Source organism: Pedobacter sp. AC212 (genome assembly GCF_979258625.1).
Genome location: NZ_OZ409870.1, coordinates 1,384,117 through 1,441,787 on the forward strand (window position 1 = coordinate 1,384,117; position 57,671 = coordinate 1,441,787).

A 57,671-nucleotide genomic window follows, 5' to 3' on the forward strand; every position below is an offset into this window, starting at 1 on the left:
TCAGCAACTTAATTTTATCGATTGAAAATTATTTAACACAGGCTTAACAATGCCCGGCTGTTGTTATTGTAGAGTTAATATGTTCCATACATAGTGTTAAAAGTACACACCTAGTTTTGCGTCCGTAAAAGGCGCTCCGAATAGCTTTTGCCAAAATAATTAGCCTATGTAAATTAAAGCTTACAACCCTTCAAAACATCAACAAATATTAAATTCTAAAAACAAACTAATACAAAAAAGATGATATCATTTTTTTCAGCAGCAGGTATTAAACATACCTGTAGGAAAATGCTTGTGCCCATTGGTTTATTGGCTCTTTGCAATTCCACAGCCTTTGCCGTTATTTCTGGCGAAAATTCTTCAATCGTTAAATTAAACAATCGCCTGGCTGCTATTAGCGGAACAGTTACAGATGAAAAAGGCCAGCCACTTCCGGGCGTTAGCATTTATGACAAACAAACCAAAAGAACAACCTCAACCGATGGCGATGGAAGATTTACGATAGATGTGGCCAATGGTGCGACCTTGGTTTTCTCATTTATTGGATACGAAACGCAGGAAATTTTAGTTTCAGGAAGTAAAACGATTAATGTTAAATTAAAAGAAAGTAACAATACCTTAAATGAGGTAGTTGCAATCGGTTATCAAAAAATTAGAAAATCGGATGTAACAGGGGCCATTAGCAGTGTAAAGGCAAGCGAAATGAATCTGAGTGCGCCAACGGTTGGTCAGGCTTTAGTAGGTAAGGTTGCTGGTGTGCAGGTATCGCAAACCAGTGGTGCACCATACGCCGGAACTAAAATTCGGGTTAGGGGTGTAGGTTCAATCAATGCAAGTTCAAATCCGTTATATGTAATAGACGGTTATCCTTCTGGAAATAATGTATTCATCAACCCTGAAGATATTGAAACCATTGATATTTTGAAAGATGCGGCTTCAGCTGCTATTTATGGTTCACGGGCTTCTGGTGGTGTGGTGATGATTACCACTAAAAGAGGTAAGGATGGTAAAGGCCGTTTCCAATATGATGTGCAAGCTGGGGTAACTCAATTGCACAAAAAGGTGAAGCTATTGGATGCATCGCAGTTTATTCAACTGATGATTGATGGCCGAAACAACGCTTATAAAGATTTAGTAGTAAATGCCGGCAAAACCTGGAATGATTCGATGTTTTCTGACAATAACACCGCCAGAACTTCCAATGTCGGTAATGGATCATCGGTAAGTATACCCGAAGATATTTATGATTTTGCTAGTCAAACGGCAAAGGCACCTGCATTTAATACCGACTGGCAGGATGAATTGTATCGAAACGCATTTTTCCAGCGCCATAACCTGGCATTTTCTGGTGGAAACAAAGACATTAAATACTTTGTAAGTGGTGGATACCAGGATCAAGATGGCATTGTAACCAATACCGCTATGCGGGCTTTAAATTTTCGCTCGAATATTGAAGGGCAGGTAAGTAAAAAATTAAAAGTAGGCGCCAATATCTCGCTTACGCAAACCAATAATAAAGAGGTTGGAGAAGGTCGCTTTAGTCCGATGATGTCGGCATTGCTTTACTTGCCATACCTGCCTGCAAGAGATGCAAACGGTAACCCGATAAAATATGGCATGTCTGCTTTGGCAAATCAATTTGGTTATCAAGGTTTAGAAAATCCGGTAGCAACGGTTAATGAAACGAAAGTTAATCGTCTTGGAAACAGAAATACTTATAATGCTTATGCCAACTTCGAAATTTTAACTGGTTTAAATTTCAAGGCCAATTTAGGTACGAACAACTACAGTGAAAAGTATGATTATTACCGCCCCACCAGTTTAAGTAACGGTGGCGGAAATGCACCCGGTTCTCCATCATCAATTGCGGCTGCAAATGCAGTAGCCCAAAACTTAACACAGGTAGATAAGCTGGCCGAATTTACATTGGATTACAACAAAACTTTTGGCAAACACAATCTGGATATTTTGGGTGGATATTCTGCTCAACGTACCACAAGTGATTTAGTAAGGGTAACCGCAACGGGTTTTACAAGCGATAAAATCGGTGAAATATCCGATAAAGGTGCCGCGAATACAGATTTTGTGCTGAATTCGGCAAATAAATACGTCACCACCTTATTGTCGTATTTTGGTCGTGCCAGCTACAATTTCGATAGCAAATACTATTTGAGTGGTACTTTCCGTATGGACGGTTCATCAAGGTTTGGTCCAAACAATAAGTGGGGTGCTTTTGCATCAGCAGCGGCAGGCTGGAATCTATCTCAAGAAAGCTGGTATAACGACTTCCTTGGTAAAGGTTCTACCGTTAAATTAAGAGCAAGTTGGGGTTTAAGCGGTAACAACAATATTGGCGATAACAACCATACGCAAACCATGAGCAGCCCAGGTGGTGTTGTATTTGGAAATGCGATTGCAACTGCAGTTTGGGCTGGCGGTATTAAAGATCAGAACCTGGGTTGGGAGTCCACATCACAATACAATTTCGGTACGGATTTAAGTTTCTTCAATGGTCGCCTCTCTTTTATTGCCAACTACTATTACAGTTTATCTTACAATTTATTATTCAACCAGCCTATTTCTGCAATTTCTGGCTCATCAAGCATTTTAACTAATTTAAGAGATAGTAAAGTCAGAAATAAAGGTTTCGATTTCCAATTGGACGGTCGTGTGGTCAGCACCGATAATTTCAACTTAGGCTTAAGCGGAAATATCTCTTTTAACAGCAACAAAGTGCTTAATTTGGGTGGAAACAGCACCATTTTTAGTGTGGGTGCAGAGCGACAGTACATTACGCATATTACACAAGAAGGTCAATCGATTGGTATGTTTTATGGTTACCAGGTTGCTGGTAGGGTAACACCAGAATTATTAGGTAAAGTTGCACCATCTTCTGCACAATCTAATCCTTACAAGGTAGGCGATTTGTATTTTGAAGACACCAATGGCGATGGCGTTGTTAACGATGCTGATAAGAAAGTAATTGGCAACCCTTACCCGGATTTTACCTACGGTTTCGCAGTGAATGCAAATTATAAATCATTTGATATCAGGGCTTCTTTCAATGGATCGCAAGGTAACGATGTGTTGGATGGTCAGGATTATTACCTCTATAACTTTGAAGGATCAGGCAATCAATATGCAGAAGTTGCAGATCGGTACCGTAATGCAGCAAATCCAGGGAGCGGTTTAAATTACCGTGCTTCCCGTGCAGGTACGCAAAGTAACAGTACGCGTTTGTCCTCATTTTATGTACAGGATGGATCGTATTTAAGGTGTACAAACATCACATTAGGTTATAATTTCCCTAAAATGGTTGCCAAAACCCTTCATGTAGAAAATATAAGAGTTTTTGGAAGTGTTGATAATGCATTCACCATTACCGATTACAAAGGTTACAATCCTGAAGTAGATTATAATGCCGGTGCAAACTTAACCCCGGGTGTAGATTACGGTAATTATCCATTGGCCAGAGCCTATAACCTAGGTATTAAATTAACTTTTTAATCTAGCCCTGAAATCATTAAAATAGATCAAAATGAAAAAAAGTATATTCTTAATTTTTGTAGGCTTGATTTCTTTATCAGCCTGTAAAAAAGATTTCCTTGAACAAACCGACCCCAATGCGGTAACGGTTGAACAGTTCTTTACTTCGCCAAATGATGTTTTGCTTGCCGTAAATGGTGTTTATCAATCACTAAGAAGCAGCAACAACATTGGAGAAAGCAGCAATTTGTATACAGAGCAACGTTCAGATAATACCGGTATAAACGATAATCAATCGAATGCAGGAGAGCCTTTCCAGTTTGGAGATTTTAGTATTCTACCCAGTAACACTTATTTAAAAAACCATTGGGTAAGTCTTTATTCCACCATTACCAGATGTAACGTAATTACTTCGAATATTGATAAAGTGCCATTTACTGATGCCAATTTGAAAGCCCAATACCTGGCAGAAACAAAATTTGTTAGGGCATTAATCTACTTTCATTTGGTAAGAAAATGGGGCGATGTGCCATTGGTAACCAAACAATTAACGAGTAATAATGAAGTGGTTGAAAATACTTTCAGACAACCACAAGCAACGGTTTATGCACAAATTGTAACTGATTTGAAAGATGCATTAAATAGTAATCTTCCAAACTTGGCTACGGGTGCTCTAGCAGGCAGAGCTTCTAAAGCTGCTATAAATGGTTTGCTAGGTCAGGTTTATTTAACGATGGCCACTACGTTAGAAAATGGCAAAGCAGAGAATTTAACCAATGCAAATACATACTTATTAGCAGCGTACAACCTGAAGACTTTCAACACACTTGCAGCTATTCCTTATGCAGATGTGTTTGATGTAACGAAGAGAACAAACAATCCAGAGGTAATATTCGAAATAGTAAACCTTCAGGGAAACATCACTTACGCTTCGAGCATCGCCGCAAATAACCAGGCTTTCGGCGAAACCATTAATTCGAGAAGAGCACCAACTGGAGTTGGAGGCAACGTAACTCCTGATTTAGTTTTAGATTATGAAACCGGCGATCCACGTAAAGATTTCTCTATTAAATATGCTGCTGATACCAGAGTGCTGGATTGGTTTATTACCAAATACCGAGATGCTAGTGAAGCGGCAACGGTTAACGGCTACGGCGGAAATAATTTTCCTTTAATGCGTTTTGCAGATATTATTTTAATGTTGGCAGAAGTGAATATGTTGCAAGGCAATGATGCGGTTGCGATACAATATTTGGATATGGTTAGGGCAAGAGCTGGTGTGCCTTTATACGCTGTGGCACGTAACAACGCGGCTTATAGCTCAAAATATCCAACACTAAAACTGGCAATTTTACATGAGCGTAGGGTAGAGTTGGCTTTTGAAAACCACAGGTGGTTTGATTTGCTGCGTAACTTTACCACTGCTGAACTGGTTACTTATTTCAGAGCAAAATCTCAAGCTAACTTTGGCAATGCAAAGTTGAGTAATTTCACCACAAAAGATAGATATTTCCCTATTCCTTTTGATGAGTTCAAGTTAGATCCTGCAAAAATGTACCAAAACCCAGGATATTAATTATTTTTATTAGCAAACATTAGCGCCTGTATCATCATTTAAGGTTTTCATCCTGAGTTTTTCGAAGGATTAAAATGGTGATACAGGCACTTTTTATCAAAATTAAATGATGAAAATCAGATTTTCTTTTCTTGTGTTTTTCGCGGGAGCGATAAACCTAACTTCTGCTCTTGCACAAAATCCTGCCCAAAAACTGGAGCAGGTTTTTAATCGTACCCATAAAGAAATTCTAGTGGTAGCACATCGTGGCGACTGGAGAAATGCGCCTGAAAACTCGCTGCATGCTTTGTTAAATAGCATTGATAAAGGTTTCGATATGATGGAGCTTGATGTAAAAATGACCAAAGATAGCCAGATGGTGGTGATGCATGATAATACAATCGATCGTACCACCAATGGAAAAGGTAAAGTGAGTGATTTTACATTAGAAGAAATTAGAAAATTTAAGCTGAGAAATGGATTAGGCAGAGTAACCGCAAACCCAATTCCTACCTTTAAAGAGTTGATGATGGTAGCGAAAGATAAAATTCTGATTAATGTGGATAAGGGCAACGATCACTTGCCAGAGGTATTTAAAGTTTTGCAGGAAACCGGAACCCTTAAGCAAGCAGTTGTAAATGTTGGCGACAATATTCCTTACGAAAAATTGATTTCAACAGAGAAAATCCCTGCTGAAGCTTACATTATGGTGGTGGTTAATATGACCAATCCTGATGCTTTAAAAATTACAGAAGGTTATCGAGGTTCAGAGAAAAGTGTTATCCAACCGATTTTCAGTGCAGATACCTTAGCTAATCTCAAAAAACTTCCGCAGATTGCTAAAAATCAAATCGTTTGGCTTAACAGCTTGTGGCCATCCCTCAATGGCGGTCACGATGATGATCGGGCAGTGGAGCAAAATCAAAAAACCGAAAGCTGGGGTTGGTTACTAGATTTTAACCCTGTATTTATTCAAAGCGATCGCCCGGCAGATTTAATCAAATATCTAAAGGAACGAAAATTGCATCAATAGGAATTTATAGATGCCTTAAAATGCCATCATCATGCCTTAGGACTGGGATAGGCATGCAATAGGCAAGCCAAGGAGGATGATGAGGTTAACACTTAATAACCTAAATTTTACCATTTCTAGTGTCAAAGTTAACTATTTGGGTAAGCAAAGGGTTAAAAAGGGGTTAACGATAGGTATAGAAAGGGTTAGCAAAGGGTTAACAACGTGTAATGTTGTCTCGAACAAAGGGTAGCCGTTCTACAGTTATTTCTTTTTAAACTGATCAAATACCGCTGCGGTTACCAAGCCACCGATTAAATACCAGGCTACAGTGAGCAACTTGGTTTTATCTGTTTTGGTTACAGGTTCATCATCTAAACCCATTTCTTTTGGGAGTTTAATGGCACCCAGCCCAGCAGTTAAACCTGCAAGGGCTCCTTTTAAATAAACATTTTTACTTCCAGCCATGCCAATTGCACTGTAATAGATGGTATTGCTAATAATGTCGCCGGCTAAAGTAGCGGCATACAGGTCTTTGCCTGTTGGCGCTTCGAGGTTAAGGCTGTTCATGGAGCGGGTTAAAGCTTCTTCTCCAACCAAATCCACTCTTGGTGCATCGGCATCAAGCCTGCGAACCGTTTCGTGTAATATATTTAAGGCGGCTGCGCCAGCGAAGCCAGCCAAAATTGCTTTTAGAATCTTCATCTTTTATAAATTTAATGAGTGATGAAACGCTGCTATTACAAGCAGGTATCAGATTTATTCATTCCACTATATGGGTCGAACAATCATGATGGTTTCATATTTATAAAAGCAGAGAATCGGCAGAATTGTTTTGAAAGGATTGGTAGAATGATATACAGCTAGATTTATGTCGTTCACCTGTTAATCAATAGACAAATAATAGTCAAAACCCACCAGATATCATCCCAACCCCTACGAATTCTAATCGCTTTTTTTTCACTTCTTAAAGATTGATAAATTCGTAGAGATGCATGCTCCAAAATCTATCTTGCATCGTCATATTTAATCCTGTATCATGAAAATCAACAAATACCTGCTCGTTTTAAGTGTTGTATTCTTTAGTTCTTGTATGGCGCAATCGAAAAAAGATTTGCTGGCTAAAATAGATGATGATATTAATAATTTGAAAGGCATTATCAAGCTGAGCGATACCAGGATTATGATTACCGCTGGTACTACTGAGAAATTCTCAGTAGAGAAAGCCAGTAATTTCCAGTCAACACGGACAGAAGCCGTTAGTGATAGCGCACTCTATCGTTTTTTCAAAAATTTAGAAGTGAGTACTAGCTTGCAGTATCCCTATAATATGATTTCATTAGATAAAGATGAATATGATTTGCTGACTTTAATGGGTGAGGAAAGTAGCTATTTTCTACACAATGCAGATATGGAGCCGGTTTTTACCCCTCAAAAGTTTGTTTTTATGGATGGAACTGAAACCAATAAGGGTTATTTGACGCTCGACAGTATCGGTAAAAAACATACTAAAATAGAGAAAGATAAGGGCGAAGAATATGAGTTTATTGATGAAGAAGGAATGAATGCCCTGGAGAAATACATTTATAAGGCCAGTAGCTTCAACGAGAGTATTGCCTTGATGTCATCAAAACCGATCCGGAGTATTCAATACAAAATAAGCCTTCCAGTGGCCAGCAAAACACTCTACAAAGTTTCACCGAACAGTCCTGAAGTGAAAACGCCTTATGGAATCATCCGGTTAGATACCATTGTTGGTAATCAGGTACATTGTAGTTTACCTGATGTAGAGAACGATCGGGATATCAAAATACAAGCCTATTATAAAGATGGAAGGGTTTTAGCGGAAAAAGGAAGCAGCAGCAATACCGAAATTACGCCGGCAAAAAGAAAGCTTTACGAAAATTATATTAAGATACTAGAGAAAGCAAAAGATGGGGTTAAAGCCGACGAGATTAAAACTGAAAAGGACCTCGATAAATGGCTTAAAGCACAGGCACCGACAGCTTTATCAGATGCTGAAAAAGGAAGTAGAAAAACGGCAATCTATACCTTTGCAGGTCCGGTAAGTAGCGTTGGCTTCTCCGTGAGCGATAGTGTGCCTCAAATGAAAAATTTCGATGTTGACTATACCTTTAAATATGACGAAGCGCCAGAGGAATATTTTCTTGCAATGGATTTTGCTAAACAAAAGGCTGGTTTTTTAAATAAAGAAGGCAAGTGGGTAATTCAGCCACAGTTTAACGAGCATTTCCGTAAGTTAAACCGCTATTACTACTGGGATCAGTATGGAGATGTTGACAACACTTACTGGATAAATTATAAAACACAAACGGTTGAAAAGGTCGCTTATAAAATAGATGATACGGAGATTTTTGATGGTAGGTATGTGAAGATAGAACCCAGAACAAATGGGCTAAACGGAGTAGCTGACATTAATACCGGAAAAATTGTTCTTCCGATGGAGTACGATAATTTAAAATTTACAAGCTCGAAATTTTGGTGGGCTAAGGCAGAGGATGGAAAGGAGGGTGTGTTGGACAGGAATTTCAAAGTAGTACTGCCTTTTAGATATGACGATGTTGAGATAGATGGAAGTTCTTTCCTGGCCAAGAGCAATAATAAAACCAATGTTTTTGATGTAAACGGAACGAATTTAACGCAGAACAAGTACGACGATATTTACGGTGGTTATAACAGCGGTTTACTACTTGTGCGAAAAGCCAAAAAAGAGCCAAACGGCAATACCGATAGTAAATATTATTTTGTAGATAAACAGAACAATATCCGCATTAATCTAGGGGCCAAAGGCTGGGAGGATGCAAAACCCTTTAGCGAAGGCCTTGCTTTGGTCGAAAATAGCAATAATGAAAAAGGATATATCAACCCAGCCGGGCAGCTGGCTATTCCTTTTAAATTTCAATATGCACATAGCTTCTTCACCACTTCAAAACTCGCTCTGGTACAAATGAAAGATAATTCATATGCGCTTATTAATAAAAAGGGTAGTGTAGTAAAACGCTTTGATAGCGAATTATACGATTTAGACAGGGAAAGCGCTGACAAAAAAACGCGAATCAAATTTAAAGATAGAACCAGCTACAATGAGTATGGTGAACAGGTAGAATATACTTCCTTTTAAAAGCGGTTAAAAATCCGAATTCATGCTCAACAAATGTTCTACAATATTAATCTGTTTAGTGGTTTTTACTTTTTGTAAAAGCAATGCTCAGCCTTACATCCTGCAATCTGTGGGTTTAGCAAAGCCATTTCGATTAAATCTATACTTCGGCGATCAAGGTAAAGGAGCTTTTGTTAAATATGTGGGACAAACAGGAAATATCGCCTTGCGAATCAAAAGCTATAAAAGAGACACCAGCGGCAGGAGTGATGGGCAGCCAGATGATGAAACCTTTATCTGGGATGAAATGATTGATGGTAAAGTGAATGGAACTTACACGCTGATGCATAATATAAACGCTGTAGAAAAGGCTTCGTATTGGAGAAAGAAAGATGCCAAGAAGTTTAATCTCGTTCAGTTGGAAGGGAAGGGGACACTGGAGAACGACCAATATCTTTTGCATGGTGCGCTAATCAGTTTTAATCATTTTGATCATCATAAATTAAGTATTCAATATGCTGATGGTAAGTTGTTCAATACACTCCTTCCGGCGTTGGATTCGCCTAATCCAGTCCGTAGAAGCTACATTGCCGATTATAACTTTGATGGATATGACGATATCGCTTTCTCTATCCCTGATGCCGGAATGGGCGTATATCAGGAGTTTAGCATTTTTCTATACAACCAAAATTCTAAGCGGTTCGAAAAATTATTGGAGCCCGACAACTCCAATGCCAAATGCAATTGCCTTTGCGATGTGACTTTAGATCCAAAAAAGAAATTGTTGTTTACGGCTTGTCGCGGAGGAGCCAGGTGGTGGCAGGATGTATATCGTTTCGCACCGAGTAATAAGCTCGTGTGGGTTCGCTCAAAAGATCTAAGTAAATAAACCTAAAGATAGAAGCTATGCTCAATAAATATTTAAGAAGAATGCTGTTTATGATGACTGCTTTATTAGTAGTAGGAACAGCTGCTGCTCAAAAGAAAATAGTAAAGAAAAAAGCTGTAAAAACGGTTAGGAAATATTTTGGACCGCCGCCACCCATTGTTAAAGACGTTGTTGAAGCACCTCCACCTCCGCCTTCACTTTCTGACAATAAACAACCAGGATATGCTGCACCTCCAATGATTATGGTTTCTCCGCAAGAAGCTAAATTTGAAAAAGAAAAGATTTGTACCGACTGTGATACCTTGGTGCTGGAAGCAGGAAAACCTCAGATTGTAATTTATGATGTGAAATGGATGGCAGATCGCGAAAGCAAAACTTATCGCAGTCAGCCAAAGGCCGCCGATTTAAGTACGGATTATTACAGCATGCGTGGTTTGGTTAAAAGAGAATGGGATGAATTGCATCAAAATTTTCCTGAAAACGAAGTTAATTATCACCACGTTTACCGAAATACTTTTATCAAAGTAGCCAACAATGGCAAGCAAGATTTGAATCTTCTTGACAGGCAGTTGCGCCATGAAGGTTTTATTTATTGGAGCGGAAAGCCTGAAGCCGAAATTTTGCAGGGCAACAAAATGGTTAAATTAACAGAGCAGATTGGAAAAGCTGCTCACGTAAATAAAACATCATCTTATTATGCCAGCTTTAAAAAAGACAGCTTAACGGTTGAAAAACTGATGCAGACTACCCGTGCGGCCAAAGATGTTGAACCCAATATCAATGCCTTTTTGCAACAGGAAATATTAGGAGAGTATATTATACCTTTTCAGTTTATCAATCTAAAAAATGTGAGCAGCATTTCCTTGTTGCCTAGCGGAAAGGAAAAACTTACTTTTAAGTTTAACCAGATGGGACAGTTGACAGAATATATTGATGAAGGTGACGAGCATCTAATCATAAAATACAGTAGTAATTTGCCTCAAACTATTTCCCGAGATGGAAAGATTAAAACCCGCTTATTTTATCAGGATGATGTGATCATTACCAAGGATGATTACAAGTTGGAGACTTTCAATATGGTTGGTAGGTTGTTTCTTGAATCTGATAGGTACTCGATTGAAAAGGTAGATTACGAAGAAATGAAAATAAATAGTGGTCAAGCCTATAAAATTGCAGCGAGAAACGGCCAGACTTGTTTAGATTATAGCGATGCAGACCGAAATTCCAGTGTTTGTTACAGCAACAACCAATTTACTTTACCACTAACCGTGACCGAAAGCTATGGTGGAGATTCTCAAACGAAGACTTTTACAATGAGCGACAGTGGAGAATTAGTGGTTGAAAATATAAATAAATATAAATCATCTAAAATGGTTTATCAATTCGAAAACGGGATCATTAAAGCTTTCCAAAGTGTTCAAAAACGAGGCGATGATAGTTATTCCACACCAAATGAAATTAAGGTTGTTTATACGTTTTTTAAATAATCTTCAGTTTTAATAAATGAAAAAGATGTGGCTGGGGATTGGTATTACACTGGCAATTGGTTTGGCGGTATCACTATATTATTATAACAACAGGCTAATTATCGACCGCAACGACGCCCCCTTGGAAGGGAAATACACTTCATTTCAAGAGATTAATGAACATTATCGCTCTGCTGTTTTTGATGTAAAACTGATGGCCCGGGTAGTGGTATCGAGTGCCGCTTCACCCAACCCTATTCGGATTTTCGAATCGGTAAATAATCAGCTAATTGTTGATTGTGACGCCAAGGTTGATGAAGATACCAAACATGATAACCGATATTATAAAATAGATAAGACCGGCAAAGTTTTAGATTCTATTTATGTTGCTTATAGTAGCCATTGGGGCAACTTTATAGGCGAATTTATTGTGTACACCAGCGATAAAGGTGGCTATTATAATTCCTGGCCATTAGATGGCGATACCACCAGACATGAAGTGATTGAATGGAATAAAGATAATAGCTGGACGAACGAAAGAATATCAGCTAAAATCAAAGCGATAAAGGCAACTGGAAAATATCATTTTTCGATTTCACTGGTAAATCAGGATGTATGGTATCTTCAGACGTATTTTTACGAGGATAAAAAGTGGCAGTTGTTGTGGCAACAACTGCCGGGATATTTTAATGTGCCAGATGAAGAAAGCCCATTTAGGTATCGAAAAGAGGTTTTCAGGAGTGGAGAGGTCGATTTCCAGATCCCTAAAGATGTAAAGCTTTTATACTTTTACCAGGAGGAGAAGATGAAATATTATCATGTTATTGGTGGTGGCGATGGCGGTTTTAGCGTATATAATTGGCGAGGGAAAGGTTTTTTTGAAACTGAAGTTGCCGGGAAAAAATTTGAATTTATGGTTCCAAAGCTGGTTGTAGAAAAAGAGCGGCACAATGGCTTTAAACCAAGTTTATTTACTGTTGAGAAAGCTGGTTCTGCCACTGATCTTTTTAATCAGGCATTTTATCATTCGCCAAATGGATTTTCCTTTTACTCACCAAGTGCCAAATTGTTGTATCTGATTAAAGTAAGGCAATAGCATGAAAAAATATGCCTGAAAAACTTTATTATTTATCTACTGTTAGGGCTACTTTAATTGGGCTAATTTTAATGCTAATGGGTTTTGGTGTGTCGTTTTATTGATTTCGATGTTAACTCATCTTTTTGGCAAAATTTTCGAAGTATGGTGGTCGATTTTAGAGGCTTGGCGAACTTCTTTACAATCAATAACTTCGTTGATAAACGATCATATCGTAGGTGGTGTTTAACAGTCTCTTTTGTGTAACCGATTTCCTAAAAGCATTGCTTTTCGTAATCTCATTAACCAATTCAGGCATCAACTGGTGATTGTTAAATGGCTGGATATGGAATAGCACGTCGTTCGATTTCCCGTAAAGCGTAAGTGTGTTTAAACGTTGTGCATTAAGTGCAACTGCATAAATTTCATTATAATGAATAAGTAAATCTGGCTGGTTTTTCTTTACGATGGTCAGCATAGTCGTATTGGTGTGAATGCTTACTTTTGGATAAATCAACCTGATCAGAAAGAAAATGGGTAGAATGAGCACTATACCTACCAAAAATCCCAACACTTTACTGCTGCCAAAATTATTTACAGCATCTGCAAGGCCTCCAAAACCTCCGAAAACCACAGATAAGATTACAACTATTAGTGCAACGTATGCCAGTGCAAAGCCAACGCCCTTGCCTTGATTTACTTCCAGGTAATTATAAGTTTTCATGTTTTTTCTGATTTAAATTTAAATGTAGTACTAATCATCGCTACAAAAGCCAAAGGTTTATATTTGATATCCCTACATGATTATTTAATAGTTCTGTACGATTATTTGAAAATTTTTACTCAAAAAGTAAATGAATACTTGATTAGAAAAGTTCTTGGTCGCAATGGCATTTGGTAAGTTGATAATTGGTTTGCAGAAGAGGTAATCTGCTGGTAGGTTCGCTGATTAGTCAAATTCACGCATTGAAATTCGAAGAAGCTTTTCCAGTTGGTGGGGGCATATTTTAAGTTGAAATCTAAAAACTGATTGCGGATGGGTTCTTGCGAAAACTGGCGGTAAGAAACGAAATTATAAGTTAGGGCATAAGAAAGCGCTGAACTCAAATTGTGTAGCCATTCGCCCTTTATTTTTTCGTTTGCCGATTCATTTTCAATTGGTCCGCTTAAACTTTCCTGTTTATTTAATGATCTGCTTAAGTCTCCGGCCAACGATAGTGTAACTTTCGAAAACAGCTTTTTTCTTAGACTTAATCCCGTGTTCAATTGATAGCTTTTAAAGGGCGTAATCTCACCGTTATAAAAATTGTTTCCTGTTTGCATACTTAGGCTTCCATTTGCAGCAATATTTATTTCGAGTGGAAAGATGTATTTAGAAATGTTGCCATTTAAGGAATACTGATCGATAGTATTCCTGAAATCGATAGCCACTGATTTTGTTAGTCCGCTATCCAAAGTATAAGAATTGATAAAGTTTTGATTTGTTCTGTCGAAGCCGAACATAAGGTTGTAAAAAAGCATTTTTAGTGGCTTTCGGTAAGAATATCTGAAGTTAATGTTAGTCAGATCTGTTTTCGGTAAAGGTGTGTCGTTAAAATTAAATTGCCGGTAGTTCACTAAGATGGTGCCACTGTAAACATCGTTAACTTGTCCAAATTGCGTTTGTTGGGCAAATCTTGCATTCAGCTCACTATACTTTCCCAGGTTTTTTCTAAACTCAATAATTGGGTTCAACACAAAATACGTGTTCTTTTTAGCAGTGCTTTTCTCTGCCTCGGAATAATCGATGTTGTTAAGAGTTGGACTTGCCTCCAAATTAATTGATCCTTTTTTCAAAAGATAAAGTACCGAAATTCGTCCATATAAGCCTAAATTATCAAACCCAATATCGTTTTTAAATTGGTTCCCAACCGATGTGATATTATTGGTGCTATCGGTTTTATATAGTTGGCTGTTTAATCGATTATGTTCGTAAGAAGCACCGGCTGCTGCCGATAAAACAAAGCGATTAAACTTGGTTTTAAAAGTGGCAGATTGATTGATGAATATGTTTTTAGTGCTGGCTTGCTGGTTTAACGCTAAGTAGTCAGCACCTCCATTTACAATATTTTGCTGAATGCCTGGCGCAATTTTCAGGTTTTCATCTATTTTATAATATTGTACCAAACCATTGTATTGCAAAATGTTATTCACGCCTAAAGCCTTTACCAAATTGGTTTCATTACTAATGGATAACTGATTTGTAGGTTGGCTCTGCCCGAAATCTTGCTCATTTTGTATGGTACTGCCATTCCTTTTCCATTTTGGAATTTCGAATTTTGTAATTGATTTCAAATAAATGGATTTGCTATTTTTTTCAAGTTGCGCTTCGGCGTGCCACTGATTTAATTTGTAAACGTTGTCTTGAAATTCATTAAACCGGATGGTATCGGTATTGCCTAAAAAATAATTTACGGTGTTATTGTATTGGAATTTTCGCTTCAATTGGAGTGTAGATAAATTTAAGCGCAAGCCCCAGTCGGCTTTCATTTTTATCAAAGCATTTAGGCTGCCGGCATAGTCATTATTTAACAAATAATACTTTTCTTTCAGGTTAGGCAGGGTTTCACTTTCCATTGATAGGAAGGTTTTGGGGAGTTTTAATGCCACTTCATTAGCAAAAGACTGACCTAAAACCGCCTGTTCGGCTTCTAAGTTTTTGCCAATGTTGTTGGTTTTAAAGGTGTTGATGGCTTTTATTTTTTTATTGAAGATTAGGTTATTTAGCTCGGCCACGTAAGCCTTATTGCCTGCACCCAGATAAGCCGAATTCACCATCATCGTTTTGGCACTATCGGTAAGTTTGATGTTTAGCGAAACATTATTGCTGCTTACAAAACCATTCAGTGCCTTTACGGGTTGATCCCGTTCTATCACCTGCACCTGCTCTACGGCACCCACAGGAACATTATTGGTGGCCATTTTGTAGCGGCCATCTAATAAATTATCACCATCTATATAAACATTGGTAATGCGCTTACCGTTGTAACTTATGGCGCCATTTTCATCGATTTTAATTCCTGGTAAGCGGTTGATCACATCACCAATTACCCGATCGTTAGATTCCTGAAAACCTTTAACGCTGTATTTCAAGGTATCACTCGATAGGCTGATTTTAGTGTTTGATTTGATGGTAACCTCTGCAAGTTTATAACTTTTTTGCATAAGTACCACGTTTACCAGCTCCTTGTTCTTTTGTTCTATGGCCTGGTAAAAATGCTGGAAACCCATTGCGGTCACTTTTATAGCGTAGCTTTCATTACCGATTTGGAAATCACATCTAAACAAACCTTTATCATTCGTGGTGCCAAAGCTAATGCCTGCCCCAGCTTGGTTTACGATAGCTATTGATGCTAAAGCCACCGGATTGCCGATACTATCTTTTACCGAACCACTTACAGCTACGGTATTTTGTGCGGATAAAAATACCGCACAAAATAATAGTGGTAAACATAAAAGGAAGCCTTTCGTTAACAAGTCTTTGAGCTTAATCGGTTAATTCCAAAGGATAATTGATGGTGAATTTTTTTCTTGGGGCAGCATTATTATTTCCGCCGTTTGAAGTGATCTTATCAACGGTAATTCCACTATCATTGCCGAACATGTTAAAACCATCAGCCTGCGCTTTCTTCATTTGCTCATATTCTTTCATGTTTGTTGAAATTGCATCTGCTGGAATATTGATTGGTTTAACGTTTTGAAGATCCTCTTGAGTGACCAATTTTGTACAGGTAAATTTGATGAAATGACGGTCGTCATAAGCTTCTAAAATTAAACCTGGTAAACCCTGTAGTTTCCACGGGCCAAAGCTCGCAGGAATATCTGTTGTAAACCAGGCTGTATATTTCCTGCCTTTGCAAATGCCAGTAGCCTTTTGGCAAGTGTAACCTAGCAAATCTTTGGTTTCCTTGTCAATCTTCCAATCGATTTTATCAGGAATTTCGGTAATTAAATAACGTTGTTGGGGAGTGTTTTTTACAATTGAAATCTTACCATTGTTGACGTAGATATCATCTTCGGTAACGGGTAAATAGGTTCCCATATCCACTACATCGCTGTTTTTGGCTTCTGCTGCGGCTAAAATGGCCTGAACGGTAGAATCTTGCTTAACTCGGGTTTGACTACTGTAAACACTTTTTTGGGAATTAAAAGCCAGGATAAAATCTTCACTATATAATCTACCCGTTTGGGTACTATCTTTAATGTGGTAAAAATGATAGTAAGCCATTGCGGTTGGTTGATCTTCTTGCCCGCTGCTTTTATATTTAAAGGAATATAAAGCGCCTAATAGTAATGCCGGTAATATAAACTTGAAGTATTTTTTCATTTTATTTTTAATTAAAGAAACCATCCTCTTACTTTATTTAATTTTTACAAATTATGGTTGGTTATGGTAGCAACCGTCAGAACTTGAATTAACGCCTTGCCAAAAAAAGTTGTTGCCAACCAGGAACATGCTCAGGTTATCAGTGCCATCGGGAGCAAATACGTGAATTTGCCATTTGACACCACAGGGATCCGTATATAGGAAAACTTTCTCTCTGCGCAATAGAGCGCTGGTTTCACTTCCAACATTTACCTTCACTATTTTTGTAGATAACGAACTTGTTTCAACGGTACTATTGATGATAGATGTTGTTTTCACGGGTTTAGCATCACTGGCGAATGATGCAGTTCCTAACATGGCAAAGGCCAGTGCGATTAATATTTTTTTCATAACTTTTTTATTTTAATTTTTTAGATTGAATACTATTTTGTTAGCAGTTAGCCTTACAAACGATTACATTCTGTAGCAACCCCAATAGTCAGCCATTACATTTCCACGAAAATGGATGTTTGCGGTTTCCCATAATGAGTAGTTAGATGCGCTACTCGGACCAGAAACGTATACAACGTATGATTTGCCACAGGCATCAGTAAAAGTGAAATTCATTTGTCTGCGAAAGAAACCCAGTTTTTCTGCGCTTAGCTTTCCAGTTTCAATGCTGTTATTCCTTTTAAATGTTGGTGTAGCTTCAATTTTAGTTTCTGTAGTTGCATCTCTTTTTGATATTAAATTATTAGCTGAAGCGCTAAAGCCAATTGCGGTGCAAATCAATGCAAAGAATAGTTTTTTCATGATTTTTTGTTTTAAGTAAATGGTTAATAGTTTTTAGAAATCAGAGGATGGTTTCTTATTTCCGATTTGAATTTGGAGAGAAATGTGTTTCAAAAAAACGACTAACCTATAGCCGCTGATGTGCAACTGATATTCGTTTGGTTTCTTTCTATTTCTGCTGTTCGAGTTGAATAAGGTCCTTGAAAAATCAAATAAGTATTGAAGTAATACGGATATGGAATGAAAAACTGCGAATGTTCAACTGATTCTTTTAGGGAAATTTCTATTTATATATTTAGAGAATATTTATAAATTTTAAAGAAGTCAACCTCCGCATTAATGAATATCACTGCAAGAACTGCATTAGCCATTTGCGCTATCTTGAGTTTCCTATTTATTTCCTCTTGCAGAAATAGGGATGATAAAAGCAACGGCCAGCAAAAGGCCAATCAGGTTGTTATTGGTAAAAAAGATTATTTGTCATTCATCATTGCTCTAGATACGCTCCCGGCGTTTAAGGTTAAAAAAATGATTTTTAAGGAGGATAGTCTATTAAGTAATTCTGCAAATAAAGCGGCTAATCCATATTATCACTATTTCAAAGCCAGAAAATATGGCATGGAAAAAAAACGCGATAGTTCGATAAATGAATATCAAAAGATAAAATCTATCAAACCGAATGATGAATTAGCGCTTTTAAAAATCTATGGAATTCTGGCACAAAACATGGGTAATGGCTCCATGGTTGAGTCTGCGTTGACAAGCAAAATATTTGCTGCCATGAAATTAGCAGAAGGTGCAAATAGCCGACTAACTTATCGTTTTTACGATTTGCTGGCACAGGCTTACTTCCAAAATCAGAACGCAAAAAAATCATTGGAATATGCAGCTGTTTACTTTAATAATCATCCGTTTAAATCTCATCCAGCAGTTAAACAGCGCTATTTCGATATCTCTTTTCTATTGGCTTCCCGGTTGGCAAACTTCAAAAAAATGGAGTTTTACAACAACCAGGCTCGAATATTGGCCAGGCAAATTGGCGATAGCTTAGCACTGGCCCGCACTTACGATAACGAGGCGCAGATTTATAGTCAGCAAGGTCTATCGGCAAAAGCTGTGGTTTCCAGTAAAAGATATTTTAACTATCTGAAGAGAACCGATAACCTCAACGATATTGCATTTAACAATTTGGCCACTAGTTTTACCAGGAACAATCAACCCGATTCTGCCATCAAGTATTACAAAGAAGGCATTGCATTCGAAAAAAATGATTTATCTGGAAAGCAAAAAAGCGTTTATTACGATGGGCTGATTGATGCGTATAAATCGAAGGGCGAATATGCCAAAGCACTTGAAGCTGCGCAAGCATCTCACAGAATTGAACTTAAAAATAATGAAGCCATCGAAGCTGTTAAAGTCGCAGAAATGCATGAGCAGTACGAAACGGAAAAAAAAGATCGGAATATTGCAGAATTAAAAGGTCGGAATAAATTGAATGAAACGATTATTAAACAACAACGTTCATCGATGTTTTTATTGGTGCTTATTTTTATAGGGGTAATTTCTTTCTTCTTTATCATCTATCGCCAGCAGCGTTTGAAATCGAAAAATAATTTATTGAAATCAGAAAATCAACGCCTTAACATGGAGCAAAAAATGCTTCAAGCCCAGTTAAATCCGCACTTTATTTTCAATGCCATTGCCAATTTGCAAAGTATAGTAGCATCAGGACATATTGATGAATCTGTCCGCTATCTTAAATCATTTTCGGGTTTGTTACGTGGCATTTTAGAACAAAACAGGAAAGATTTTATTGAAATAGCTGAAGAGGTAACTTCGTTAAACAATTACATCCAACTGCAGCAAATGCGCTATGCAGGCGTATTCGATTATCAAATTGATGTAGATCACCAACTTGATGTAAACGAAACTCTCATTCCGCCCATGCTGATCCAACCTTTCGTTGAAAATGCAATTGAGCATGGTTTCCGAAATATTGCCTATAAAGGCTTGCTCCTGATTTCTTTTAAATTAAAGGGTGATTTGTTGTTGATTGAGGTGGATGATAATGGTAGTGGATTGGTAGAAAAGCCAGCAAATACGCCGAAAAAACAATCCTTGGCTCAAATTATATTAAAAGAACGGTTTGAATTGCTGTTTAAATCTAATAACCAACATGCGGCATTTGAAGTAAAAGACAAAAAAGCACATGGTTGGAGGGGTGTTAGCGTCGAAATTACAATACCAGTTATTAACGATTAAAAAGATTGATATGAAACTTTATATTTTGGAAGATGAAATCCGCATTTTGCAACATATTTTGCAAATTGTTAAAAAGATAGATTATTTGGAAGTAGTTGGCTTTGCTGCTGAAATAGCAGTGGCCGAAAAGGAAATCCCTGAATTAAAGCCAGATATTATTTTAGCTGATATCCGCTTAAAGGATGGTGACAGTTTCAACCTTTTTCACACCATAGGAATCAACGATTTTCAGGTAGTTTTTCTCACTGCCTACGATCAATATGCTATTCAGGCCCTAAATTTGGGCGCTTTTGGTTATTTGCTTAAACCCATTGATGAGGTATCGTTAACTACCACTTTAAACAAATGTTACCACCACCGGGAGCATGAAAGTTTTGGGCAACAACAATTGGCCATTGCGAAAGACCACTATTTGGCACAAGGTGTAGGGGCAAGCAAGCGCATCGCCTTAAAAAGCGTAGAATATATTGAAGTGGTAGCAATAGAAAACATCATGTTTTGCAAAAGCGATAAAGGTTATACCAGCTTTTTTCTAAATGACGGGCGTGAAATTGTAGTATCAAAAGGCCTGAAAGAATATGAAGGTTTACTTACGCCATTCGGCTTCTTAAGATGTCATCAATCCTATCTGGTTAATTTTAAATACGTTAAAAAATATTATCGGGAAGGTTATTTGCAAATGGAAAACAAAGAAAACATCCTGGTTTCAAGCAGGAAAAAAGAAGAGGTTTTGCGGTATCTGGAAAATATTGCTTAGAGTGAATATTACTTTGTTAAAACTCGCTTTTGATTCCCCGGCCAACAGGTGTTATAGGATGCAAACCTAGAAAGCGCAAAATAAGAAACTTGGATTTCCGATTCACTATTTTTATACTAAAGAAAAGACCGACTAGAAGCCGGTCTTTTTTTAAAATATTAATCAGGGTAAATGCGTTTGATGAAAATTTTATCTTTATCAGATAAGTATGCATTTTCATCCACACTGAAGTCATCTAGTGTAAATTCATTTGGAATCCAATAATGCATGATAGATTTGGTATCGTAAGCGGTATTGCGAACTTCCCTTGGTTTATACTTATCAAATATATTACTGGTTACCTGTGCACGAGTCCAATTGTTTGGCGGACCCATGTAATATTGATAAACTACTGGTTTATCCCAATTAATGTTAGCTAGGGGACTTAAATGTTCATGTCCTAGTCCGATGGCATGGCCAAATTCATGAAGGACGTAGAAACTATAAGCATAATCACTGGAGTTTCTGTCCAAATCGCCGAAATTCATGGTTTGTTCTCCTCTATGGTAATTAGCATCTGTGCCAATCCACGACCAATTTCCTAAATCTCCATTCAGTTTAAATCCAACTCTGATGTCTGATTCTGCTCTACTTTGAGCCACTACAAAACGCAAGTTTGCATGGTTCGCCCATCTTCTAGCAAATTTCATCACATTATCGCGAACAATTTGTCCGCCGTTGATGAAAAAAACTCTTAGCGTTTTACCATTAGGCCATTTTGTGCCTTTAACCGCTACACCTCTGCCAGAAATTTCATCATCTTGCCCTAAAATAATGGGGCGGCTATCACTCAGTTTATCGATACAGACTTTTAAGGGAGCTCCTTGTGTCGTTAATGATTGATCGCCGGCTAAACTTACTTTGAGTTCAGCATCCATTGCTAGTTTTTCTTCATTTTCCAGCACATTCTCCGGATCTTTCTTACAGGATGACAGCGCAATTGCTAATGCCATTACCATTAAACATTTTTTTAACATAGGTTTTTGTTTTAAAATGGTTAGATAGATTAATTAGAAATGTAACGTGAATGTCATGAGATTGTTTTATGATTTGGTGGGATTTTGTTTTCAATCGTTATATTTATGTTCTGCCTTAAGAAGTTTAGTGGGTGGGAAGGTAAGGCTTCGTCCGTCTTGAAAGATGAGTTCATAGTTGAGCAACGCTAAACCTTTCCCTCCTGTATAAATTCGCTTGGCGTTTTACCAAAATGTTTCTTAAACTCCAAACTAAAGTATTTTCTATCGTTAAAACCGACGGCATAGGCAACCTCGGCTATATTGCCAGCGTTTTGTTTTAATAGTTGTGCAGCTCTTTTTATTCTTAAAGATTTAATGAAGTCGTTTACCGAAAGGTCGGTAAGTGCCCTGATTTTTTTGTACAGTATGGGCTGGCTCATGCCAATCTCTGCCGATAAGGTGGGTACATCAAACTGGGGGTCGGAAATATGATTTTCGATGATTTGCATAATCTTCATCAGGAAACCTTCTTCAGTTTTATTGATGATCAGATTGCTGGGTTCAAGCGTAATTACTTGGGCGAACTTATGTTTAATGGTTTCTCTTGCTGTTAACGTGTTTTTGATATTCAGTTCCAGCATTTTTAAATTAAAAGGTTTCATGATATAGGCATCTGCACCATTTTCAAGACCATTAATTTGATGAACATAAGCTGATCTGGCGGTTAATAAAATAACAGGGATATGACTGGTTCTTTCGTCGGTTTTGATTTGGCGGCACAGTTCCAATCCATCCATTACGGGCATCATTACGTCGCTTATAATCAGGTCGGGGATGAGTTCAATAGCGCTTTCCAATCCTTTCATTCCGTTTTCACTTTCCTGGATGTTATATTCTGCAGATAAAGCATTTTTAATAAAGCTCCTTACCTCGGCATTGTCTTCCACCAGCAAAAGAGTATATCTTTTTTTATCCTGAAGGGCTGGTGTCGTTTCTTCGGGTTGAGGTTCAAACCTTTCTTGTAAATTGTAATTTACGGCATCATCGTAATACACGTAATCTGTAATAAAATCAGAAGAATTAAAATGCGCTTTTCCCGTTTTCAGTTTTACGCTAAAACAGGTTTGGCCGTTTTGACTACCGTTTACCGGCAAACTTTGAAATGAAATTTTACCGTGGTGCAATTCTACAATGCTTTTCGAAAAAGATAAACCCAAACCAGTGCCAATGGTGGTATTGGCATTTGCCTGGTAAAAATTGTTGAATAAATTGGCTTGACTTTCCAAAGGAATTCCCTTTCCATTATCACAAATTTTAAGGGTAACCAGCTCATTTTCCTTAGAGATTTCCAAACTGATCTTTCCACCGTTTGGCGTAAACTTAAAAGCATTTGAAAGCAAGTTGAACAATACCTTTTCCATTTGTACTTTATCAAAATACAGTTCTATCTGAGCGCTTGCGACTTGAAAAGTGTAGTCGATTTCTTTTGATAATGCCATATTTTGAAAGGCCATAAAAATCTCCTTACAAAACTTTACGAAGTCTCCAGGACTCACATGAAGTGCCATTTTACCACTTTCAGCCTTTCTAAAATCGAGCAGTTCGGTTACCAGATTCATCAAACGATCGGCATTGTTTTTAATCGGTTGCAAATCGCGGTTTAATGTGGGGTTATCTTTTGCATTCTCAATCAATTGCTCTAATGGCCCAACAATTAAGGTTAATGGAGTTCGGATTTCGTGTGAAATATTGGTGAAAAATTCCAGCTTGTGTTCATTCACTTCCTTCTCTTTTTTGAGCAGTGCCCTGATCAAAACATAGCGGGCAATCACAAACAACACGGCGGCAATTATGCAGAAATAAAATAGATATGCCCACCAGGTGCGGTAAAACGGAGGATTTACAATGATTTTTATTTTTCCAGTATTGGCGCTTAAAACACCATCGTTGTTGATGCCTTTAACCAGAAAAGTATAACTTCCAGCAGGCAGATTGGTGTAGGTTGCTGTTGGCATACTTACCTCGTTCCAGCTTTTTTCAAAGCCATCTAACTTATAGGCATATTTGTTTTTTTCTGGTTTAATGAAATTCAAAAGCGCAAAGCTTAAGCTAAATGTATTTTGATCACTTTCAAAAACCAGTTTATCTTTCAAACTTATATTTTCATCAAGCAAGCCATCGTTGCCATTAATTTTCACAGTTTTATTCTGAAGTTTCAATTCGGTGATAATCACTTTGGATGCTTTATCATTGCTCTGAATATGATCTGGAAAGAAGCTGATAAAACCATTGTATCCTCCAAAAAACAGTTCGCCACTGCTGCTTTTAAAAAACGCATTTGCATTAAATTCATTGCCGGGTAAACCATCGGCTACCGTATAATTTTTAAAGGTCTTTTTCAAGCGGTCGAACATGGAAAGTCCATTGGCTGTGCTAATCCAAAGGTTTCCCTTGTCATCCTCTATCATACCCAAAACGTTATCGTGGGGCAAGCCATTTCTGGTAGTATAAGCCTTGATCGAATTTTTTTTCTGATCATACAACAATAATCCACTGTTGTAAGTGCCAAGAAAAATTTCATTCGCTTTGGTTTTTGATATGCAGTTTACATAATAATTGAGCGGTTTATTCAACTGATGATCAAGAACGGTATAGAATCTATTCGTATTTTCATCATAAATAAAAAAACCATTTGTTGTGCCGAAATAGATTTTAGCATCATTAACCATTAAAGCTTTTACTTTAGTAGAGGAAGGAATAGAAGCAGGTAGCCGCAAGTCTTTGAATTCGGTTTTATCTGGATTGGAGATTTTGATTCCATTGCGTTGTGTAGCCACAATTAAGCGCTGAGATTGTGTTTCAACAATTGCACTGATTTCATCGGGTACGTCTTCATTTTGATTGCTGAAATTGAAGCTTTTAAAACGGTCGGTTTTGGGGTCATAAACATTTAGGCCTCCAGAATGCGTACCAACCCATAATTTTCCATCGCTGGCAAACAACACTGTTTTAACCAAATTTGATTTTAGGGCATTTGAACCGCCAGTATTTTGATAGGCCTTAAATGTTTGAGTCGATTTGTTATATAAACTAATCCCGCCGCCTTCAGTACCAATCCATAAATTTTTGTTTTGGTCTTCTGCAAACCCACTAATTACATTGTTGTTGATGCTCGATTCACTTCTGCTTCTATCGTGAACGGTGAACGCTGTGCTGTAGGGATAATTAATGTTGATTCCACCAAAATAAGTACCCACCCAGATCGATCCATTATCGTCTTTATATAATTTGTGAACAGAGTTCTGGTTTAAACTTTTTTTATTGTCAGGATCAAATTGCAGATTTTGGAAAGTGAACTTTTGGGTATCCATGATGCTAATCCCATTCAGTGTGCCAATCCATAACTTGCCTGCATCGTCAATCACCATATTCCGAATGGTATTGCTCACGATTGTATTTTTATTGGCAGCTGAAAATTCAAAACGTTTAAATTTTTGAGTTACAGGATCGAATAAATTTAGTCCGTTACTTTGTGTGCTGACCCAAATTCTATAGTTTTTATCTTCGGTGATGTTTGAAATGTAATTCGCACTGATATCTCCAGGGCTTCCGTTGTTTTTAAAAACAGTAGTTTGATATTTGCCTTTTATCAGCACCATTTTAAGTAGACCATTTGAAGTGCCTACCCAAATATTTCCTTGATGATCTTCTTTAACTGACCGTACATTATGGAAAAGACCATCGCCATTTTTAGTGTTGAAGAATTTAGTAACAGCGGATAGTTTACCATTTTTTAACAGGTTCAATCCATTCAATGTTCCGATCCAAATATTCCCTTTGCTATCTTCAGTAAGGCAATTAATAACATGACTGCTTAAACCTTTTGCTGTTTTCGGCTGGCTTGCAATTCTTTTAAAGGCATCATTTCTTTCATCGTAAAGATTTAAGCCTACACTGGTTCCAATCCAGAGCCGTTTTTTTGAATCGGAGAATATAGAAGTTACATAATTGTTAGATAGCGAATTGCTATCCGTTTCAGCGTATTGATAAATTTTAATACGATGACCATCGTAGCGGTTTAGGCCGTAACGTGTACCAAACCACATAAAGCCATTCTTATCCTGGCTAATAGAAAGTACTGAAGTTTGCGATAATCCTTTCTCTACTCCCAGATGATCAAATAAAATAGGTTGTTGTGTTTTTGCAGAAAAAGTAATTCCAAAAAATAAGATTGCCAATAGCAAGTTTTTAAAGGAATTCGAAAACATAAGGAATAATTGGTGAATTTGGTTGTGATCCCTTAAAAGTATGGTTTAAAAGCATTTCTGCCAAATTTTTAGAAAATTCACCCTATTTATTTAGAAATTTATCCCTCCTTAAAATGGCTTTTCGCTTATGTTTGTTCAAGCAAGAAGCGCAATCTTAACTGGCTTGTGCGAAAGCAAGAAATAACCAATATAAACTATTAATTATGAATAAACTCTACAATCAGGGTAAGGAGATCATGCGGAAGCGTTTGCCTCATTATTCAACACTATTGTTACTCATTGCGATTTTTTTAACGGGCACTTCAACCGTTTTTGCGCAAAGCAAAAGCATTGTCGGTGTGGTTACAGATGAAACCAATCAAACTGTGCCGGGTGTTTCCATTTCGGTAAAGGGCACTAAAACCAGCACGCAAACTGACGGAAACGGAAGGTTCAAAATTCAGGTTTTAAGCACTGATCAGCTGGTGTTTAACTATGTTGGTTATGCCTCGCAAATCATAACGGTTGGCAACAGAACCACCATTAATGTATCCTTGAAATCAGCAGTCACAGGTTTAAGCGATGTGGTTGTAGTAGGTTATGGAACTACCAAACGTGCCGATTTAACCGGGGCAATTGGTTCGGTAAACATGAAGGATTTGGAACAGGCGCCAGTAAAATCATTTGATCAGGCTTTAGCAGGTCGTGTTGCCGGGGTTCAGGTTTCCACCAGTGATGGTCAGCCTGGCGCTACAGCAAATATTGTGATCCGCGGTGCGGGATCAATTTCTCAGGATAATTCTCCACTTTATGTGATTGATGGTTTCCCCTCAGAAAACGCAAATTCAAATTCTATCAATCCATCAGATATTGAAAGTATCGATGTTTTAAAAGATGCTTCCGCAACAGCTATTTATGGTGCCCGAGGATCAAATGGTGTGATACTGATTACTACTAAAAAAGGAAAAGCAGGCAAACCTCAGCTCACTTATAACGCTTATTATGGTTTGCAAAAGGCACCAGAAAAAATCCCGGTAATGGGGCCTTATGAATACGTGAAATATCTTCGCGATCTGGATCAGGCGATTGCAGATTCTACTTATCTTAAAGGTGGAACAACATTAAATGATTACAGAAATGTGCAGGGTTTGGATATGCAGGATTATGTTTATCAAACCGGTCAAAACCAAAACCATGATATCGCTTTACGTGGCGGAAACGATAAAACTACTTATTCCATTTCCGGGAATTTTAACGATCAGAAAGGAATTATTATCTATAGTGGATTCAAGCGTTACCAGGGCAGATTTGTGTTGGATCAACAGGTGAATGATAAACTTAAAGCAGGTATCAATGTCAATTATGCTTACAGCGAAAGCTTCGGTACGCCAATTTCTGCCACGAATTTTTATGCTTCATCCGTGTTATTATATTCGGTTTGGGGATATCGCCCAACCAATGCTTTATCTGGAAAGGATGCCAACTCTGATTTATTAGGCGGTTTGTACGATCCGGCGAATGAAGGAAATTCGGCACAGGATTACCGGGTAAATCCATTGATCAGTTTATCAAACCAACAAACAAAATACAAAACAACCAACCTTGCAGCCAATGGTTATGCAGAATATGCTTTTACGCCGAAATTAAAATTAAGAGTAGCCGGCGGGATAAACAATAACGTGAATGAAACCAATATTTTCAATAACTCTCAAACGCAATCGGGCAGTAAATGGAATTCATCAGGACCAAATGGTACTATTTCCAATAGTCCTGTATTTAATTGGTTAAGTGATAATACCTTAACGTATAAAAATACCTTTAACAAAGATCATAATTTAACGGTGTTGGCGGGTTATTCCGCACAGCGAAATAAAAGTTCATTTCGATCTATTTATGCTACGCAGGTTGCCAATGAAAGTTTAGGACTCGATGCCCTTGATCTTGTTCCGGCAGCGAATACGGTGATTTCTGTAAACAGTTCTCGTTGGACACTGATGTCGTTTTTAGGTCGGTTAAATTATGATTTTAAAGGTAAATACCTGGTTACAGCAAGTTTCAGGGCTGATGGATCTTCGAAATTTTCGCCAGCTAACCGTTGGGGTTATTTTCCATCAGCAAGTATAGGCTGGAGATTTAGTCAGGAGAACTTTTTAAAAGATCAGAAATGGCTGTCGGATGCTAAGCTCCGTATTGGTTATGGCGAATCAGGAAATAACCGGGTAAGCGACTTTGCCTATTTGCCTCAATTAAATTTAGCCAATACCCAATATTGGTACTCTTTTAATGGCAAGCCTGTAGCCATTGGGTCGGTAATTACTGCTGCCGGAAACTACGATCTAAAATGGGAAACCAATGTGCAAACGAATATCGGTTTGGACCTTAGCTTTCTTAAAAATCGTTTGGGTTTAACGCTTGATGTTTACAAACGCACCACCAATGATTTATTGTTGAATGCAAATCTGCCTTTCGCAAATGGTGTGCAAAGTGGAACAGGTTTCAAAAATATTGGAAGTTTAGAGAACAGGGGATTGGAAATTACGTTGAACAGTACAAATATCGTAACCAAAAACTTCCGTTGGAGTAGCAACTTTAACATCAGCTTTAATAAAAATAAAATCCTGGAATTAACCGAGGGGCAGAACTCATTGCTTTCTGGTTCAGGAACTTTCTTTGATACCAGTTTTAGAGGTTTATCGCCATATATTTCGGTAAAAGGTCGCTCGGTAGGAGAGATGTATGGTTTAATTTTCGATGGCATTTACCAGTACAGCGATTTTGATCGGATGCCAAACGGCACTTATTCGCTTAAACCCAATATCCCGAATAATGGTGCAGCAGTTCAACCTGGTGATATTAAGTACAAAGATTTAAATGGCGATTTAACCATTAACGCAAATGATTATACCATCATCGGTAGGGGATTACCGATCCACACAGGTGGTTTTAGCAATAACTTCAGCTATAAAAACTGGGATCTGGGTGTTTTCCTGCAGTGGAGTTATGGCAATAATATCATCAACGCCAACCGTTATGTTTTTGAAGGCGGAATTGTAAGAAATTTCACCCTTAACCAATACGCAACTTACGAGAACCGTTGGACGCCAACCAACCCAAGTAACGAACTTTATAAAGCAGGGCGGTTTGTTAACCCAAATTATTCGTCAAGAGTTGTGGAGGATGGTTCGTATTTGAGATTGAAAACCGTTCAGCTTGGTTATAACTTCAGCAGTAAATTGGTTAAAAGCATTGGCATGTCTAGATTACGATTAAATGCCTCAGCACAGAATTTACTCACTTTTACCAATTATTCAGGTTTAGATCCTGAAGCTTCTGCCCGTCCGGGTAATTTAACACCAGGTTTTGATTATGGCACTTACCCGCAATCATTTACCGTAACATTTGGTTTAAACGCAACATTTTAATCATCATTAAAAATAAGACAATGAAACATAAATATATTTTGGCTTTTTTATTCGTGATGGGATTATCTTCATCATGCAAAAAATTTCTCGATACCGAACCAACAGATTTTTATTCGCCCGTAAATTTCTACAGCACTGCCGATCAGCTTCAGGTAGCTTTAAATGGAGTTTATAGCACCATGATGTTGGAGCGAATGTACGGACAGGTGCATCACTTTAACTTTGTAAGTACTACCGATGAAATGTTGCCCGATCGGGCGACCAGCAATGAAACCCGTGGGTTGTATTACACTTATGACGCCGGGCACTCTTATGTTCAGGATTGCTGGCAATATCCTTATATCGCCATCAATAACGCCAATGTTTTAATTGATAACATTACTAAACCCAGCATGGATGAAAGGCAACGTGGCTATATCAAGGGACAAGCACTATTTTTGAGAGCCTACAATTACTTTTTGCTCACCATTCAATTTGGCGAAGTTCCGTTGGTATTGCATCAGCCAGGTATATCTGAAGTTAACATTCCAGCGGCATCTCAGCCGGCCATCTATACTCAGATTGTTGCCGATTTAAAAGAAGCAGAAACTTTATTACAAGGTCGCACGGCAGCTAGTTTAGGTTACAATGATCAGGTTACCATTACAGCAGTACAAGCCATGTTGGCTAGAGTTTACCTCTATTGGGCAGGTTATCCGGTTAATGATACCAGTAAATATGCCGATGCCATTACGTATGCCGACAAGGTTATTGCTTCTGGTCAGCATGCTTTGAATCCAGATTATAAGCAAGTTTTCATCAATCTTTTTCAGGATAAGTACGATTTAAAAGAAGATATATTAGAGTGGGGTTCTGCAGGAGCAGCTGCCGGAGTAACCAATAAAACGGGTAACGATATCGGTAATTTCAACGGAATCATTTCAGCTATTCTGTTGATAAACGGAACTTTTGAACAAAATTCATATTCAGCAGCTGGTTGGGTACGGATTACCAAGAAATTATTTGATAGCTATGAAGTTGAACCCAGCAGCACGTTGGTTAATAAAGCTTCGCTTGATACCAGGAGAGATTGGAATTGCCCAGATTATATCTGGACAACCAATGCATCAGCAGGAACAAGGGTAAAAACAGATCGCTCAGCGCCCTGGCAAATGAATACGGGCAAATTTAGAAGAGAATATGCACCAGCAGAAATGCGTAATACCGGAACTTACAATGCCAATTGGCCGGTAATTAGATATGCAGATGTACTGTTAATCAAAGCAGAAGCTGAAAACCAGGTGAACGGACCAAATGCGGCTGCTTACGATGCCATTAACCAAGTGCGCAAACGCGGTTATGGAACCATGTACGGCAATATTGTTAAAAATATCACGGTAGTTAATGGGGGTTCAGGTTATTCAGCAGCAAATCCACCGGTGATTACCATTAGTGGCGGTGGCGGGGCTGGCGCAACGGCGACTGCAGTAGTTACAACCGCAGGTGTGGTAACAGGAATTAAATTAACGAGTCGCGGAAACTTAACCACTGCCGGACCTTATTTTACATCAGTACCTACAGTTACTATCGCGGCACCAACTACAGGGGTTACGGCAACGGCTACCGCAACCATTACTAACGGATCGGAACATTTGCTAACTCCGGGTTTAAATAAAGCAGATTTCCAGTTGGCACTTCGTGATGAGCGCATGCGTGAAATGTGTTTTGAAGCCTCTAGAAAGTATGACTTGGTAAGATGGGGCAATTTTGCCGGCGATTTACAGGCTTTCGGGAATTATGCGGCTGCCAATGGAGTAACTGCAGGCAATGGAAATATCAACGGATACCAAGGTTTGATTACCGTAACGCCTCGATATAGCCTGATGCCAAAACCAACATACGAACTAAATCTGAATAAAGCACTGAAACAAAACCCAGGTTATTAATCACTAAATTATTAAGAAATGAAAAATTCATTCTATGTTATCTTAATTGCCTGCACTTGTTTTTTAGCTTGCAAAAAAGATCTTACCACTGATGTGCCAACGGTTGATATTGCTTTAACAAATGCCCGTTCCACAATTGGCGATACGCTGGTTTTTAAACTGGGCGATACCTGTAAATTCAACTTTAGTGGTTATGCAGATAACGTTGTTTTCTGGGCAGGAACGCCAGGTAATAAATATGAGTTTAAAACCCGTTCATCGGCATTTGGAACATCCACCTTATCTTTTACCAGTTCAGCGCAATTTGGTGCTCAAAATAATACACTCCAGGTTTTGGCTACCAATAAACTGCCAGCCAAAGATTCGGCAAGTGTGGTAAATGCAGCCTGGACAAATATCACAGCAAGAACACCCATTGCAACAAGTGCTACAGCGGTTAACACGGGGCAGGTAAATCTGTCCGATTTGGTTAGTGATGCCAATGATAGTTTATTCATCGCCTTTAAATATACAGGCCTTACCGGATCAACACAAAGAACCTGGACCATTACTAATTTTCTGGTTAATAATGTGCTTAGCGATTATACTTACAATTTAAGTTCATTGGCAGCGGATAATGCCTTTTGGACTAGATTTGGAAATGTTTGGTCGCCTGCCAGTTCGAGGTGGGTGGCTACAACTACAGCATTAACTATTGTTGGTGGTGCGGCAACTGCTCCGTCCAATACGAGCTGGATCATCAGTAAACCAATTTTTGTTGGAAGAATAGCTCCAGATATTCCAACGGCAACTGTAAAAAATATTACCGCTTCGGCATTGTCTGCCTACGCGTATAAATACGCGGCTGCTGGCAGGTACAAAATTACGTTTGCAAGTTATAATACCACACCAAATGACAGCCAAATGGTGCTGAAAGAATTTAATGTTAAAGTTATTTTGTAACCGAAAGAGCCATATCCTACACTTATGAACAAAATGATCCCTTGCTTATTACCGGTTAATTTGCTTTGGCTAAAGCGAAAGCTTTTCCTCATGTTTTTATTGATGATTAGTGTATCAGCTTTTGCGCAGAAAGAACCCTTTTCAACTATAGAAAAGCGCATCAGCGCAGATTTACAGACCGGTATTAATGATGTCTTTCTAGCAAAAAGGATTACAAAGGATTTGACAAAATTAAAAGCCAATGGAAGCTGGACAGATATCAATTATGCCGATGCACAGTACGATCCTTTGAAAAGAATTAAAGAAATGGCTACGGCTTATATCCGTCCGACCAATAAATTTTATGGAAACCAGGAAATTTATGGGGCAATAACCAAAGCGCTTCAAAATTGGCTGGACAGGAATCCGAAAAATAAAAACTGGTGGTACAATGATATTTTTTATCCGCAGGCTATCGGACAAACCTTAATTCTGATGCGGAATGCCAAAACTCAATTGCCAGTTGAGCTGGAGAAAGCTTTAATTCAAAGGATGGTTCGCAAACTAAAAGTTGGCGATGGAGCCAATACATCAGATGAAGCTTTACATTATTTGTACCGTGCTTGTTTAACACAAAATAAAAATACTTTGGATTCGGCTGCAAAATATCTTTTTGAACCCATTGCGGTTGAAGATGGTAAAGAAGGTGTTCAGGTAGATGGAAGTTATTATCAACATGGTAAGCAGCAGGCCATCGCGAGTTACGGACGGGTATTTGCCGGTAATTCGGTAAACGCAGCTTATTATTTAAGGGATACGGAATATGCTTTACCAAAAACCCAACTCGATATTTTGGCGAGTTACCTAAAGGATACTTTTTTGAAAACCATTCGAGGCTCGTTTTACGATTTTAATGTGAGAGGAAGAGGGATTAGTCGGCAGGATTCGTTAAATGCCCATGTATCTGGAATGGTGAATAAAATAAAAATGTTCGATAAGAAAAATGCTGCCTATTGGGAAGCTTCTAAATGGAGAACATCACATCAAAAACCCGCAAATTATCAGATCGAACCATCGAATACGGTTTATTGGAAAAGTGGTTACACACTGCAGGTAAGGCCTCAATATACTTTTAGTGTACAAACGGCTTCTGTAAGAACCTTACGCACCGAAAGAGGAAACAATGAAAATGTGCTTGGTAAATTTTTGTCGGATGGCGCAACCAACATTCAGCGAAGCGGATCAGAATATGCCAACATTATGCCGCTATGGGAATGGGATAAAATTCCTGGAACTACAAGCAGAGATTATGCTGACGATAACGGGTCAACCATCAAAAAAGAATGGGGGATTCCTGGAACAACCAAATTTGTAGGCGGGGTAAGCGATGGTGTTTATGGCGTTTCAGCTTACGACCTAGACTATGATAGTGTTCAGGCAAAAAAGGCCTGGTTTTTTTTCGATAAAGAAGTTGTTTGCCTCGGCGCCGGAATTAACAGTGCTTCTTCACAAGTCATTACAACAACCATTAATCAATCCTGGCTGCGGGGCAAGGTTATTGAAGATAAAAGTTTTTTGCTTCATGATAGTATTGGCTATTTTTTTCCAGCTGGTGGAGATGTAAAAGTAACCCAACAAAACCAGGTCGGAAATTGGTATCGCATTAATCAATTTCAGGAAAAAAAGGAAGTCTCGGGCAAGGTTTTTAAAAGTTGGTTTAACCATGGTGTACAACCACATGATGCGAGTTATGCCTACGTTGTGGTTCCTGATATTGGAGCTGCTGCTATGCAAAAGTATCCGCTTGATGCGATTAAAGTCATCCAAAATACAAAGGATATCCAAGCGGTAATGCACAACAGGTTGAGTATATTGCAAGTTGTTTTTTATCAAGCTGGAGCGCTTAGTTATGATGGTATAGCAGTAAAGGTAGATAAGCCATGTATCGTTCAGATCAAACATTTGAACGCGACGAATCCGCTTGTTTTTATTGCAGACCCTACACAAGAAAATTCAAAAGTTCAGATCGAAATAAAAACCCCTAAGCTGAAAAGCAATAAAATAATCACCTGTGATCTTCCGGTTGGTGCATTGGCAGGATCAACCCTTAAATACAACATTTTAAATTAAAAAAACACAACTAAACTCATGAATAAAAATAGTTTAATCATCTCATTACTGGTTCTTTTGAATTCAGTTTCCTTTGCACAAAACAATGTGCGAAAGCCAATGGCACAGCTTATTAGTGATGAATTTAAGTTTGCTGCCGATCAATATAAATTTTTAGCAAAGGGCATTCCTGCCGGTAAAACGCCGCAAACCTATCAAAATGGAAAACATGTTAACTATGATATTCAATGGTGGTGCAGTGGATTTTACTCGGGTAGCCTGTGGTATATTTATGAGCAGACCAAAAACGAAAGTATCAAAAAAGAAGCTGAAGATGCTTTAAAAGTTATCGAGGCGAATCAAACCTTCACGGGTAATCATGATTTGGGTTTTATGATGTATTGTAGCTTTGGAAATGCTTATCGCCTGACGGGGAAGCCCGAATATAAAGCCATTATTCAACGATCTGCAGAATCGCTTTCTACCCGTTATCATGATAATGTGAAGGCAATCCAATCGTGGAATAAAGGTAAATATTGGAATTATCCGGTAATCATTGATAACATGATGAACCTCGAGATGTTAAATTGGGCAACGGATAACGGCGGAGATAAAAAATTTAAGGAAATTGCTGTCATCCATTCCAATACAACTTTAAAAAATCACTTTCGCCCGGATTTCAGTTCGTTTCATGTAATTGACTATAATCCGGAAACCGGTGCGGTAAAAAGAAAAGCAACCTGGCAAGGGGCGGCAGATTGTTCTGCATGGAGCCGCGGACAAGCATGGGCTCTATACGGTTACACCATGATGTACCGGTTTACAAAGGATGAAAACTATTTAAAACAAGCCAAAGGAATTGCCCATTTTATTTTAAATCATCCTAATTTGCCAGCAGATAAAATTCCTTTTTGGGATTTTGATGCACAAGGCGTTCCTTTTGCAAAACGCGATGCTTCGGCTGGAGCAATTATGGCTTCGGCATTGTTGGAACTTGCACAATTTACAGCTGATAGAGAAAAAACTGAATTTAAATCTGCTGCAGAAACCATGATTTATTCTTTGGCGAGTAATGCTTACAGAGCCAAACTTGGCGAAAACGGAGGTTTTTTGCTGATGCACAGTACTGGCGCTTATCCTTTAAACAGCGAAATAGATGTGCCATTAGTTTATGCTGATTACTATTATTTAGAGGCTTTGGCAAGATATAAGAAGTGGTATTTATAAACCGCTGGTAGGTTTAGTTTCTATATTTAGTTTCTGTATCCATTCCATTGCTTAATAAAGTTTAGGTTTCGTTACATTTTTAAACATCGTATAAATATATTTGCGAAAAAGGAATTGATTTTCGATTCTAAATCTTATCTCAAATTTTAACCAATGAATAAATTCGAAAGCCGTTACGCTCAAAGTCCAAAGGAAGTTAAACAAATGGATACCGCATCCTTGCGTGAAAATTTTTTAATCGAAAACGTTTTTGAGGCTAACCAAGTTAATTTAACTTTATCTCATTTTGACAGGTATATTGTTGGCGGTGCAATGCCGGTAAACGGAAAATTGGCGCTCCCAAATCCCGATGATTTAAAAGCTAATTATTTCCTGGAGAGGAGAGAGTTAGGGATGATTAATGTTGGCGGAAAAGCCATTGTTACTGCAGATGGTGAAACTTTCGAACTGGAATATAAAGAGGCTTTATATATTGGTAAGGAAACTAAAGAGGTAACTTTCGAATCGGCTGATGCTGCTCAACCTGCAAAATTATATTTAAATTCTGCTCCAGCGCACCACAAATATCCAACAAAAAAAGTAAGCAAAGCTGATGCGGAAATTGTGGAGTTGGGTACACCTGAAACGGCTAACCATAGGGTAATTAACAAGCTTTTGGTCAATAGCGTATTGCCCACTTGCCAGTTGCAAATGGGAATGACGGAGCTGAAATCTGGTAGTGTTTGGAATACGATGCCAGCACACACCCACGATAGGAGAATGGAAGCTTATTTTTATTTCGAAGTTCCGCAGGGGCAAAGTGTTTGCCATTTTATGGGGCAGCCACAAGAAACCCGCCATATCTGGATGCAAAATGATCAGGCCGTGATTTCTCCAAACTGGTCTATCCATTCGGGTGCAGGTACAAGCAATTATACTTTCATTTGGGGTATGGCTGGTGAAAATTTAGATTATGGCGATATGGATCACTGTGCCATTACGGAGTTGAAGTAGGAGCTTTTTATTGTAGTCAAACAGAAATAAAGTGACCGTAATTGCGAGGTACGAAGCAATCTCATTTGATAAATAAATTACGAATGAGATTGCTTCTCCCGATGAAGAATCGGGATCGCAATGACGGATTATAAAAATAACAATATAAAAATGTCAAACATATTTGATTTAGCAGGTAAAACTGCATTAGTAACCGGTTGCAAAAGAGGAATTGGTAAAGCCATGGCTTTAGCTCTGGCAGAAGCTGGTGCAGATATTATTGGCGTTTCGGCAAGTCTGGAACTTGAAGGAAGTGCCGTAGAAAAAGAAGTAACTGCTTTAGGCAGAAAATTTTATGCCTATCAATGCGATTTTGGTAACCGCGAAAGCACGTTGGAGTTTGCAGCGAAAGTTAAAGCAGACCATCCTGTAATTGATATTTTGGTAAACAATGCCGGGACCATTTTACGTAAACCCATTGCAGAACATCCTGATGATATGTGGGATGAGGTAATTGCGGTTAACCAAACTGCTCCTTTTATTTTAACCAGAGAAATTGGTAGAGAGATGATTGCCCGTGGTAGCGGAAAAGTGATCTTTACAGCATCATTATTAACTTTTCAGGGCGGAATTACCGTTCCTGGTTATGCGGCGAGTAAAGGCGCCATTGGTTCATTAACCAAAGCTTTTGCTAACGAATGGGCATCAAAAGGTGTAAATGTAAATGCCATTGCACCGGGATATATCGCAACGGATAATACTACGGCATTGAGAGAAGATCAGGATAGGAGCACTTCAATTCTTTCTCGTATTCCTGCAGGAAGGTGGGGAACGCCTGAAGATTTTAAAGGCCCAACTTTATTCTTGGCTTCTAGCGCCAGCGATTACGTACACGGCACAATTTTAACCGTTGATGGCGGTTGGATGGGACGTTAGTGAGTCCTTAGTCTGAAGTCTCTAGTCCCGAGTCTGGAGTCCCAAGTAAGAAAAGACCGATGCATGAAATTGGAAGGATAAATTTTCCAAGTTTCATACATCGGTCTTCTTTATTGTATAGTTTTTAATTGAGTGCTAAGTAACAACAGCGTACTTCCGACTAAAGACTCAGGACTGATGACTCAGAACTCCCTTCTAATAAAGATTATAAATTTCTTTGATATCCTTTAAAATTTCTTCGAAATCAATTTTCAAATCAACTAATTTACCAGTACGGATGTCGAAAACCCAACCGTGAACAGTTAATCCACGTTCGGTAATGGCTTCCTGAACAGCTGCAGTTTTAAGCAAGTTTACACATTGCTCCTGAACGTTTAATTCAACCAGTCTATCGTAACGTTTTCCTTCATTCTCAATAGCATTTAATTCATCTCTGTGGAGGCGGTAAACATCGCGGATATTTCTTAACCAAGGGTTTAAGATCCCCATATCTGCCGGTTGCATTGCCGCTTTTACGCCACCACAATTGTAGTGACCGCAAACTACCACATGGTTTACCTTTAAATGGCGTACCGAATAATTTAGAACGGTCATCACATTTAGATCCACATTGTTAACTAAATTGGCTACGTTACGGTGTACAAAAGCTTCTCCAGGTTTAATACCCATCAAATCTTCGGCAGTTACGCGGCTATCAGAGCAACCGATATATAAAAATTCAGGCGTTTGTCCTTTTGCTAACTCTGTAAAATAATCTGGATTTAACGATAATTTATCGGATATCCATGTTTCATTGTTTTTAAAAACGTCTGCTACATTCATGTTTCTTGCTTTAAAATTATTATAAGTTGTTTTATTGTAGATGAACTATTCTGATATAAAACTAAAAAAAGATTTTATGACTTCTATCAAACTTTTATGATTTATTGCATCATTGTGTCTAAAATATTGATGTTAACAATTTCTGCATCTACAACAAACCCTTAATAAAATCGAACGATATGTTGATAGTTTTCAAACCAAAAAATTAAAACAAAACATAAATCCCGTTATCAAAAGGATAAAAAAGAGAAATGATCTGATGGATTTTATATTAACACCATCTTTTAAAATAATTTGCCTAAAAAAATCTGAAATAAGCATTAGCAGGGCTGTGATAAATACCATCGTTAGCGCCAAATTCGCCCCGATTCCCGTGAAAGAGTGTTCGGGTTTGTTGGAAAAAAGATTTAAGAAATCTGCTAAAAACAGTAAATTCCATACGATAACTATCCCGATAACTATGGGCATTTTTATCGGGAAACCCGATTGCTCCTGAAGTGCTTTTATCTCTATTTCAACTGCCCTCGGTGTTTTAATGGTTGAATCTAAAAAACCAAGTTGATGGATTTTTCCAACCAAACTTGCCGCTGAAGTTTGCGGATAGAATACAATGTTCTTATTAAACTTTTCTACCCGATGATTAATTCTCAAACCACTCCTAAATAGTGATCGTTCTGCTGTTATGGACACAATATCTGTTTTGCCAAAAACAAATTTACCCCTTATGGATGCATCAACTTCTAATTTATAATCATCAATTTCGATTGATGCGAGTGGCCAAGATGCTTTAAACATGCCAATTCTTACGCCACCCATTTCTTTAATTTGATTCATTTATAGAAAATTATTACCCCAGGCTCTCTAATACTTTCATTATACCACGATCCTCATTTTTAGCTTTAACTTGTTGTAGCGTTCGGTTAAAGCTCCTCACAGAAATCCCCAGGTAAGCGGCCATATCTTCTTTCGAAATCAAAATTTGCTCTTCGGTTTGCAGTTTTAAAAGTTTTAATAAACCATATTCCAATGTATAAAGCTGCTGAAACGAGGCTCTTGAGCTGGTTTGTATGATTCTTGTAGATAACTCTTGTAACAGAATTTTGTTAAACTCTAAGTTGTTTTCTATTAAGGAGATAAATACATGATCAGGGATGGCAAATACCATTATTTCGCTAATGGCCTCTACATTGCAAAGACAGTCGATCTTTTTTATCGCTTCCAATTCTCCGGCAACTTCTCCTTTTCCTAAAAATTCTATAATAAAGTCTTTCCCATTTTCTTCGGAGATAAAGCATTTGGTAATGCCTTCTTTAATGATGTATATATTTTTGATTTTTTCTCCCTGCGTAATGAATCTAAATCCTGAAGGGAAGGTCTTTAAAGTTATATTCGATGCCGTATTTTCCTCGACATAACGTTCGATGAAAGACAAAAAGACGAGGTTGGTACGTAGCATAATTTACAATAAGGGACAAATGTCCTTTCTGATAGCGAAAGGTTGATTTACATTTGCAGCACTAAATTACTGTTATAACCATGAACAATCAAATTACGGTAATCGCATTTGATGCTGATGATACCCTTTGGGTAAACGAACCTTATTTCCGGGAAACTGAAGAAAAGTTTGCAGGCTTGCTGGAAGATTTTATGCCCCATCACAGTGTTGTTGCAGAATTGCTAAAAACGGAAATAGACAACTTGCCGCTTTATGGCTACGGAATTAAAGGTTTTATGTTGAGCATGATTGAAACCGTTTTGAGAATCACCGAAGGGAAGGTAAATCCAGAAGTAATTAACAAAGCCATACAGTTGGGGCAGGAAATGTTAAACAAACCCATTGAACTATTAGATGGTGTAGAAGAAGTTTTGAAAGCACTACATGGCAAATATCGGTTAGTTGTGGCCACCAAAGGCGATTTGTTAGATCAACAACGCAAGCTTACAAAATCTGGTTTAGATCACTATTTCCATCACATCGAAATTATGAGCGACAAGCAGGAGCGGGATTATCAAAAATTGATGAAACACCTCGATTGCAAGCCAGAAGAATTTTTAATGCTTGGCAATTCATTAAAATCGGATGTTTTACCAGTACTGGCACTTGGTGGCCATGCAGTTCATATTCCCTTCCACACTACCTGGGTGCACGAGCGGATTGATCATACCATCGAACATCCTAACTTTTACCAAATGGAGAGTTTGGCTGATGTTTTACCAAAATTAATTGAATGAAAGAAAAAATAGATATAGATACCTGGATCAGAAAAGATCATTTTGAATTTTTTAACACCTTCGAGGAGCCATTCTTCGGTGTTACGGTAGATGTAGATTGTACATCAACTTATCAGGAAGCAAAGGAAACCGGCGTTTCATTCTTCTTGCTTTATTTACACAAATCGCTAGCTGCAGCTAACAAAGTTGAGGGATTTCGCTATAGAATCATTGATGGTGAGGTGTGGAAATACGATTCGGTGAACGCTGCTACAACCATCAATCGCCCCAACGGAACCTTCGGCTTTGGCTACATGGATTTCGACCCTGATTTTGATAAATTCAAAAACGAAGCGCTTAGCGAAATTGAGAATGTTCAACAAAGCACTGGATTAATTCCTTCATCATCGGGCGAAAACGTAATCCACTATTCAGCATTGCCCTGGTTAAATTTTACCTCGATGTCTCATGCAAGAAAATTTTCTTATCACGATAGTTGTCCTAAAATTTCATTTGGAAAGGTAAGAGATGAAAATGGGCGCAAGGTGATGGGAATTTCAATTCACGTCAATCATGCTTTGATGGATGGTTTTCATGTATCTCAATTTGTGGATGAATATCAGTCGCTGTTGAATCAAAGATCAAGAAGTTAATATTTAGGTAATTACCACTTAATATCTGCAGGTTATTTTCGGTTAATGTTTCTAACCGCAGTTATAATCCCCATTTATATTGTAGCCACCATAGCCATGTGTTGTATGGGTTCTTTATTCAAAGCATTTATGTTTTGCATGTTGTTAATCACTGCAACATTTTTGCTTTTTTTATTTATTCAATATCCGCTACCCTCCGCAATGAGCATTGTTTGTTTTATGAGTTTATTTACTGTTAAACTGAAATTTTAATTTCATTTGGTTTAGAGAAAGTATTTGCTATTTTTGCTGGCGCAAGGAGATATTTCATATAAAAGCTATTTTGATTGAAATTACCTTGAGTTTTTGCATATTAAAACATAGGGGATTAGCTCATTTGGCTAGAGCGCTTCGCTCGGCTTGAAAGGGATGATTGCTTGGAATAACATTGATCATTGGAATTTGATCAATGAGTAACAAAAACATGGGGGATTAGCTCATTTGGCTAGAGCGCTTCGCTCGGCTTGAAAGGGATGATTGCTTGGAATAACATTGATCATTGGGAATTTGATCGATGAGTGATAAAAATATGGGGGATTAGCTCATTTGGCTAGAGCGCTTCGCTGGCAGTGAAGAGGTGATCGGTTCGAATCCGATATTCTCCACGGGTTCATCTAAGTTATTGAAAGTCAATAACTTAGATGAATTTCTACCTTCAAACTCTAACACAAGTCTGCCACTAAACGCCTCGGGAACAAAGAATTCGCCCCGTCTGGCACGGCGAAAAAATCAAAATTCTTCAGAAGAAAAAGAAAAAATCAGTAGTTATCCTGAACGTAAGTTCCAGGGAAGAACTCCTCGTGGCTCTAATTTTGAGCTTATGGAAATTCCTGAGTTGCCATATACTGTCCCCCGTGTCGTAAAGGGAAGAACGATAACCAGGGTTCCTGCGGGGAGTACGATGGAAAAAGAAGTGGCTAAGCAAAGTTGGTACGTGGAGTTCTTTTTTCACAATGCGGCAGAAGAGCGGATGGAGCGGATCAGGGTGACCAGAAGGCTTAATCGGATTAAAGATCCAAGGCAAAAGCTTAAAAACTTTAATAATCTGTGTGAAGCTTACCGGATTGCACTCGAAGGCGGTTGGAACCCATTGGATGAGCATGCCAATGCTCGCCTAAAAAAGGAACTCATTGGCATCGACCTAAATGAAGCATTGGTTCTTTTTGAATCCTATCATAAAGCCAAAGGAACCAGGCCCAAATCAATCAGTACTTACCGTTCAACAATCAATTCTTTTATCAAGTATTATGGGGGAAGTAAAAAGGTAAATACGATCAGTGATTTTGAGATAACCGATTTTCTCAATTTCAAGGAAAGGGAGGAAAAATGGGCTGGGGTAACCTATAATAACTGCAGGATCGGCCTCAATAATTTCTTTCGTTACTTAAAGGTTAATAAATATATTTCCGAGAATCCTGTAACTGATTGCGAGACACGAAAAAAAATGCCGACACAGTCCCATCAGGTTTTCACGGAACGTGATTTCAAGGTTATCATGGACTGGCTTGATAAGCATGATAAATATTGTCAGCTATTTGTACGGATGATTTATTACACCTGCATCCGTCCAAAGGAACTTAGATTTCTTCAATTGAAGTATATTGATCTGGAGGAAAATATTATTACAGTACCGGGTACCGTGTCGAAGAATAAAAAATCAATCCCTGTAAATATTGATGTGAGCCTAAGAGTTGAACTGGATAAACTAAAGATAGAAAAATTCGACAAAGAATATTTTCTGCTCGGTTCTGGCCAAACATTTATCTCACGGAGTATGTGCGCAGAAAATTACGCCTATAATCGATTCAAAAAATGTTTGGAGGCAACAAATTTGTTGGATAAAAATTATACACTCTATTCGTTTAAGCACCTGTCAAACGTAAGAAAATTCCGGGCAGGATGGACCCTCGCAGAAATCTGTTCGGCCAATAGGCATGGAAGTCTCTCAGAAACGGAAACTTATCTGAAAGAACTGCTAAAATTCGTTAGGTCGGACAAAGCCATTCCAGCCATTTAAATTTTCTTAGGGTTTCTTGCAGGACTTATCAAGATCTCTGCAAGAAACCTTTGTTTTTGATTTTTACACTTTTTTAATTGATCTTCTGAAAAGTGCAAACGATGGATGTCATTAACCTTTCTAGCTAGATCTGAGATAATATCGAACAGTTCTTGATTGCGAACTTCGAGATTTGGAGACTTATCTTTGTGTGTCATAATATTTCTCTTCATTTGATAATGTAAAATTATGAACCATACATAAAAATAATCTCCCTTACCCTAGGGATATCTAAAGTTTTTGAAAAAGACAAATTAATCCCCACAGGGAATGTTGAATTTTTAGAACACATCTCCGGTTTTTAGAGGTATTAGAAAAGATTTTAAAGAAAGAAAGGTTACATATTATCTTGAAATCTGAATAATTATTATAATTTTTGAGCACAGCTCTAATCTCTAAATTAACATCAAATGAAACAACTCTATTCGGCCATTGCCCTGCCTCCATGGAATGACCTCTCCAATGCCCTAAAATGCTTTAACCGACGAAATCCTTTTGTGGGATTTTATCTGTAATTTTTTACAGTAGGTTAAATTTTTATACTCTAATATTTTCTGGCAAGCGGCTATTTATAATGCGTCTTGTCGTTTTTAAATTTAATTAACGTTATAAATCGCCCTTAAGACCATTTACATCTATGACTGAGACCAACATTATCGATAGGATTAAACTCGAAGAAATCATAAATCCTGAATATACTTTTTATATACCTTCTTACCAGCGTGGTTACCGGTGGGATATCAAACAAGTTAAGGAATTACTCTCAGATATCGATGAGGCAGAAACAAGTGGCATAGAAAGTTACTGTCTCCAACCTATTGTGGTAAAAACGCTCGAACCGAAGGCTCGTTTTGAACTGATTGATGGGCAGCAGAGATTAACCACTTTGTATTTGATTTTACTGCGACTTTCTACAGATGCTAGTACTTTGTTTACTCTTGATTATGAAACTAGAAAGGGTTGTACAGGATTTTTGCTTGCTTTAAAGGGTAATCAATCTAATTATGAGAATCCTGATTATGCTCATATTAGTGAAGCGTACCAGGTCATTAATGATTGGGCAGAAACAAAGGATCTGCGTACCCCGGTTAAACGCCATAAATATTTGTTTTATTTAGCAGGCCTATTAGAAATAATCTGGTATGAGCTTCAACCTAAAGGTGATGCAGATGAAGACCGCGAAGACTCAGTCAAAATATTTACCCGTCTAAACGTTGGTAAAATTGCACTAACCGGCGCTGAATTAATTAAGGCAATATTTTTGAGTAGTGACAACCTTAATGTACAGGCTTCATCAGATAAAATTAAGTCAATCAATTTAAATTTTAGACAGGTTGAACTAGCCAGTGATTGGAATCAGATCGAGTATGGTCTTCAGCAGAACAGTCTGTGGGATTTCATCAATCACAAAGAGAACGATACTGCTACCCGTATCGATTTTATCTTCGATTTGGTCGCTCGCATGAACGACGCAGTTCTAAGAGATGAACATAGCTCATTCCGTTTTTTTTATGAGCGTTTTGCAGCAGCTAAGATTAAACCAGCCCCGTTTTTAATGCTCCTAGAAGACGAATGGAAAGAAGTTAAGAACTGCTTTTCAATCTTGGAAGAGTGGCATGCAGACAAAGAACTTCACCATTTAATCGGTTATTTGATATATGATGGTATGGATTTACTTAAGTTATTAAAGCACTATAAAGAGGATAACAAAACCCGTTTTAAAGCAAGGCTAGCTGATCTTGCATATTCGACCGTTAGCGCAGTTGCAATAAAAGATCTTTATTATAATGACCACAATTCCCAACTCCAAAAAGTAATGGTGCTCTTTAATGTACTCAGTGCTAATAGTAGTAAGGATGTCTCACAGCGATTCCCATTCGGACTGCTAAAGAGTAAAAAAAATAAGTGGACTTTAGAGCACATTCATGCGCAGAATGCGGAAGAAGTGTCGCAAAAAGATTATGCAGATTGGATGGTTGAACATCTGGCAGAAGTTGAACGTTCAGGCATTATGGGTAATCTTGAATTGGCCGCGGAAATTCAACATTTTCAGACCGCAATACTACCTATAGCAAAACCCGGGGACCTAAAAAGTGAATTTGAGGAATTAGCTTCAAGCGTAATTGATTTCCTTTCGGAGCACAAAATACTTAAAGAAGAAGAGGAGAGTGACTTAGATCCATGGGTTGACGTCAATCATATTTCCAATATAGCGCTTTTAGATGCACGTAGTAATTCATCACTTGGGAAAAGAGTCTTTTCAGTAAAAAGAAAAAAAATAATGGATAAAGAACGGGAAGGCGCTTTTATACCTCAGGCGACGAAAAATGTTTTCTTAAAGTATTACAGTGATTATCCAAGTAACTTGTTCAACTGGACCATTGCTGATAGGAAAACTTACATGTCAAAAATTCAGCAGTTGATTGATACATTACAAACAGAAAAAATATAATGGCAAATAGCAAAATATATACGCTTTGGGATTTACTAGAAAACAATGTAGATTTATTTGATAAGCAAATTCCGCAAGGAATAGAGATTCCGATGATTCAGCGCGATTATGCGCAGGGCCGAGAAGACGTTCGAACAAAAAAGATTCGTAAAAAATTCCTAGAAGCCATTCACGGCCAGCTCTTGGCAGTTCAAAATCAGGCGGAAAATATAGAGCCACTAGAACTTGATTTTGTGTATGGGTATTTGTCTAGTGAAAAGTTTATTCCTTTAGACGGACAGCAGCGACTAACGACCTTGTATCTAATTCATTGGTATCTGTTTTTCACTCAAGGAAAGCTTTTAGAAAACTTGGATGCTTTTAGTCGAATTTCTTACCGTTCAAGGGTATCTTCTAATGAATTTTTTGAAGGTTTGAATAAGGAAAGCCATGTATTGAATCTCTATCAGGAGATACAGATGAAAATTGAGCAAGGTAAGACTTGGAATTTACCTTCAATAATCCAAGATCAAAGTTGGTTCCATGAACGCTGGATGAAAGATCCTACGGTACAATCGGCGATGGTGATGTTAAAACATATTGCCTCGAACTTTGGTGGTATTAAAGCTGAAACGCTTCTTGATAAAAATTCAATTGGGTTTTATCTTATTGATATTCCTGAGCATGGAAAAGGGGATAGTTTGTACATTAAAATGAATGCCCGGGGTAAAGGACTTACAGATTTTGAAAACCTAAAGGCATTACTTGAAGGCGCTATTCATGCTGTAGATTTAGATTTGCATGAGCGTTTTTCCCAGGCCATTGATAAAGGTTGGTTGGATAAAGTTTGGTTGCTCAGTCGTGGGGTTAAAGATACCGAAGATAGAAGTAAGGCTTCTGGAGCTTATTTGCTGGCGCTAATCACCTCGATCACCGAGCTACTTTTCCATAAAAGCAACACCCAAGAGAAAAACTTTGTTTTTTCTGAGGAGCTGATGATGAAAATCTACAGTGATAAGGATAATATTGTGTTTTTGATTCAGTCAATGGAATTTATTTGTTCTAGAAATTTAGATAGCTATGATGATTATTTCAACCAAATTTATATTAAGGAAGAAATCGCTGCTGACCGGGTTAGGCATGAGGGAGTCACGAATATAATTGGTGCAGTGTTAAATGAATCTCTCATAGATGCTACAGATAAATTGTTGTTTTTTGCCTGGTTAATTTATGTTAACAAAAAAGATAATACTGAAGTAGAAGAGAATTTAAGAGATTACTTGCGTATTTGCAGGAATTACTTGAACAATATCAATCAGAAGAGTCGCAAAAATTTCACGCTAGCAACTGATATTCGAACTGAAGATTTTGGACAGATTTTAAATGTACTTGGCGCAGTTTATCATCCACAGGATGCTTACGGTGCACTGCAAAATTCAAGTGTTAGTTCATTAAGATATGTCAAATATGAGCAGGATAAATATGAATATTTCAAGACTGATCTTGCCTTGAAATCTTTAGTTCAGCGTTTAGAAGATAATTGGTCATTCCGAGGATTACTTTTTAATGTTGATCTTAAACGATATTCGCCAGCTGAGCTTGATCTTATTGTTCCAGACTTTTTAGCTTTGATGGGTGCGAAGGATACGCATGGTCTGATTCGTTTATTGATTTCCTTAGGATACATGGGGACACATATTGCTGGAACGAGCATCGGAGAAATGCGATTATGGGGAAGAGTTGATAGATGGCACAGAGTAATGGCCTTGCCAGACGGCGAAATTAGGGAGCCACTGGCTAAGCTTTTTGATCTTTTTATTAGAAGGGACCGAAATCTAAATGTTCTGCAATTTTGTGAAAATCATTGGAAAAGTGTGCGTAGTACCTTGCCAAAAAATACTTTAAATTGGTATTTACTGGAATATCCTGAAATGATTCGTCAGGCAATTTTTACCATAAAAGATTTAGATTGGAAGGTGCCAACAATTGAAACTTTTAAGGTTTCCGCGCTCAGTGGTTATCATTGTAATCCATTTGTACTTGAGCTTAGAACAAGAGAAGACTTGACGAACGCTACACTTAATGTGCCTCAAAGCTACGCACAGTATTCGGGTTTTGCTCGTTTGAGGCTGGTTAATGGTCTATCCCTATCACAGGCTAATCACTCTTGGGTACTACATGATGGTAAGCGCATGCAGGGTTTTTGGGAACTGAGGGAACGCTTTAATTTGGAAGCTTTGGCAAATGGGGAATACCGTTTTGTTTGCGAGAATCTAATAGAGGATGTGATACCGTTTGTTGTCGCTTGCGCAGCGTTAGTTCCCATACCTTTACAAGATGAGGTTGCAGCTGCGCTAGAGGAAAATTAAATTATTTTCACTATCAAATAAGAAAAGACTTGCAGATTTTCGCTGCAAGTCTTTTTGGTTATGTCTCATCTTATTTTGACGGTTAGCTAATCAATTTCCAAAAAGCTAAATCTTCAATCATAATGGGTGGCGATCCAGCCAGATTGACAACACTATGATGCTTCTCCAGCTTTTTAATGATTTGTACCAATTTATCTTTTTGGTCTTTGTCGGTAATCGAAAATAGAGAATCGATGTCTTTCACTTTCACGTCATTTACCCTATGAATAATCCAGGTCAAGATATATTGGTCATATTCATTGTCACCCGTTGAGAAATGATTCAAGAACTGTGTAGATAAAATGGTTCCTACACCAAACTCGCGCCCTTCTTTTAGAATTTTTCTGAGCGCACCAAAGTTTTTACTCAAGAAATTATCCGCCTCATCCACCAAAACCATATTGGTTAACTGCCTGATATTACCTTCAATTCTGCTGTGTCCAGTTTTTTGCATCTGAGAATAAAAAGCATCTAAGGTGATGGCCACTACTAAGTTTTGGATGTCTGGACTATAGCCTGATAGATTAATAACTGTGACCCCATCAATTAAGTCAAACAGGGATGCCGTTTTTTTGCCATCTGGTTGGAAGATTTCAAAGTCGTAGAGCTGTTTTAATGCAGCGTGTAAACTGTCGATGGCCATCTTTTCATCTTCTAGATAAATTTCGCAAAGATCGGAAATGGTTGGGGCAGTCTTGGTCCAAGTGGATTCATCTGCTTTTTGAATCCCTTTTTCTTCGTAGGCTTGCATGATGACTTCTTTCAGGAAAGCCTTTTGTTTCGCACCTAAACCAAAGGCGTTAGAAATGGTTTCTTGAAGGGTTGAAGCGATGTGAAGCGGTAACAATGGCATTGGGTTTTGACCAATATCAATTGCCAATGGGTTATAGGGCAAGTGATAAAGTTTATGCACTTTAGCGCCTGTGGTCTCTACAAATTCTGAATTGATGTAATCACCCTTATAATCGAATATCAATATGCCGATTGGACGCTGATCAACATTGTTTTTGCCTTGGCGAGCCAGTTGGGTAATGAGTGATTTGGTGAACTGCGTTTTACCTGTCCCCATGGTACCGATAATTCCGGTATTGGTATGCATCACTTTACTGGTATCTCCTGGAGTCCAGTTGACCTCAGCGCAGATTTTAGATATGGAATGAGAGTCTTCTTCATAAAGACCACTCTCTGTAAAAATTAAATTGTTTTGTGTAATTGGATATGCCAATTAATTTGACCTCATCGGACCTATTTTTCATTATTTGGCAATATATCGGAAAACTGTTTTAAAATTACATGATTTTTGCCTGTATGGTGTCAATTGCAAACGGATTGCCCAGTTAGTAGTGACTCAGTTTTGATGAGCATTAAAGGCATCAGTTTTTTTATGGTGCGTTCTCATCCTACAAAACACAGGATTGCGCACTTAAGTACCAATTAGTATTATTGATACTTCGCATATTTGATTTTAATCCATTAATTATGATCACTCAAAATCAAATGTGCAGTTATAGACCAAGAATTAAATCTGGATCTTCTATTTATTATCGACAAATCCGGGTAAATCTACGGACCAAAATAACCTACATTCCAATTACTGAAGCCACCTTCAAAGCCTACATTTTCCAAAAAAGAAATTATAATAAGCACTTCAAATTAGAGTTAATTGCAGCAATACTTTAACCACTCGGGTGTTTTGCAAGATGTATTTTTGTATACACAAAAAAATCTTGCGCCCTTGTGGTCGGGCATTTTTCTCGGAACTCGAAAATGCTGAAGCCAATTTAAAAAGCAAGATTATGCAAGGAAGAAATCTAAAAATCCAGAACAGCTGCTGACTCATCCGATTATTTTAAGGGTCATGAAGATACCTATAAACGGTTGGAAAAAATCCTGATCAACGGTAATTGTCAATCGATAGGAGAGGTTGCAAGAAATATTCTGTCAAAAGAAAAAATCCTGATGCTAACCAGGGATATTACGATGAATGCTCCAATGGAGTGGATAAACCAGAATAGATTGACCCCGTCTCACTAGAAATATATTCACTGTAAATTATTGTTTATCTTTACATTGGTGTTTTGGCGGAAAGGGGTCAATTGGATTGGTTTTTCTAGATAATGTGTATTTTTCAGCAAGTCCCTGATTTCAGGGGGTAGGAGTTGCATTACAATCTGATCCGTTGTTTGAACTATTTTTCTGGGCGCACTTGTTTTCTTTTTCCCATAGAATTTTTTTGGCAATTTATGGTAAGCTAAACGCTAAAAATCCCAAGTCTGAAATTGAAAAGATAATTTGATGAAGTAAATTTAAAGGATAACTGCTTTTAAATCAATAGGTAATGTATCAATATTTTCCATGTGGAAAAGGAAGGTTATCAACTGTGTACTCTGATAGGAATATAAAACGCAATGAATGGGTATGATAAAAATAGAGTTGGTGTTTTATTAGTTTACAAGTCAAATTCCATTGTGAGCTTTGGGACGTTTAATACCTTGAACGTAGGTTTTTCTTTGTCAATAGCTTGAAGAGATTCGTGTTTGCCATCAATTACATCAATAAGAAAATCTGTTTTAAAAGTTTTATAATCCTTAGTCGAAATTAACCTTTTAGTTTTTCCTAAGACATCTTCTAATGAAATCGTATTACCAATCATTTCTTTCTTGAGAAGTCGTAACACCACATTTGTGAATTCCAAGTAACTATCAAGTGGCATGTCTAATTTTCCTTTAATTAATTTATCATTGATAAAGAGATTACTTAGTAGGTGATTAATTATTCTTAGTAGAATATCCAGTTGTTCCTGCTTTGGCGTTTCAATCTCATGAAGTGCATTGTTACCCAGAAACCTTGCTGAATGCAATCTTCGGGATTCACTCTTGCTTAGATGTCCACCCTCGAATAACAGATTAATCCGAGTTTCCAAATTGGCTTTACTGATTTTTAAATGATTACATATTGCTTCTATAATTGCCCTAAACCCCGCAGCAGCCAATAATAAAGCATCTACCTTTAGTGCATTTATTGTCTCCTTGTAAAGATTTTTGATTACTTCTGGAATTTGATAAACATTTCTGAGCTCTTCACCAACCTTTAGGTAAGGAGGGTAGATATCACTATTTTCATAATATTCAGGTTCGCCATGCGAATCTTCCCTCATCATGAAGTTATCACCGTATTTTTCTAAAAATGAAATGTTTTCGCAACCAGCACATTCTATAATTTGGTACCTACGAATCCATTGAAAATTATATTCATCTTCACCTCCAGTAATCTTTTTCTCAAAAAGCTGAATATGGTTTCTTAAGCCACCACATTTCTGACAGAAATACTTTTCATCCATCTGGGAAAATAAAGAAAAAAATTTAAAAATATTATTTCTTCAGGTAGATATTGAACACTTCAAGAAAATACTTATCTTCAACTATTTAACTCTCTCAATGAAGACCAACAACAAATATTCTTTAGCAGCTTATTTAAGTGCACTTATCGCAATTGTAATTTTATGGTGGTTCTATCCGCCGTTAGTCAACCTGCTCGAAAGTGATTCTTATGATCTGGATTCTACAGTAGAGCGTTTAGACACGCTATTTTCCGCACTCGCATTTGCAGGCCTTATCATCACGCTCTATTATCAAAGAAGAGATTTTGTGGATAGTCGAAAGTATTCTAATATCAATGAATTTATTGAATTGCATAAATTTTTTATGTCCACAGAATTTAGGCTTACTCGAAGACAGGCTTGGGCAACTTTGAAGAAATGTTTACAATATGAAGAGTATGCCAATTTTGTTCTAGGAGAAGCGTATATCAATAGGTATGTAGACAAGTTTTCTGAAAAAGAAATCTTTAAGAAATTCAAACATGTATATGATCAGCAGTTTAAAAGTGCTTCAGAATTTTATATTCATGATTCAGAACAGCGGCATAAATTGGATGATTTGATTGGTTTTTATCAGTTGTTATCGATGAAAAAATCATCAAATAAGTATTTCGATACATTAGATTTCTATTATGATTCTTACAGACCGCTCCTTTATTGGTATGCGTATAAGTCTAAAGAATTATATGAGCGGAATGAAGTGAATTCGTATTACAACAATCCACCCGGATTGTTGGATGCGCTTGAACGGTTAGATAAAAATTATTTTCAACCAGAAAACCCAGAAAAAAAAGAGCCAACCGTGGAGACTATATATAATCATCCCATTATCATGAATATGTCTGCAAAAACTAAAACTCAAAACCAATCAACTGTTCTCAATCTATTATCTGGTTTTTTTAAGGCTTGATCATGTCACCATTAAATATTTTTTTATACTATGCTAAACATTCTCTTGTTTTCTGATAATGGAAATTGAGATTCATCATTCGTATCAATATTCTTAAATTACTGCTATTTTGAAAACTGCAACTTATAATGATTCATTATTTGATGGGCTAACCCCTCCAGTTTACGGTAAGACACATAGTTTCATTGAATGGCCTGAATTGTTCAGATATTTTCTCAACTTCGATTACAATTGGCAATTGAGCTGCTAATCCAGCAAGAATACATGTTCCTTGTGGAAGTATTGGTAGCGAATCGAAAGAAACTTTATCGAGATACGAGATTGTCTTCTCTACCGCCTCAATATCCTTATTGTTAATTAAACGATGCAAAAAGTAATTATGTAATTGGGAGATTATTGTTGTCGAGATGTCTGATGGTCTTTGGCTTGCGATTGTCAAAAAAACTCCAAATTTTCGACCTTCCTTTATTATTTCTTCAAATGTTTCTAATCGGTGATCTTTCCATGTCTCGTTTTCACGTTCAGAATTATATGATAATATATTATGAGCTTCATCTATGATGATATTTAGGTATTTGTGTTTTTCAAATTTTTCCTTTTTATCTTCATAAACCTGTTTGCAAATAATCATGGGCAATATCTTTCTCATTTGCATATTGACATCTTTGAGCGAAATTATTGAAAGAATTGCATCATCCTTTAAATTTGGGTCAACCGTTATTACTTTCTCTAAATCTGAAATTCTATCGTCTAATCTTCCCATTACAGGACCAATATGCTCTTTGTTTGAAAAGCCTTTTTGGACTTCATGGTAAAAATTAAAAATAATTTTTAGGCGAATAATGTGGATTTCTGAGAGATTAGTAATGTCTGGTGTTAATGCATGTGTTTTTTCAGTTATTACTTTAGTAATGAACTCAGCATCTGAAGATTTTATGCCACCATATATGTAAACCTTTTCTCTGGGTGTGAAGTTCAAGTTTTTCCTATAGTCAGAGAAGAGAGCTTTAAATCCATCGATTTTGTTTTCTAATCCGAAACGCGATAGTTCTTCCATAAAAGTGAACGCCATATTACGTTCCTGGTTTTGTTCTACTTTAGTGAAGATGCTTTGCAGCGTTACAGATATCAGTTTTCTAAAACCATCATTAGTACGAATATTATTATCGATAAATTCATTTTTAAGTGTTCTAGACACAAATGGTGTCTGTGTTTTTTCAGTACAATGCAAAATTAATGACCAGAATTGTTCGTCTTTTAGTGTTCTTGGCAATACAGGAAATTTTAATTTACTTCCATTTCGGCCGGTTGAAAGTCTATATATGCGTTTATATCTTTCGTTAATTATCACATCATCTTTAACATTTTGCTCAACTTTTGGCAATGCATATTCTCCATTAAAATCAATTAGTAGGAATCGAGCATTCTGCTGAAATTTTTTTTCATCCTTAAATTTATTAATGATCTCATGATAGAGCTTAGCCAGCGTATAGGATTTACCGGAGCCCGTATTTCCGAATATACCGATGTGACTAGCCATTAACCTATCTATACTTAATTCTATCGCTTTTCCTTTTTCTTGAGCTAAATTTCCAAGAACAAATGTTTCCTCCCCGTCATGAACAAATTTATGAACCAGGTTAAATTCGGATTGTGTTAATAAGAAAACTTCGTTATCAATCAATGGTAACTCTTTTATTCCTTGTTTGAAAGTTTTCGATTCTAAGAAGCCAACTAAGCTAATTTGTAGAATTCTTTTAACTTTTTGCTGTTGCTTGACATAAGGTGTTTGTATTAAGATCTTATCCTGAGTGATAAACTCACCTTCAATCTTGCCAACAAGATGCGAAAATCCCTTTGCTATTTTAATGTAACTACCTACAGAAACATTTTTTATAAGTTCTCCCCTGAAGAGCAAATGGGATACATTTTTACTGGTATCTACCTGCAACTCAACACTACGGCCTCGGACTGCGGTAACGACACCGATTTTAATTACTGAATCAATTTCTTCCATAATTACTTAGTCTCTTCCTTTACTAATTCTTTGGGATACTGATTGGTATCCAGTTGCCTCGCAAGATTAGAAAACCAGACTTTGTTTACTTCCAGAAAGCTTCCAGCAATAATGATTTCAAGGTTGTTAAACTTGAAATCTGTCAATACTAGTTTGCTGGCAATATCATTTTTTGCATTCAGATCATAAGCGAATACACAAACCAGTAGTGTTGGATTAGAATTGGCTACCCGTTTAGTAATTTCTCTAATATGTTCATCGGCAAATGAAAAACCGAAAACAAATAGCACTGAATTCTCTTTCTCCAATTCATTAGAGTACATTCTTAATAATTCATAAAAAGTATACTGAGTGGTTGTGGTGCTAAATTTATCCTTAGTAGGATTTATTATAACCATTTGGCTATAGGCACTTAGAAATGCGTCTACTTTTTTCGATTTCTGATAATTAACAGCATCGGAAATTAATTTTTTTATCTTCTTCGGTTCACCATTCTCATGATTAAACTCTATGATTAAGTCATTCCCAGGATCTGTTTTTTTGACATTATTTAAAATACTTAAATTTTTATCAAAAATGATTTTATCTTCCTGTGCTTTCCAGGTTACCGATCCATGGAGTTTAAATAAATTGAACAAGGGGATTTCAGCTTGATTTTCGTAATGCGGACTTTTTTGAAAGATACTTTTTCTATAGTTACTCGTTGAAAAGGTCGGATTAAGTTTGCCTGAGAACCCATCGTTATATTCCAGATTTAGGTCTTCGAGTGTCTTGTCCAAGAAGAGATCCATATTTGTTGTAAACAAATTCGCCTGCTTGCCGATTAATGTACTTCTTCTTTTTATCAAAATTATGTTAATTGCACTGAGAAATTCCTGATAGTTTGTTTTAGTATCATTAAGATCTTTTCTATCTCTTAACAATGAATGATTTAATATGTGGATATTGCCTTCAATACCTTTTGTGTAATAATCATTTTTGATTGAAGCTTCTACGATATCCCTTTCATCAGATTTTTTTTCCAATGATAAATCTGTTAAAAGATTTTCAACATTGCCTAATGTTTCAAAGAAATTCCGAGATGCACCTGACCCGATAAGAAAATTTAGGTGGCAGCTTTCGATTATTTTGGTAAACTTATCGATATCCATTATGAGAGTGATTTAGCCTAATCGTAAATATATATCTTTTATTAATATTTCATAGCGAGATTATGTTTCAGCTTAACAAGCTTTTAACACATAATCATTAGCTAATTATTCAAATGTCCATTCAAAATGATAATGATATTTCCCAACTTTGAGTTTATTACTTTTATCTTGAACCTAAAAGTATTAAGACCTCGACTAATTTTTTATTATGGTTGGTGGTGGTTCTTTATATACGATTTTTCATGAGCCCTTGAAGGCCATTCCAAACTAACCCAATTTTATTCCAAGATAAGAATATCCCTATGTACAATATATTAGCTACATACAACTCTAAGCAGATTGTAAAAACTTTTGGATAGCTGCTCTCCCTGAATACTGTTCTTCATTACGATGGGGTATAAACAGACTTTTTTTGACTGACTCTTTATTGCTGCCAAGTTAAGGTGGATGCCCTGGCATGCAAAGGAATTTCCGGCATAAACGCTCCTGTGGCCTTTGCCCTCTTGTCCATTTATTCCGTTCCTCCTTTTGCTTTGGCAGGGCATCACCTTTTTGGTTGCACCATAAATTAATTCAGCAAGATTGTGGAAAAAATTGCAATTTAAGGTGTCGGAAATTCAAGTGAGTTACCGCCCAGGGTTTAAAGCTATGGAACGTCCGAAGGTGACTTCGTCAATACAGGCTTATGAGATATTAAGAAAGGGTTGGAATGAAGATCGGATGGAGCTTTTGGAAGAGTTTAAAATACTGCTTTTAAACAGGTCGAATAGGGTATTGGGAGTTGTAATGGCAGCGAGTGGAGGATTCGCGGGGGTATTGGTGGATCCGAAAGTAATTTTCTCTGTGGCGCTGAAGTGCGGAGCACATGGAATTATTCTGGCACAATCATCCAAGTTGGTAATTGTTGCCAAGTGCGGCCGATATTAATCTGACCGGGAGGTTAAAAGCTGGAGGTAAGTTGTTGGGAATAGAGGTGTTTGATCATCTTATTTTATCTCCCGACGGATATTATAGTTTTGGTAATGAAGGATTGATGCCGGTATAGGTTTTCTTAACGCCTTTTAAATCATTTGCAGGGATTGGGTATCGCTATGGTCATACTTTGCCCTTTCGTAAGCAGAGGCCCGATGTCTTAAGGTGGTTACGAGTGAGATTTCTTCTACTGAGATGGCTTGCGAGCCTTTGGCCAATAGCTTTTCAATGGTCTGCAGTGCAAACTGATAATTTTGATCATTTGTGATGGTTTGCATAGAAAGTATTGTTTAACGATTGGTAATCATTAAGACGTCGGTTTAGGGGGATTGGTTTCAACAAAAAGAAAAATTTATTTTGACCTTTAAAAATGAGTTGGCATAGGTTATCTTATTATTAAAATTAATAAAAATGATTAAAAAATTAAACAAAGGTTTTAAAATGTTTCGTGGGGATTACATTATACCCCCAACTGAATGGCGTGAAGATTTTACCGCGTATGAATATCAGGGAATGGGTAGAAAAAATGCTGCAGGCCTTTTCTTCTTTACAGACTCGATTAAAATTGCCACTGATATAGCAATCCAAAAAGCAAATGATAAATATTATATTACCGAAACTGAGATATCATGCGAATCGGTAGATGTGATCGATTTGTCAGAGTGTTTGCTAATTTATCATGCCCTATTTAGTTTAAATGAAGTGGGTATCGATGTTGCAAATCCTCTATTTAAAACATATTTTGATGCACCACCTCATACGCAAACTTTTGAGAATTTGATAGAGCAATTTAATGCATTTCAACAAAAGGATTTGGGTGTGAAACTAACTGATGTTACTGTAAGCCCACTTAATTATCAAGATGTGAATGCATTCGCGCAACGATTAAGTGATTTTGGTAATGGTGTTGAACTTAAAAAGCAGATTCTAAATCTTGACAATGGAATTGTTGGTTATTGTTGGAGGGAGCAAAATCATCCTGACGGATTGACCTATTGTTTCGTAGATTCCTCATGCTTAACACCTCCGTCTACAAAATGTATAGCTATTTAATCAAGCAATTCTGCTGGTTTTTTGCTTTCACTTTTTTGATTGATGGGATTGCAAG

General features: G+C 37.5%; 42 protein-coding genes and 1 tRNA gene. 26 read left to right on the plus strand and 17 right to left on the minus strand.

Annotated features, from left to right (window positions below; genetic code table 11):
• Positions 1-240 precede the first annotated feature (240 nt).
• From ACZZZC_RS05985 to ACZZZC_RS05995, 3 genes are all read left to right on the plus strand, one after another.
• Positions 241-3,507 (plus strand): SusC/RagA family TonB-linked outer membrane protein, encoded by a 3,267-nt coding sequence (locus tag ACZZZC_RS05985; RefSeq protein ID WP_463486740.1) that lies wholly within the window; start codon positions 241-243, stop codon positions 3,505-3,507.
• Between the two features lie 31 nt (positions 3,508-3,538).
• Positions 3,539-5,062, plus strand: coding sequence for a RagB/SusD family nutrient uptake outer membrane protein (locus ACZZZC_RS05990; protein WP_463486741.1), 1,524 nt, complete (start codon positions 3,539-3,541; stop codon positions 5,060-5,062).
• Between the two features lie 106 nt (positions 5,063-5,168).
• Complete coding sequence (locus ACZZZC_RS05995; RefSeq protein ID WP_463486742.1) at positions 5,169-6,074, plus strand: glycerophosphodiester phosphodiesterase family protein; 906 nt, start codon at positions 5,169-5,171, stop codon at positions 6,072-6,074.
• 243 nt (positions 6,075-6,317) lie between these two features.
• Here ACZZZC_RS05995 and ACZZZC_RS06000 read toward each other — a convergent pair whose 3' ends face one another.
• Positions 6,318-6,758: a hypothetical protein gene (locus ACZZZC_RS06000; protein WP_463486743.1), complete on the minus strand. Its 441-nt coding sequence runs from the start codon at positions 6,756-6,758 to the stop codon at positions 6,318-6,320.
• A gap of 334 nt (positions 6,759-7,092) precedes the next feature.
• Between ACZZZC_RS06000 and ACZZZC_RS06005 the strand changes: the two genes are divergently transcribed.
• From ACZZZC_RS06005 to ACZZZC_RS06020, 4 genes are read left to right on the plus strand one after another with little or no spacing between them, the layout of a single operon-like run.
• Positions 7,093-9,195 (plus strand): WG repeat-containing protein, encoded by a 2,103-nt coding sequence (locus ACZZZC_RS06005; RefSeq protein ID WP_463486744.1) that lies wholly within the window; start codon positions 7,093-7,095, stop codon positions 9,193-9,195.
• Positions 9,196-9,217: 22 nt separating this feature from the next.
• Entirely contained in the window at positions 9,218-10,063 is an 846-nt protein-coding gene (locus ACZZZC_RS06010; RefSeq protein ID WP_463486745.1) for an XAC2610-related protein, read from the plus strand.
• Between the two features lie 17 nt (positions 10,064-10,080).
• Positions 10,081-11,550: a hypothetical protein gene (locus ACZZZC_RS06015; RefSeq protein WP_463486746.1), complete on the plus strand. Its 1,470-nt coding sequence runs from the start codon at positions 10,081-10,083 to the stop codon at positions 11,548-11,550.
• A 16-nt stretch (positions 11,551-11,566) separates the two neighbouring features.
• Positions 11,567-12,625 carry a hypothetical protein gene (locus tag ACZZZC_RS06020; RefSeq protein ID WP_463486747.1) on the plus strand — a complete coding sequence of 353 codons (1,059 nt, stop codon included), beginning with the start codon at positions 11,567-11,569 and terminating at the stop codon, positions 12,623-12,625.
• Positions 12,626-12,809: 184 nt separating this feature from the next.
• On the opposite strand, the gene ACZZZC_RS06025 is transcribed toward ACZZZC_RS06020, so the two are convergent.
• The 5 genes from ACZZZC_RS06025 to ACZZZC_RS06045 all read right to left on the minus strand — a co-directional run bounded on the left by ACZZZC_RS06025 (position 12,810) and on the right by ACZZZC_RS06045 (position 17,762).
• Positions 12,810-13,328 (minus strand): hypothetical protein, encoded by a 519-nt coding sequence (locus tag ACZZZC_RS06025; protein ID WP_463486748.1) that lies wholly within the window; start codon positions 13,326-13,328, stop codon positions 12,810-12,812.
• Between the two features lie 119 nt (positions 13,329-13,447).
• Positions 13,448-16,120: a carboxypeptidase-like regulatory domain-containing protein gene (locus tag ACZZZC_RS06030; RefSeq protein WP_463486749.1), complete on the minus strand. Its 2,673-nt coding sequence runs from the start codon at positions 16,118-16,120 to the stop codon at positions 13,448-13,450.
• Positions 16,121-16,130: 10 nt separating this feature from the next.
• On the minus strand, positions 16,131-16,970 hold the full coding sequence (locus ACZZZC_RS06035) for a GLPGLI family protein (protein ID WP_463486750.1): 840 nt from the start codon (positions 16,968-16,970) through the stop codon (positions 16,131-16,133).
• A gap of 51 nt (positions 16,971-17,021) precedes the next feature.
• Positions 17,022-17,360, minus strand: a complete 339-nt coding sequence (locus ACZZZC_RS06040; RefSeq protein ID WP_463486751.1) for a hypothetical protein — start codon at positions 17,358-17,360, stop codon at positions 17,022-17,024.
• 63 nt (positions 17,361-17,423) lie between these two features.
• Entirely contained in the window at positions 17,424-17,762 is a 339-nt protein-coding gene (locus ACZZZC_RS06045) for a hypothetical protein (RefSeq protein ID WP_463485254.1), read from the minus strand.
• 318 nt (positions 17,763-18,080) lie between these two features.
• Here ACZZZC_RS06045 and ACZZZC_RS06050 point away from each other — a divergent pair, with 318 nt between their 5' ends.
• Positions 18,081-20,003: a tetratricopeptide repeat-containing sensor histidine kinase gene (locus ACZZZC_RS06050; RefSeq protein ID WP_463486752.1), complete on the plus strand. Its 1,923-nt coding sequence runs from the start codon at positions 18,081-18,083 to the stop codon at positions 20,001-20,003.
• 10 nt (positions 20,004-20,013) lie between these two features.
• A complete protein-coding gene (locus tag ACZZZC_RS06055) occupies positions 20,014-20,760 on the plus strand; it encodes a LytR/AlgR family response regulator transcription factor (RefSeq protein WP_056849261.1) in 747 nt (248 codons plus the stop codon).
• Positions 20,761-20,918: 158 nt separating this feature from the next.
• Here the strand turns inward: ACZZZC_RS06055 and ACZZZC_RS06060 are convergent, their stop codons facing one another.
• Entirely contained in the window at positions 20,919-21,776 is an 858-nt protein-coding gene (locus ACZZZC_RS06060) for a M12 family metallopeptidase (protein WP_463486753.1), read from the minus strand.
• A 185-nt stretch (positions 21,777-21,961) separates the two neighbouring features.
• Positions 21,962-25,993 (minus strand): hybrid sensor histidine kinase/response regulator, encoded by a 4,032-nt coding sequence (locus ACZZZC_RS06065; RefSeq protein ID WP_463486754.1) that lies wholly within the window; start codon positions 25,991-25,993, stop codon positions 21,962-21,964.
• Positions 25,994-26,226: 233 nt separating this feature from the next.
• Here ACZZZC_RS06065 and ACZZZC_RS06070 point away from each other — a divergent pair, with 233 nt between their 5' ends.
• The 7 genes from ACZZZC_RS06070 to ACZZZC_RS06100 all read left to right on the plus strand — a co-directional run bounded on the left by ACZZZC_RS06070 (position 26,227) and on the right by ACZZZC_RS06100 (position 37,514).
• The gene (locus ACZZZC_RS06070) at positions 26,227-29,424 is read left to right on the plus strand and encodes a SusC/RagA family TonB-linked outer membrane protein (protein ID WP_463486755.1); all 3,198 of its coding nucleotides are present in this window, start codon (positions 26,227-26,229) and stop codon (positions 29,422-29,424) included.
• A 20-nt stretch (positions 29,425-29,444) separates the two neighbouring features.
• Positions 29,445-31,349, plus strand: coding sequence for a RagB/SusD family nutrient uptake outer membrane protein (locus tag ACZZZC_RS06075; protein WP_463486756.1), 1,905 nt, complete (start codon positions 29,445-29,447; stop codon positions 31,347-31,349).
• An 18-nt stretch (positions 31,350-31,367) separates the two neighbouring features.
• The gene (locus ACZZZC_RS06080; protein ID WP_463486757.1) at positions 31,368-32,291 is read left to right on the plus strand and encodes a DUF5017 domain-containing protein; all 924 of its coding nucleotides are present in this window, start codon (positions 31,368-31,370) and stop codon (positions 32,289-32,291) included.
• Between the two features lie 24 nt (positions 32,292-32,315).
• Entirely contained in the window at positions 32,316-34,400 is a 2,085-nt protein-coding gene (locus ACZZZC_RS06085; protein ID WP_463486758.1) for a polysaccharide lyase family 8 super-sandwich domain-containing protein, read from the plus strand.
• An 18-nt stretch (positions 34,401-34,418) separates the two neighbouring features.
• Positions 34,419-35,606 (plus strand): glycoside hydrolase family 88 protein, encoded by a 1,188-nt coding sequence (locus ACZZZC_RS06090; RefSeq protein ID WP_463486759.1) that lies wholly within the window; start codon positions 34,419-34,421, stop codon positions 35,604-35,606.
• A 153-nt stretch (positions 35,607-35,759) separates the two neighbouring features.
• Complete coding sequence (gene kduI / locus ACZZZC_RS06095) at positions 35,760-36,599, plus strand: 5-dehydro-4-deoxy-D-glucuronate isomerase (protein WP_463486760.1); 840 nt, start codon at positions 35,760-35,762, stop codon at positions 36,597-36,599.
• A 150-nt stretch (positions 36,600-36,749) separates the two neighbouring features.
• Positions 36,750-37,514 carry an SDR family NAD(P)-dependent oxidoreductase gene (locus tag ACZZZC_RS06100; protein ID WP_463486761.1) on the plus strand — a complete coding sequence of 255 codons (765 nt, stop codon included), beginning with the start codon at positions 36,750-36,752 and terminating at the stop codon, positions 37,512-37,514.
• A 195-nt stretch (positions 37,515-37,709) separates the two neighbouring features.
• On the opposite strand, the gene ACZZZC_RS06105 is transcribed toward ACZZZC_RS06100, so the two are convergent.
• The 3 genes from ACZZZC_RS06105 to ACZZZC_RS06115 form a co-directional block, all read right to left on the minus strand.
• A complete protein-coding gene (locus tag ACZZZC_RS06105) occupies positions 37,710-38,336 on the minus strand; it encodes a carbonic anhydrase (RefSeq protein ID WP_463486762.1) in 627 nt (208 codons plus the stop codon).
• Between the two features lie 192 nt (positions 38,337-38,528).
• Complete coding sequence (locus tag ACZZZC_RS06110; RefSeq protein WP_463486763.1) at positions 38,529-39,170, minus strand: hypothetical protein; 642 nt, start codon at positions 39,168-39,170, stop codon at positions 38,529-38,531.
• Positions 39,171-39,183: 13 nt separating this feature from the next.
• On the minus strand, positions 39,184-39,792 hold the full coding sequence (locus ACZZZC_RS06115) for a Crp/Fnr family transcriptional regulator (RefSeq protein WP_463486764.1): 609 nt from the start codon (positions 39,790-39,792) through the stop codon (positions 39,184-39,186).
• An 80-nt stretch (positions 39,793-39,872) separates the two neighbouring features.
• On the opposite strand from ACZZZC_RS06115, the gene ACZZZC_RS06120 reads away from it, so the two are divergent.
• The 4 genes from ACZZZC_RS06120 to ACZZZC_RS06135 all read left to right on the plus strand — a co-directional run bounded on the left by ACZZZC_RS06120 (position 39,873) and on the right by ACZZZC_RS06135 (position 43,256).
• Entirely contained in the window at positions 39,873-40,568 is a 696-nt protein-coding gene (locus ACZZZC_RS06120; RefSeq protein ID WP_463486765.1) for an HAD family hydrolase, read from the plus strand.
• A complete protein-coding gene (locus ACZZZC_RS06125; RefSeq protein ID WP_463486766.1) occupies positions 40,565-41,200 on the plus strand; it encodes a CatA-like O-acetyltransferase in 636 nt (211 codons plus the stop codon). The genes ACZZZC_RS06120 and ACZZZC_RS06125 overlap by 4 nt, the downstream gene beginning before the upstream one ends.
• 570 nt (positions 41,201-41,770) lie before the next feature.
• A tRNA-Ala gene (locus tag ACZZZC_RS06130) sits at positions 41,771-41,844 on the plus strand.
• Positions 41,845-41,861: 17 nt separating this feature from the next.
• Positions 41,862-43,256 (plus strand): tyrosine-type recombinase/integrase, encoded by a 1,395-nt coding sequence (locus ACZZZC_RS06135; protein WP_463486767.1) that lies wholly within the window; start codon positions 41,862-41,864, stop codon positions 43,254-43,256.
• On the opposite strand, the gene ACZZZC_RS06140 is transcribed toward ACZZZC_RS06135, so the two are convergent.
• A complete protein-coding gene (locus ACZZZC_RS06140; protein WP_463485271.1) occupies positions 43,253-43,468 on the minus strand; it encodes a hypothetical protein in 216 nt (71 codons plus the stop codon). The two genes, ACZZZC_RS06135 and ACZZZC_RS06140, sit on opposite strands and share 4 nt — an antisense overlap.
• Before the next feature lie 464 nt (positions 43,469-43,932).
• Between ACZZZC_RS06140 and ACZZZC_RS06145 the strand changes: the two genes are divergently transcribed.
• Together ACZZZC_RS06145 and ACZZZC_RS06150 are read left to right on the plus strand one after the other, a co-directional pair.
• Positions 43,933-45,747 (plus strand): DUF262 domain-containing protein, encoded by a 1,815-nt coding sequence (locus ACZZZC_RS06145; protein ID WP_463485272.1) that lies wholly within the window; start codon positions 43,933-43,935, stop codon positions 45,745-45,747.
• Positions 45,747-48,095: a GmrSD restriction endonuclease domain-containing protein gene (locus tag ACZZZC_RS06150; RefSeq protein WP_463486768.1), complete on the plus strand. Its 2,349-nt coding sequence runs from the start codon at positions 45,747-45,749 to the stop codon at positions 48,093-48,095. The genes ACZZZC_RS06145 and ACZZZC_RS06150 overlap by 1 nt, the downstream gene beginning before the upstream one ends.
• Positions 48,096-48,177: 82 nt before the next feature.
• Here the strand turns inward: ACZZZC_RS06150 and ACZZZC_RS06155 are convergent, their stop codons facing one another.
• Both ACZZZC_RS06155 and ACZZZC_RS06160 read right to left on the minus strand, forming a co-directional pair.
• Positions 48,178-49,233: an ATP-binding protein gene (locus tag ACZZZC_RS06155; RefSeq protein ID WP_463486769.1), complete on the minus strand. Its 1,056-nt coding sequence runs from the start codon at positions 49,231-49,233 to the stop codon at positions 48,178-48,180.
• A 1,350-nt stretch (positions 49,234-50,583) separates the two neighbouring features.
• A complete protein-coding gene (locus ACZZZC_RS06160; protein ID WP_463485275.1) occupies positions 50,584-51,474 on the minus strand; it encodes a DUF4145 domain-containing protein in 891 nt (296 codons plus the stop codon).
• Positions 51,475-51,571: 97 nt separating this feature from the next.
• On the opposite strand from ACZZZC_RS06160, the gene ACZZZC_RS06165 reads away from it, so the two are divergent.
• Positions 51,572-52,423 (plus strand): hypothetical protein, encoded by an 852-nt coding sequence (locus ACZZZC_RS06165; protein WP_463485276.1) that lies wholly within the window; start codon positions 51,572-51,574, stop codon positions 52,421-52,423.
• A 148-nt stretch (positions 52,424-52,571) separates the two neighbouring features.
• Here ACZZZC_RS06165 and ACZZZC_RS06170 read toward each other — a convergent pair whose 3' ends face one another.
• Positions 52,572-54,440 carry an ATP-binding protein gene (locus ACZZZC_RS06170; protein WP_463485277.1) on the minus strand — a complete coding sequence of 623 codons (1,869 nt, stop codon included), beginning with the start codon at positions 54,438-54,440 and terminating at the stop codon, positions 52,572-52,574.
• 2 nt (positions 54,441-54,442) lie between these two features.
• The gene (locus tag ACZZZC_RS06175; protein WP_463486770.1) at positions 54,443-55,591 is read right to left on the minus strand and encodes an SIR2 family protein; all 1,149 of its coding nucleotides are present in this window, start codon (positions 55,589-55,591) and stop codon (positions 54,443-54,445) included.
• 606 nt (positions 55,592-56,197) lie between these two features.
• Between ACZZZC_RS06175 and ACZZZC_RS06180 the strand changes: the two genes are divergently transcribed.
• A complete protein-coding gene (locus ACZZZC_RS06180) occupies positions 56,198-56,518 on the plus strand; it encodes a JAB domain-containing protein (RefSeq protein ID WP_463485279.1) in 321 nt (106 codons plus the stop codon).
• 34 nt (positions 56,519-56,552) lie between these two features.
• A complete protein-coding gene (locus tag ACZZZC_RS06185; protein WP_463486303.1) occupies positions 56,553-56,636 on the plus strand; it encodes a hypothetical protein in 84 nt (27 codons plus the stop codon).
• Positions 56,637-56,652: 16 nt separating this feature from the next.
• On the opposite strand, the gene ACZZZC_RS06190 is transcribed toward ACZZZC_RS06185, so the two are convergent.
• On the minus strand, positions 56,653-56,841 hold the full coding sequence (locus tag ACZZZC_RS06190; RefSeq protein ID WP_463485280.1) for a hypothetical protein: 189 nt from the start codon (positions 56,839-56,841) through the stop codon (positions 56,653-56,655).
• A gap of 133 nt (positions 56,842-56,974) precedes the next feature.
• Here ACZZZC_RS06190 and ACZZZC_RS06195 point away from each other — a divergent pair, with 133 nt between their 5' ends.
• Positions 56,975-57,616, plus strand: a complete 642-nt coding sequence (locus ACZZZC_RS06195; RefSeq protein WP_463485281.1) for a hypothetical protein — start codon at positions 56,975-56,977, stop codon at positions 57,614-57,616.
• Positions 57,617-57,671 lie beyond the last annotated feature (55 nt).

What these genes read in the sequence shown, in the direction of transcription:
- ACZZZC_RS05985 (WP_463486740.1), top strand. Translation starts at nt 241, where the DNA reads ATGATATCATTTTTTTCAGCAGCAGGTATTAAACATACCTGTAGGAAA.
- ACZZZC_RS05990 (WP_463486741.1), top strand. Translation starts at nt 3,539, where the DNA reads ATGAAAAAAAGTATATTCTTAATTTTTGTAGGCTTGATTTCTTTATCA.
- ACZZZC_RS05995 (WP_463486742.1), top strand. Translation starts at nt 5,169, where the DNA reads ATGATGAAAATCAGATTTTCTTTTCTTGTGTTTTTCGCGGGAGCGATA.
- ACZZZC_RS06000 (WP_463486743.1), bottom strand. Translation starts at nt 6,758, where the DNA reads ATGAAGATTCTAAAAGCAATTTTGGCTGGCTTCGCTGGCGCAGCCGCC.
- ACZZZC_RS06005 (WP_463486744.1), top strand. Translation starts at nt 7,093, where the DNA reads ATGAAAATCAACAAATACCTGCTCGTTTTAAGTGTTGTATTCTTTAGT.
- ACZZZC_RS06010 (WP_463486745.1), top strand. Translation starts at nt 9,218, where the DNA reads ATGCTCAACAAATGTTCTACAATATTAATCTGTTTAGTGGTTTTTACT.
- ACZZZC_RS06015 (WP_463486746.1), top strand. Translation starts at nt 10,081, where the DNA reads ATGCTCAATAAATATTTAAGAAGAATGCTGTTTATGATGACTGCTTTA.
- ACZZZC_RS06020 (WP_463486747.1), top strand. Translation starts at nt 11,567, where the DNA reads ATGAAAAAGATGTGGCTGGGGATTGGTATTACACTGGCAATTGGTTTG.
- ACZZZC_RS06025 (WP_463486748.1), bottom strand. Translation starts at nt 13,328, where the DNA reads ATGAAAACTTATAATTACCTGGAAGTAAATCAAGGCAAGGGCGTTGGC.
- ACZZZC_RS06035 (WP_463486750.1), bottom strand. Translation starts at nt 16,970, where the DNA reads ATGAAAAAATACTTCAAGTTTATATTACCGGCATTACTATTAGGCGCT.
- ACZZZC_RS06040 (WP_463486751.1), bottom strand. Translation starts at nt 17,360, where the DNA reads ATGAAAAAAATATTAATCGCACTGGCCTTTGCCATGTTAGGAACTGCA.
- ACZZZC_RS06045 (WP_463485254.1), bottom strand. Translation starts at nt 17,762, where the DNA reads ATGAAAAAACTATTCTTTGCATTGATTTGCACCGCAATTGGCTTTAGC.
- ACZZZC_RS06050 (WP_463486752.1), top strand. Translation starts at nt 18,081, where the DNA reads ATGAATATCACTGCAAGAACTGCATTAGCCATTTGCGCTATCTTGAGT.
- ACZZZC_RS06055 (WP_056849261.1), top strand. Translation starts at nt 20,014, where the DNA reads ATGAAACTTTATATTTTGGAAGATGAAATCCGCATTTTGCAACATATT.
- ACZZZC_RS06060 (WP_463486753.1), bottom strand. Translation starts at nt 21,776, where the DNA reads ATGTTAAAAAAATGTTTAATGGTAATGGCATTAGCAATTGCGCTGTCA.
- ACZZZC_RS06070 (WP_463486755.1), top strand. Translation starts at nt 26,227, where the DNA reads ATGAATAAACTCTACAATCAGGGTAAGGAGATCATGCGGAAGCGTTTG.
- ACZZZC_RS06075 (WP_463486756.1), top strand. Translation starts at nt 29,445, where the DNA reads ATGAAACATAAATATATTTTGGCTTTTTTATTCGTGATGGGATTATCT.
- ACZZZC_RS06080 (WP_463486757.1), top strand. Translation starts at nt 31,368, where the DNA reads ATGAAAAATTCATTCTATGTTATCTTAATTGCCTGCACTTGTTTTTTA.
- ACZZZC_RS06085 (WP_463486758.1), top strand. Translation starts at nt 32,316, where the DNA reads ATGAACAAAATGATCCCTTGCTTATTACCGGTTAATTTGCTTTGGCTA.
- ACZZZC_RS06090 (WP_463486759.1), top strand. Translation starts at nt 34,419, where the DNA reads ATGAATAAAAATAGTTTAATCATCTCATTACTGGTTCTTTTGAATTCA.
- kduI (WP_463486760.1), top strand. Translation starts at nt 35,760, where the DNA reads ATGAATAAATTCGAAAGCCGTTACGCTCAAAGTCCAAAGGAAGTTAAA.
- ACZZZC_RS06100 (WP_463486761.1), top strand. Translation starts at nt 36,750, where the DNA reads ATGTCAAACATATTTGATTTAGCAGGTAAAACTGCATTAGTAACCGGT.
- ACZZZC_RS06105 (WP_463486762.1), bottom strand. Translation starts at nt 38,336, where the DNA reads ATGAATGTAGCAGACGTTTTTAAAAACAATGAAACATGGATATCCGAT.
- ACZZZC_RS06110 (WP_463486763.1), bottom strand. Translation starts at nt 39,170, where the DNA reads ATGAATCAAATTAAAGAAATGGGTGGCGTAAGAATTGGCATGTTTAAA.
- ACZZZC_RS06115 (WP_463486764.1), bottom strand. Translation starts at nt 39,792, where the DNA reads ATGCTACGTACCAACCTCGTCTTTTTGTCTTTCATCGAACGTTATGTC.
- ACZZZC_RS06120 (WP_463486765.1), top strand. Translation starts at nt 39,873, where the DNA reads ATGAACAATCAAATTACGGTAATCGCATTTGATGCTGATGATACCCTT.
- ACZZZC_RS06125 (WP_463486766.1), top strand. Translation starts at nt 40,565, where the DNA reads ATGAAAGAAAAAATAGATATAGATACCTGGATCAGAAAAGATCATTTT.
- ACZZZC_RS06140 (WP_463485271.1), bottom strand. Translation starts at nt 43,468, where the DNA reads ATGAAGAGAAATATTATGACACACAAAGATAAGTCTCCAAATCTCGAA.
- ACZZZC_RS06145 (WP_463485272.1), top strand. Translation starts at nt 43,933, where the DNA reads ATGACTGAGACCAACATTATCGATAGGATTAAACTCGAAGAAATCATA.
- ACZZZC_RS06150 (WP_463486768.1), top strand. Translation starts at nt 45,747, where the DNA reads ATGGCAAATAGCAAAATATATACGCTTTGGGATTTACTAGAAAACAAT.
- ACZZZC_RS06155 (WP_463486769.1), bottom strand. Translation starts at nt 49,233, where the DNA reads ATGCATACCAATACCGGAATTATCGGTACCATGGGGACAGGTAAAACG.
- ACZZZC_RS06160 (WP_463485275.1), bottom strand. Translation starts at nt 51,474, where the DNA reads ATGGATGAAAAGTATTTCTGTCAGAAATGTGGTGGCTTAAGAAACCAT.
- ACZZZC_RS06165 (WP_463485276.1), top strand. Translation starts at nt 51,572, where the DNA reads ATGAAGACCAACAACAAATATTCTTTAGCAGCTTATTTAAGTGCACTT.
- ACZZZC_RS06170 (WP_463485277.1), bottom strand. Translation starts at nt 54,440, where the DNA reads ATGGAAGAAATTGATTCAGTAATTAAAATCGGTGTCGTTACCGCAGTC.
- ACZZZC_RS06175 (WP_463486770.1), bottom strand. Translation starts at nt 55,591, where the DNA reads ATGGATATCGATAAGTTTACCAAAATAATCGAAAGCTGCCACCTAAAT.
- ACZZZC_RS06190 (WP_463485280.1), bottom strand. Translation starts at nt 56,841, where the DNA reads ATGCAAACCATCACAAATGATCAAAATTATCAGTTTGCACTGCAGACC.
- ACZZZC_RS06195 (WP_463485281.1), top strand. Translation starts at nt 56,975, where the DNA reads ATGATTAAAAAATTAAACAAAGGTTTTAAAATGTTTCGTGGGGATTAC.